Source organism: Thermogemmatispora carboxidivorans (assembly GCF_000702505.1).
Classification (GTDB): Bacteria; Chloroflexota; Ktedonobacteria; order Ktedonobacterales; family Ktedonobacteraceae; genus Thermogemmatispora; species Thermogemmatispora carboxidivorans.
In genome coordinates, this window is the sequence record NZ_JNIM01000001.1 from 4,552,100 (window position 1) to 4,609,770 (window position 57,671).

A 57,671-nucleotide genomic window follows, 5' to 3' on the forward strand; every position below is an offset into this window, starting at 1 on the left:
ACGGCGCTACCAAACGTGGCCCTGGTCTGGGCCCATTTGAAGACGCTCTTCGAGAGCCTGCATGCGGGTAATCGCCTGATGGGGGTCAGTGTCTTCGATGGCGGCCTTTTTGATCCGCAGAAGGCGCCGTTCCTGGAGCAGTATGCAGTCGGCGATGAGGCCCTCTGTCAGGCCCTGGAGCTGCTGGCCTATGCGCCCGATCCGCACGATCGCAGCCGCAGGGTGCCGATCGATTACCGCGATCTGTCGGAGCGCCATCTGGGGACGATCTACGAGGGGCTGCTGGAGTATACGCTCTATGTGGCCGAGGAGCCAATGGCCGAGCTGCAGGCGACGAGCGAGGTGGTGCCGCTCTCTCAGGTCAATGGCCGCGCTGTCGCCCGCCGCTATGAGCCGGGCGAGGTCTATCTGGTGACCGATAGCGGTCAGCGGAAGCTGACGGGCAGCTACTATACGCCGGATTTTGTGGTCAAGTATATGGTGGAGCGCACGCTGCAGCCGGTCCTCGCTGAGGCGCTGCGCGGGGCACGCTCGCAGGAGGAGCGCATTGCGGCGGTGCTGGGGATCAATGTGCTCGATCCGGCGATGGGCAGCGGCCATTTTCTGGTGGAGGCGCTGGAGTTTCTGGCGCGCTCGCTGGTGGAGCTGGGGGCCGTGCCAGAGGAGAAGACAGGCGAGACGGATGTGGTCTATTGGAAGCGGCGCGTGGTGCAGCAGTGCCTCTATGGGGTGGACGCCAATCCGCTGGCGGTGGAGCTGGCGAAGTTGTCGCTCTGGCTGGCGACGGCGGCCCGCGAGTATCCGCTGAGCTTTCTGGATCACCATCTGCGCCCGGGCAATGCCCTGGTGGGGTCGTGGCTGGCCGAGGCGGCGGCGGGACACCATCCGTTGGCTGGACGCTCGACGGCGGCGGCGGAGGCCGGGCCTGGCTCCAATGGGCGCCGGGGCCGCGCTCGTGCTGGTAATGCCCGGGGCGCGTCGGCTCCGACGGCGCAGGAGCGGGCACGCGCGGACGGCGGCAATGGGACGGGGTCGAATGGGGAGGGGCCGGAGGAGACGCCGGCGCCGCTGCAGTTGGTGCTGCTGGAAGATGCGACCTTCCGCGACGATCTGGGGGCGGCTCTGCAGTGGGTGAGCGAGATCGAGGGGACGGAAGGGCGCTCGCTGGCCGAGGTGCGCCGTCAGGAGGAGGCTTACGCGCGCTTGCATAGCCATTTTACGGCGAAGTATCAGGGGGTGCTGGATCTGGCGACGGCCCTCTTCTATGGGGTGGAGGTCGAAGAAGGCTGGTGGGGCTGGGTGACGGCCTACGCGGTGGGGAAGCCGGAGGCCTCCCTCTATGAGCGGCAGGCTCTGCGCTTGCTGGATGCAGCGGAGGCCCTGCGCCGGCGCCGCCTCTTCTTCCATTGGGAGCTGGAGTTTCCCGAGGTCTTTTTCTCTCCCGATGGTCGCCCGCTCGGCGAACGGGCCGGCTTTGATGTGGTGATCGGCAATCCGCCCTATGTGCGCCAGGAGAAGCTGGCGGAGGATAAGCCCTTCTTCCAGGAGCATTACGCCGTCTACCACGGGCAGGCCGATCTCTTCGTCTATTTCTTTGAGCAGGGCCTGCGCCTGCTGCGCCCGGGGGGCCGCCTGGCTTATATCAGTAGCAATAGCTGGCTGCGGGCCAATTATGCGACGGCCCTGCGCCATCTCCTGCGGACGCAGATGACGGTCGAGGAGCTGATCGATCTGGGCAATACGCGCATCTTTGCCGATGCCCCGGACCTCAGCCCAGCCATCCAGGTGGTGCGCAAGGCGCCGCCGACGCTGGGCAGCCAGGCCCAGGTGGCGGTCTTCACGCGCAGCGAGGGGGTCAAGGATTTCGCCCGCCGCCTGGAGGAGCGGCGCTTTGCGGTGACGATCAGCGATCAGCCCGATAGCGGCTGGCAGTTGCGCAGCGATGCCTCGCGCCGCCTCTTCGAACGCCTGCTGGCCAGCGGCAGGCCGCTGAAGGAGGTGGTGGCCGGACGTATGTACTATGGTATTAAGACGGGCTTGAACGAGGCTTTTATTGTGGATACGGCGACGCGCGAGCGCCTGCTGCAGGCCGACCCGAGCAGCGCAGCCCTCCTCAAGCCGCTGGTGCGCGGCGAGGATCTGCGCCCCTGGTATCAGGAGGATGAGGGCCGCTGGCTGATCTGCCTCCCAAGTGGCTGGACGCGCGCGACCTTTCCCAGGGCCGAGGAAGGCGAGGCTGTGGCCTGGCAGGAGTTTGCCGGGCGCTATCCGCACCTGGCCGCCCACCTGGAGCCATTCGCCAACGCCGCCCGGAAACGACACGATAAGGGCCAATTCTGGTGGGAGCTGCGCCCTTGCGATTATTATGATGCTTTCGAGACCACGAAAATCTTCTGGCCTGACATCTGCCGGCGGCCACGCTTTAGCTGGGGAGAAGCGGGACTCTACACCACTAACACAGGCTATTTTATTCCTTCAGACAGATATGATCTTTTGGGTATCCTTAATTCGCGCTTTACCTGGTTCATTATCATAAACACCTCGCAACCTCTCGCAGAGCGCCGTGGTGCCTTGCTGTACCGCCTCTTCACCCAATACATGGAGCATCTGCCCATTCCCGAGCTGAGCGAGGAGCAGCGCCAGAGGATCGGCGCCCTGGCCCGCCAGCTCACTGAGGTCGCGCGGAGGCGCTATAGCCTGCGGCGCCGCACCACCCAGCGCATCATCAGGGACCTGGGCGCCGGCCAGCACAAGCTGAGCGAGCGCCTCAGCGAGTGGTGGACGCTCTCCTTCGACGCCTTCCGCGAAGAGCTGCGCCGCAGCTTCAAACGCGACATCCCCCTCAAAGAGCGCGACGAGTGGGAGGCCCTGCTCTCCGAGCGCCGTCAGGAGATCGAACAGCTCACCGCCGAGATCGTCCGCCTGGAAACGGCCCTCAACCAGGCCGTCTACGACCTCTTCGCCCTCGACGAGAGAGAGCGCACCCTGATCGATGAGGAAACTGCCTACCGCTACGGCGAGTGGTGAGAAGGCACACAAGCCATCGCCGATAGTTAGTTAGAGAGACTTATGAGGATGTACGTATTTCTAGGCAACCGTATGGTGATACAAGAAGGCTACTCGTCCTGAGCAGCAAGTTCATCCTCTTGCTGAGGCGCTTTCCTGCGCACACGATGCTCTCTGATATACTGATTGAGATCCGCTTTGCGAATGCGGTAGCGTCTCTTCCCTATCCGAACAACCGAGAGCTTCCCTTTCATCACCCATTCCCGGATCGTGCGAACGCTCACCTTCATGTAATTGGCAGCCTCTTCGGCTGTCATCAGCTCGCTCTCCTTTTGCATAAGATCCACGGTCTCCCTTGCCTGTATGAAGTAGCTTCGAGTTTAGCCTGCCCGCCTCCCACTGGTGCAAATCATAGCGAGCCTTCATCTCTGCGCATCGCTACACATCCCTGAGTACATCTCTGCTTTCCTATGCACCGCTATGCACTTCTAAAGCAGTCTAATCCTAAGTATAGGTGACAACATTAGGGCAGGCAACCGTACAGCAATCACCTACCCTCGCTTACCTTCTCATTACTTCATCAACTTTCACTAATAAGCATCTATGTGCATTGCAAAAATTTCCAAAATGTTCTATACTAGGGCCAGGAAAAGTTGAAGCAGCCCGCAAGGGGCAGCGAGTGACGGGCGAGGCGAGGCAAGGCAAGGCGAAGCCAGCCAGGCCAGGTCGAGTCAAGTCGAGAGAAGAAGAGAAAGGAGAAGCTATAGAGATGGGAAGTGAAGTCGCAGAGCTGCGCAAGCGGCTGGAAGAGGAATACATCGCCGGGCGGCGAGCGCTCTACGCGCCGGCGAGCGGCTGGTCGAAGCATGCCTTTATCGAGGCGCGGATGCGCAACATGGAGCGCTATCACCAGCGGCTCTGCGAACTGGTGGGGCCGGAGCAGGCGCTGAAGCTGGTCTTTGAGGTCTTTGAGCGCGGCGAGAGCCTGCTCCCGGAGCGGGCAGCAAGTCAGGGTCAGGGAGCAGCGCCGGCGGAGGCGCTGGCGGTGACAGAGGGAGCGACGTCCAGAGCGGAGGCCAGTCTGTTGGAGCAGGAGCAGGCCGGGGTCGGGTTGGCGGTGAGCGACGGCTCCGGTGGAGATACAGAGCCGCTGCCGGCGCTGCAGGCGAGCGGCGCCTCCGGCGAGGACGAGCCGGAGGCGCCGAAGACGCTCTGGCTGCTGGCCAGCAGCGCCGGAGCCACCTCGGACCTGCTCTATCTCTTCTACGCCGCCGATGAAGAAGAGGCGCAGGCTCTGGCCCAGGAGTGGCTACGCCTGTTAGCTCCGTGGGTCAAATTGCGGGCCTTGCAGCCTCTGCCCACGGGCCTGACCCTGGCGCACGGCCACTATCGTGGCCTCATCCATGTCCGTCCCGACGGCAGCCTGGTCGAGGGCCAGTATTTCCTGGCGGCGGAGAGCATGGCCAGTCAGGAGAGCAAGCCAGTGGGTCAGGAGGCGGCCAGTTCCTAGCAGATTCTCCATCCCAGTTTTTCCCTTCCGATTCCGCGGGTTATCTCGTCCCTGGACCTCTCTATCCCTTGGACAGAGGGCGATGGGAAGCGGCTACGCACCAGCCGTCACAGCCCATCGCCCTTTTCCCCTCGCCCCCACTTCTCTCGTGCCCTTCAGCAGTTGCCTTGCTTGCTTCGCCCACCGTTCTCACCTGCACCCCTCCTGTGTCCTCTCCATCTTCTCTCAGCACATCACTCCCCCTCATCGTTCTCATACTATTGACATCTGTCTCTCTTCTTCTTTATCATTTTCATAGCAAGCTGCTTTCTCGGCTTGAACGAGAAATACCCATGAAAATCCCTTCTCCCGAGGAAGATCGGATCGCCTCCGTCCATCAGGTACCGCACAGGAGAAGCATCTATGGGGTACATCAAGCCAGTTGGATCAACTGATACCTCTTCCGATCTGGTGATCTATTCTCCCTCCCAGATGCGCCAGACCGCCGCTCGTATCCTGGCCGAGGTCAGCATCGCCTCCCAGCAGCATGACACCACCTGGCGCCAGCTACAAGACTGGCTCAACCATGAGGTTGATCCCGCATGGGCTGACGTCATGCGCACCTGCCTGGACCCCTATGTCCAGCGCCTGCGCGCCTCCTATGGCTGGCTCACCGACCTGGCCTATGCCCTGTCTGTCGCCGCCGACTTCGTTGACCAGCTCGATCGCCAGATGGGCGAGCATTTTCAGCCGGCCTCTTATCGCTAGTCACCGCACCGGCTCGTGACACGGTCAGTAAAGCAGTCAGAGGCCAGATCGCTGCTTGAGACGGGAGGCTCCCCAGTCAAGCCCTGGCCTCTCATGAGCTATCTGCAGGAGGTTTCCTGTGTTTACTGCTCCCTCCACTCTGGATCAACGTGACAGTGAAGACCCTGCTCAACTTGAAGAGCACATCCAGCAGAAGATCATCGGCCCGCTGCGCGCCTTTCGCCAGCAGGTGGCATCGCTGAATGACACGCACGTCACCTGCGCCCAGAACTGCGCCGATACCCTCATGGCACTCTTCACAGGCCAGGACAACAAGGGTCGGCCACTCATGCAGGGAGCCGGCGCAGATGCCCTGGCTGACACCTTCGGCCAGTTCTTCGAGGGTGGCCGGCAGCTTGCCGGAAGAATACCAGGCGATCTCGTCGGGCGCCTGCTGCTGGCCTCTCAAGTCAGCGAGAGAAGCGCCGACGACCTGGACTCCCAAGTACAGAGCACCATTCAACACTGGCAGAACAGACAGCAGCATCCTCCAGCCGCCTTTGATCCCCAGAGCGATAACCAGCGCACCAACGCCGCCTTAGAGCAGATCGTCGCGGCCACGCTCGGCAACTATCAGCTTCAGATGAGCAATGGACCTGATCAGGAGCCGCTCCCAAGTCTGCCGCCCTCGCCCCTTGATCCCAAGGGCAGCTTTGGCTACTTCCTGACCCAGCTAAGCCTGAGCCTCCAGACAGCTACCTCGCACTGCCCCCCCTGCAACGATCAAGATTGCACGCTTACCTTCCCTCCTCTACGTCCTGGCGAGAAATCCCATACCTATACGCTCGCTGCTCTCCGGGCCAACCCCAGCCTGAGAAAGCAATTTCTGGAGGATTTCTACAGCACCTTCGCCCCAGGTTACGGCCAGGCTGAAATAGACTTCTGGACATATTTGGATAGCTCTCGCCGCTTAAGCAAACATGGAGGCTACTGGGACTTTACAGACTTCGCTCTGATCCAGGACCAGTTTTTTGCCGCCTACAACACCCTTTACCACCAGCCGGCCCAGAATTCTCGCGTCCAGAACTGGATGAACTTTATTACCCACTGGAAAGCCAATGAAGAGAACGGCAAACGCGCCGAGAACGAGGCCGCCTGGTGGCAAGCCCATAACGCTAGCATCAACTACGGCGACCAGCAGGCGCGCGACAAGGGACTTGTTGGTCAGGAAAGCATGCTTGAACAGGCTTTCATCAAAGAAACTGTCACTGTCATCAACACTATCCCCACCCTACCCGATGGCGCCACAATCTTCAGCCCTCGCTCCAAGCTTACCGGCCTGCTCGCTCAAATCTACTATCCCAGTGATTATAATGATCTTTCAGATGCGGAAGCCTTTATCAAGCAAGAAGTGACTGTTGAGCTTGCCATCGCTAACCCAGTGGCAGCTTCTCCACTGATCGCGCTGCTTATCATTGTCAGGGGCAGCGAAGGTTAAGCATAAGGAGGCTACGCATGATCAGAAACAATCACAGAGTCCTGCCCTCCAGGCCCACCCTGCAGCGCAGGCAGCGTTTCCGCTCCTCGCAGTCCATTCCCCCTGCTCTTGAGGAGCGAGCTGCTGGCCCAGAAGTCAGGCATCAGAGGCTGGCCCTCCTGTCGCTTGACATCTTCATATACTATTTATCTGGTATCTTACTCTCTTTATTACTACTATCGTGCAGCAATACTTCTCAGGCACAGTGGCAACAATTCGGGTCCGACAGTCTCCTTTCTTCCTTCCTCTTCAGCGCCTGGTCCCCTAGCAGCCACTGGCTGGCCGTTTTAGATAGCCATCAAGTGCGAATCCTGCGTCCCGACGGCCAGTCTGCCAGCTTATGGAACGCTGACGCATTCTGCGACTTAGACCCGCCCGGTCCCACCTTCAGCTGGTTGTCGGGCGACCGCCTGGTCTGCCTCGACCGGGCTGAAAGCCACTACCTGTGGTTCTCCATCGATAGCGCCGGTCACCTGCACTATCAAAGTCAGGCGCCTCTGGGTCTCTCTCTCTCCTCTTCTGACATTCCGCTCTTCATCAATGCCAATCCGCGCTATCCACTGATTGCCCTTATTGTTTTCCACAATCAGGAGAGGCTTTTTTTGAGCGACCTGCAAGGTCATCAGCTCCCGCTGCCCGTTCCCATCTACGCCACAGCTGCGAGCTGGTCCTGGGATGGCACCCAGCTCGCCGTGATCGATCAGGCCAGCACCATCACTATCTACCAGCTTGTGCAGCGCGCCAGTGGCCTGCCAACGCTCCGCTGGCTACGCCGTCTCCCTCTCCCCAGCAGCGATAGTGAACCAGTCGCCTGGTCGCCCAGTGGCCGCTGGCTGGTCTGCCGCCACGGCACCTACGAGAGCGAAGATTATCTCTTCCTGCAAGCTACCGACGGCTCAGGCCGATCGTACAAGCTTTCCTCTTCGTACAGGCAAGGTCAGCTCTTTGCTCCTGCCTGGTCTCCCGACGGTCGCCTGCTCGTCGCCACCCAGGTGAGCACGCGGACCCTCTATCAGTTCCCCGTCTCCGCCTGGATGACCCAGCAACATTTGACCCCTTGACGCCGACAGAGCCAGCCACTCAGCCGGCTCTTCTTCGACAGCATGCCCGCGTTGCATCTTTGGGCCTCTTCATACTCCTTTTCAGCATTTTACCTGCTTGCTTCTCCTATCGTTCTCAACTATATTCATTTTGCACTATCTCCATCTTCTCTCATGCATCACGCTACACCATCATTCATCATACTATTAACATCTTTTTCTCTTCTTCTTTACCATTTTCATAGCAAGCTGCTTTCCTGGCTTAAACGAGAAAAACTCATGAAAATCCCTTCTCCAGAGGAAGAAATGAACGCAAAAGCCGGGTCAAGCGAGAGCACCAGCAGAGGCAGAGGGCTAACACGGGTCTGCCGCCCTGCTGGTCCCGATGCCTCCGATGCCTCTGGTGCCCCACCGACCCGGCGCACTCACTCAACACAGCCAGTCTAGCGCACTCAACCCACCTGAGCCTGAGCCTGAGCCGTCGCCGACGGTAGCTCATCGAGCACCGCCCTCAGCGTCTCCTCGACCACCGTCGCCAAGGCTGCGATAAAGCGCGGCTCCACATTCAGCGACTCGATGCGCGCGAACTGCAAGCCGGCCTGCTCGGCCTGCTCCCGTGCTCCCACATCGATATCGTAGAGAATCTCCAGATGGTCGGCCAGAAACTGCACCGGCGCCATCAAGACATGCGTATGGCCCGCCGCCTTCAGCTCCGGCATCACATCAGCAAAATCCGGCTTCAGCCACTCCTCCGGCGTATGCCCGGCGCTCTGATAACAGAAGAGCCAGCGCTCAGCGGGCAGCTCCACCCGCCTGGCAATGGCCGCCGCCGTCTCCTTGAGCGAGGCAATATAGCCCGGCTCCCCATCGACCACCCGTTTCGGCATACTGTGGGCCGTAAACAACACCGGCACCCGGGCCCGCACCTCCGGCGGGAAGCGATCCAGCGCCTGGCGTACCCGACCCGCCAGGGCCTCGATAAAATCGGGCTGCAGATGCCAATCCTCAGCCACCTTCACCAGCAGATCGGAGCGCCCCAGGCGCGCCGCCGCCTCCTTGAGCGCCCTCACGTAGCCGCCCATAATGATCGGCGAATACTGCGGCGACATGATCAGCCCGATCAGCGCCTGGGCCTCCGCCGCCGCCTCGGGCACCACTTCGGCCACAAACGGCGGCGAGAAGCGCATCCCCGCCACCACCTGAAAGCACGGCCCAGCCGGATGACGCCGATTCAGCTCCTCCTCCAGCGCCGCCGCCTGCTGCTGCGTAATCTGAACCAGCGGCGAACCGCCAATCAGCTCATAACGGCGCCGGAACTCCTCAACCAGATCCGGCTCAGGCTTGCGCCCGCCCCGCACATTCGTCATATAGGTCTCAACGTCATCGAGAGTGGCCGGCGAACCATAGGTCATCAAGACCACGCCGACACGCTTGACGCTCTCCATTGCAGTCTATTCCTCTCTCTTCTCTTGAGATAGGTCTCCAGATCTCAGCTCTCTCTTCATCTCGTCTCGGCCCCGCCAGAGCGGGAGCCACAAGCATTCCCCAGCCGCCATGCTCACCAGCCAGCCGACGGGCCAGCCAGGAACGCAACCAGCGGGGAACGGGCCGCTGAATGCCTGACCCCAGGCGCCAATACCCGGCCCGGCTCGTCCCATCAGCGGCGGCGCGTCTCATCATGGACAAAATCGACGAGCCGGCGCAGCACAGCCGGATCGGCCTCGGCAGGCACCCCATGCCCCAGATTAAAAATGTGACCGGGCCGGCCAGCCGCCCGACGCAGCACATCGCGCGCCCCCTCTTCAAGAATCTCCCAGGGCGCCAGGAGCAGCACCGGATCAAGATTGCCCTGAATACCGCGCTCGTAGCCAATACGCTTCCAGGCCGCATCAAGATTGACCCGCCAATCCACGCTGATCACATCGCCCCCCGCCTCGGCCAACAGCTCCAAGAGCGCAGCGTTGCCCGTCCCGAAATGAATGCTCGGCGTGCCCGTCTCCCTGACTGCCGCAAAGATGCGCTGGCAGTACGGGAGCACATAGCGGCGATAGGCCTCTGGCCCCAGCGCGCCCACCCAGCTATCAAAGAGCTGGACCGCCGTCACCCCGGCGCGAATCTGCCCAAGCAGATAGCGCGTCACCACCTCGGTTAGCTTCTCCATCAGGGCATGCCAGAGGGCCGGCTGCCCGTACATCACCGCCTTGGCCCGGGTATAATCGCGCGACGGGCGCCCCTCGATCAAATAGCAGGCCAGCGTAAAAGGCGCCCCCGAGAAGCCAATCACCGCCTTCTTCCCCTCCAGCTCGCGCCCTACCAGACGCACCGCCTCCAGCACAAAAGGCGTAGCCTCCTCCGGCTCGCGCACCTGCAGGGCCGCCACATCGCTCATAGTACGAATCGGATGATGAATGATGGGACCAATCTCCGGCTGGATCTCCAGCGAGACCCCCATGCCCTCCATCGGCAGCATAATGTCAGCATAGAGAACCGCCGCATCTACCCCGAGCTGCTCGACCGGCATCAGCGTCACCTGGGCACAAAGCTCGGGCGTCTTGGCCATCGTGAGGATATCGTAGCGCTTGCGTAGCTCGCGGTACTCGGCAAGGCAGCGCCCGGCCTGACGCATAAACCAGACCGGGGTGGCATCCGGCTGCTCCCTGCGACAGGCCGCCAGAAAACGCGCCAGACCCGTCGAGGCCGCCGGCCCCGCGCCTCCCACCTGCGATTGATGCTCTTGTTCGGTCTGCATAGGAAACTAACGCTATCCCGAAAAAAGGGAGTCCTTTCTTGCCAAGATGAAGCGGGGAGACCGGGACCCCCCCGCGCCTTTTTGCCATGTCATATGATAGCGTGGAAGACAGGACGGCGGCAAATTTTGCAAAAATCTCCACCGCATTCTACCAGATTGTGAGATTTTCGTAACTCCTCTGACAGCAGGGAGAGGCCATCTCAGTCCCCAGGGCAGGGTCGGCCCCAGGCAATCGTCGCCACCACCTCGAAGCACAGCACCCCATCCCGCGCAAAGGGCGCCAGCAGCTCCCGCATCTCCCGCTCAAAGGCAGCTCGCTGCTCGCCATCCAGCCCCGCCAGCGAACTGTAAGCATACTGAGCGGCAATATGATCCTCAATCGTCTGCTGCATCAGCAGCGGCGCCGTCTGGCGCTCACCAAGCAGACGAAATAGCCCGCGCTTCTCCATCTCTGCGACCAGAGGCAGCTCCGGCCAGGACGGCGGACTGGCAAAACGCCGGCGAATCTGGCGGTACTCCTGCCGCCAGGGCAAAAGCTGCTGCAGATCGAGAATCGCTAGCAGGCCCCGCGGCGTCAGCGCCCGCGCCAGACGAGGCAAGACCAGGCCCCAATCCATCAAATGGAGGCACATGCCCGCCGTTACCAGCGCATAGGGCGGCGCCAGGACCACATCTTCCGCCCGCCCATACAACCAGCGAATCGCCGGCGCATCGCCGCCCGGCAGCTCCCTGGCCCGCTCCAACATGGCCAGCGAGACATCGACCGCATCGACGCGCTCCACCGCGGCCAGGGCTGCCAGCGGGCGAGCGAGATTCCCAATGCCGCAGCCCAGATCAAGCACCGCGCGCGGCTCATCCACGATCAACTCGCTGAGGATCGCGAAGGTCTCCGGCGGATAAGGAGGACGCAAATGGTAGTACCTGACCAGACCCCAATCTTGAAAGCGCTTCAGACGCTCTTCATCCGGGACGAACGGATCACCCATCAAGGTCTCTCCTCTATTCAACAAGCAGAGCCATCACCATTATCCTTTATCAGTCGGCTGCAACTGAGCATCAGCAGCCCGAGGCAAGACGCGCTCCAGCAAGCGCAACCAATTGCCGCCCATAATGCGCACAATATCCTCCTGACTATAGCCAGCCGCCGCCAGCGCTTCCGCCAGGCGAGGAAAATCGGCCACCGTCTCCAGCTCCACCGGCGCCTCATCGCGCCCAGCACCGCCATCGAGATCGCTCCCGATCCCCACATAGCTGGCGCTTCCCGTCACCTGACAGACATGATCAATATGCTCCACCGCCCGCCGCAAAGAGACCGGAAAAGGCTGACTACGGCTCCAGTCAGCGTAGAGGAAAGAATTGACCGGCGCGATGCCAATGACCCCCCCACGCTCGGCAATAGCGCGAATCATGGCATCACTGAGATGGCGCGGGCTATCGACCAAAGCCCGGCAGTTGCTATGGCTGGCAATCACCGTCCCACCAAAATGCTCCAGAGCCTGCCAGAAACTCTCTTCGGCCAGATGACTGATATCAAGCACCAGCCCAACACGCTCCATGTGACGCAAGAGGCGAAGCCCTTCCGACGTCAAAGGACCAGGCCGCCCGTTGCCACCACAGTAGTGCGAGCCATGCACCCAGGCCAGACCCAACACACGCAAACCCGCCGCAAACCAGTCCTCCACCTCCTCGGGCCGGCGCACCGCATCGGCTCCCTCCATCAAAGGCACCAGGCCAAAGGGACGCTGCGGATCAGCCGCATTGCTCTGCGACCAGGCCCCCATAAAACGCTCCAGATCCTCCTGAGTGAGCAGCAACCAGACCCCGGCCTCCGACGTCAGCTGACGATAGTAGTCCAGCTGCTCCCGCGCCACACGCCAGGCCCCATCTGGATCACGATAGGCCTGGCTGAGCCGATAGCGCGGATTGACCGGCTTGCCCATCCCTACCAGGGGATAGGCAAAGAGAGTGCCGAAGACAATAGCCACATCCCCACGACGCAGCTCCGGCAAGCCCACCATGCAAAGGCCCCCCTGGGCATCCTCGCGACAGTAATCGGGGTGCTCGCGTGCCTCCAGCGCGCGTGTCTCGGCCACCGATCGCCGTAGATCACGCCCCCACTCCAGAGCATTGTAGGCAATGTCTTGATGCGCATCAACAATGAACATGACTCGTTTTCGCTCCTTTTCCAGTTCAGTATCGGCCAACCAGTCCAGTACCTGCGCCCCCAGCACACGGTTAGACCCACCAGCGAGAAACGCCGCCCAGAACCGTCTACGGCCACAATCCCATGATATGCCACACTTACCAATCCTGTCGAGCAGCAAAGCCGGCCCCGGACACACCTCGCCCTCCCGACCCTGACGCGGCTTCTCCCGCTCTTCCCTTCGCTTCTCCGGCTCCAGCATCCACTTGTTGAGACGCTATCTCATTGACAGCAATCTCTTCATTGTGGTATGCTCCTCAGTAAGAGAGATGCTGTATCAATAACGCCGCAAGCTCGCTGAGGGCTTGTGGTGAGGGAGGAGCAAGCGGCATGCATCAGACCAGGAGCCGCGCGGCGCGCTTTTTGCTCGCCGTCGGACTATTTCTACTCGTCAGCCTGGGGGGAAGCGCCTGCAGCGCAGGCAACTTGAGCGCTGGCGGCAAGGGAGACAGCGCGGGCCAGCTCGCCATTGTGGCGGTGGAGAACTTCTACGGAGACCTCGCGCGTCAGCTCGGAGGCAATCATGTCACCGTCACCAGCATCCTGAGCGACCCCAACATCGACCCCCACGAATACGAAAGTAACGTCCAGAACGCCGTCGCCGTAGCCCAGGCCAGGCTCGTCATTGCCAACGGCGGCGGCTACGACAGCTGGATCGATCATCTGCTGGCGGCAGCGCCCCAACAAGGGCGCATCGTCCTCAAGGGCTACGATCTGGCGCCCATCAAGTTAGAAGATAACGAGCATGTCTGGTACAGTCCTACTGACATCGCCGCCATCGCGCGCGCCATTGCCCAAGCCCTGCAGCAGCTTGATCCGCCCCACGCCAGCGACTACAAGCAGAACCTGCAACATTTCCTCAGCTCGCTCGAGCAGATCACCAACAAACTTGCCGAAATCAAAGCGCGCTACGCTGGCACCCCGATCGGCCTCACCGAAACCATCTTTCTCTATCAGACCACACTCATGGGCCTCAACGTCCTCACCCCCATTGACTTTCAGAAGGCCATCGCCGAAGGCAACGATCCCCCGGCCAGCAGCGTTGTCACCGTCGAGAGCCAGATCCAGCAGCATCGCATCAGAGTTTTGATTTATAATGAACAGACCGCCACGGCCATCACGACAAAGGTGCGCAGCGAAGCCCTGGCGCATCAGATTCCCGTAGTTCCGGTGAGCGAGACCATGCCGCCGGGCAAAACGTATCAGACGTGGATGCTTGACCAGCTCAATGCCCTGGAGACAGCTCTGCAGAAGGCCCAGGCGACCTAGACTGAAGCGAGAGGCCCGCTAGCAGCGGACGGGCGAGCCATCATGAGCCAGGCCCAGGCCGGGAAAGCTGGTTTGGCCCGGTTCGGCGCGGCTCATGGCCGGCGCGCCGGAGTCAGTAGTGGATCAGGCAAAGTGGAATAGAACAGGAAAGGAGCGCACAGTGAGCAGCACTCAGTACGACCAGCGTCCTGGCCTGGCGCCGCAAGCACCTTCCTCAAGAGGGAGGGAGAGTCAGGAGATGATCCCCGGACCCGTCATCGAACTGGAGAGGGTCAGCGTCTGCCTGGGAGGGAGAAGCATTCTGCAGGAGGTCAGCTTTAGCATCAGCCCGGGCGAATTCATTGCGGTGCTGGGGCCGAACGGGGCCGGCAAAAGCACCCTCCTCAAGGTGCTGCTCGGGCTGGTTCGGCCCAGCGCGGGCAGCGTCCGCCTCTTTGGGCAGGCGCCGCGCCGCGGAAACCAGCTCATTGGCTACGCCCCCCAGCATCGCACGCTGGAGGGGGCCCTCAGTCTGCGCGCACGCGACCTTGTCGGCTTCGGTCTCGACGGCCATCGCTGGGGGCCAGGCTGGTTCGTCTCCGGCGGGCGCCGGCGTCAGGCCACCATCGAGGAAGCCCTGGCCGAGGTCGACGCCCGCCAACTGGCCGATATGCCCGTGGCCCACCTGTCGGGCGGCGAGCAGCAACGCCTGCTCATCGCCCAGGCCCTACTCAGTCAGCCACGCCTGCTCCTGCTCGACGAACCGCTCTCCAACCTTGACATCAGCCACGAGCAGGAGATCATCGCCCTCATCGCCCGGCTCTGTCGCACGCGCGGTATGACCGTCTTACTCGTCTCCCACGACGTCAATCCCCTGCTACCGGTCATCGACCGCGTCCTCTACCTGGCGCGTGGGCATGCCGCCATCGGCAAACCGGAGCAGGTCATCACCAGCGCCACCCTGAGCGCTCTCTATGGCGCTCCCGTCGAAGTCGTCGAGGCCCTGGGGCGGCTCTTTGTCGTCGGCGTCGACATCTAAGGCCACCGGCCAGCAAGCAGCAAGAACAAGGAGAGGAGCCAAGGAAAGAAGGAGTGGAGGCGCCATGATCAATCTATTGAGCTATCCTTTTATCCAAAATGCCTTTCTCGCCGGGACCTGCATCGCCATTGTAGCTGCCGTCACCGGCTACTTCCTGCTGCTGCGCGGCCTGACCTTTGCCGGTCATGCCCTGCCCAACATCGGCTTTGCGGGAGCCGCCGGCGCCGTTCTGCTTGGCCTCGACCCGTTGCTGGGCCTGCTCGCCTTCACTATTGGGGCAGCCATCGGCATTGGCCTGCTTGGGCGCAACCTGCGCGAGCGCGACCTGGCCATCGGCATCCTGATGACCTTTGCCCTCGCCCTGGGCCTGCTCTTCCTCTCCCTCTACAGCGGTTACGCCGAGCGCGTCTACAGCATTCTCTTCGGCACCATCCTGGGTATCAGCCGTCTCGACGTCCTGCTCAGCTTTGGCATCAGCCTGCTGATTCTTGGCAGCATCCTGCTGCTCTTTCGCCCCCTCCTCTTTAGCTCTTTCGATCCCGAGATTGCGGAAGCGCGGGGCGTTCCCGTTCGCCTGCTGGCAGTCGTCTTCCTCATGCTCGTGGCGCTGGCCATCGCCATTGCCGTCCAGATCGTCGGCGCGCTGCTCGTTTTCACCCTGCTCGTTGGCCCGGCGGCCACTGCCGGGCGGCTGGCCCTGAGACCGGGGGCGGTCATCCTGCTGGCCATTGTCCTGGGGCTGCTCTATACCTGGCTGGGCATCCTCCTGGCCATTCTCAGCGGCACCATCCCCGTCAGTTTCTTCATCGCCTTCCTCTCCTTCATCGTCTATCTCCCCGCGCGTCTCATCGCCCCGCGTTGGCAGCGACGGCAACAGCAGCCAGGCTCGCGACCAGTCGCCAGCGAAGGCCTCTCGCAGCAGGCCAGCGCGCGGTAATGCAAGGCACCCGTGACCAAGAGAGGAGCTTCAGGAACATGAACATTGGCACACTCTGGCAGCACGAATTTATCCAGAACGCCTTCCTTGCCGGCGGCTGCGTTGCCATTGCCGCCGCGCTGATTGGTTATTTCCTCGTCCTGCGGGCCCAAACCTTCGCCGGAGAGGCCCTGACAGACATTGGCTTCACAGGAGCCACTGGGGCCGCCCTGCTTGGTCTCAGTCCCCTGCCCGGCATGATGATCCTCAGCCTGCTGGCGGCCTTCATCATTGGCCTGCTTGGCGAGCGCCTGCGCGGACGCGACATCGAGATTGGCATGGTTCTCTCCTTCGCCCTGGGTCTGGGGGTCCTCTTTCTCAGCCTCTACGCATCCAGCAGCGGAAGCCATGCCAGCGCTGGTATCGGCCTCCTCTTCGGCTCCATCCTCAGCGTCAGTCGTGAGGACGTCTGGCTCAGCCTGGCCGGTGCCCTCGGTTGTAGCCTGGCCCTGCTCATCCTCTACCGACCGCTGCTCTTTGCCTCCATCGATCCCGAGGTCGCCGCAGCGCGGGGCGTCCCCGTCCGCCTGCTCTCCGTCCTCTTCCTGCTGCTCCTCGCTCTGGCCACTGCCATCTCCGTGCTCGTCATCGGCGTCCTGCTCGTCTTCGCCCTCCTGGTGGCCCCAGCCGCCGCCGCCGGGCGCTTGAGTTCCTCACCCGCCAGCGCCCTCCTGCTGGCCGTTCTCCTGGGCGTGGGCTGCACCTGGGGTGGACTACTCATCGCCTTCCTGGGACCAGGCCAGCACCTACCGGCCAGCTTCTGTATCGCCACCCTGGCCACCTGCTGCTATGCTGGCGCCTCCCTCATCGCCCATGTCCGCCAGCGTCGCGCTCCCCGTCTCCCGGCTCAGCCCGCCCATCCCTGCAAGGGACGACGCGCCGCCGTCTGAGACGGTCCGCCAGGGGAGGCAGCAAGTAAGTAAGACCAGCCAAGAAAGGAAGAGAAAACAGCCATGCCAGATCGTCTCGTCTACAGCACCGACGGCGGACGAGTCACCCATTGTCCCGTCTGCCACCAGCCCTATCGCCACTGTCGCTGCGAGAGCGGGAGCGGAAGCCAGCCAGCCTCGACGAGCGCGCCCAGCGGCGGAAGCGTCCGCGTCAGCCGCGAACGGGCCCAGCGCGGCGGCAAAACGGTCACCGTGATCCGCGGCCTGCCCGTCAGCCAGGCCGGACTAGAGACGCTCGCCCGCGACCTCAAGCGCCTCTGCGGAGCCGGGGGAACCGTCAAGGACGGCGCCATCGAAATTCAGGGAGACCACCGCGACAAGGTCCTGGCGCATCTGCAGCAGCTTGGCTATCGCGCCAAACGGGCCGGCGGCTAAGCTCCCGCCAGGGGAGAGTGTCCCCACAGCCTGCCTGCTCCTCACCCCCTCCTTGCCAGGTCTCCAGCCAGCATACAAGCGAGAGCAGTAAAAAGAGCTTTTCCAGCACTGAGAGCCGTGTATCTAAACGAGTTCCGTTTTCGAGTCAGCCCCAAAGAAGAAGAGAGTAAGCGAGGCGGTCTCAGTTCAGAATCAGAGAGAGCGCGCAGCCAGCCGCCGCGCCCAAAGACGTCGGAGCGCGCCATTGCCAAACGAGTATGCTGCAAAGAGGAAGGGGAAGCGCATAGCCATGAACATTCACGAACAGCTGGAGAGTTTGCTGGCCAACCTAGGAGTAAGTATGGAACAGCAGCAACCGGAGCCTTATGAGGAGCACGAAGGGGCAGAGAACGAGGTGCCCGAAGTCTCCATTTTCCAGGCATCGCGCGATCACTACGGCGTCTTCTATCGCCTGGACATCATCGAGCACGAGCCGCAGCTGCGCATCATCGTTCCTGTCGAATACGGGGCCTTGAAGATGGAGGTCTATCTAGTGCGCCTGAGCGGGCGGACAGGCATCAATAGCTGGTTTCGCAGCCTCGCCAGCTACCGCGGCAGCGCGACCTTTGAGCGCACCCGCGAGATCAGTCAGCAGCACCTTCTCTACGCCGTAGCCGAGATCATGAAGCAACTCTTCTGGGCCGGGGACCTGGACCAGATGCGGTTTCCACCGGAGATCGAAGTGACCCGCCTGGTCTAGGCACTGACGGAGCGGCGGCAGCTCACCCGCGCGCCCCGGTCAGAGCGACGGTAGAGCAAGCAGACCGGGCATCGTCACCTGAGACAACAGCCCACTCGTCCAGCCTCTGCGGCCAGGCGAGTGGGATTTTTTGCTCTTTGCGACCATGAGAAGATGCCAGGCATATCGATCTATGGTACACTGGCACTATTCGAAAAGAGGTCAGCAAAGGGAAGCGCCATGATAGAGAACCTTGAGAGCCTTGGTCAAGAAGCGCTCGACTATCTCAGCCAGAAAAACACCGCGCGAGAGCAAGCGCTGCCACGTGCACGCACCTTGATCCGCTACTGCGCCAATAGCATCCGTGCGGCCCACCGGCGGGAATTTGCCGCCGCCGAGGAGCTACTTGCCAGGGCGGCGGAGCTGCTCACTCAGATCGGAACAGACCTGCGCGAGCAACCGGATGTCTTCTACGCCGGCTTCGTCCAGGATGCCCAGAAAGAATATGCCGAGGCGGCGGCCTTTCTGGCCCTGATCCAGGGGAGAGCCTTGCCCCATCCGCAGAGCCTCAAGATCGATTGGGCGCCCTATCTCAATGGCCTGGGGGAGGCCGTCGGGGAGCTGCGGCGCTACGTCCTGGATCGCCTGCGCCAGGGCTGGCTCGCTGAATGCGAGCAGCTCCTGCAGCACATGGACGACATCTACGCCCTGCTGATCACCATCGACTTCCCCGACGCCATCACTGGTGGCCTGCGCCGTACCACCGATACCGCACGCGCGATCTTAGAGAAGACACGCGGAGACCTCACCGTCGCGGTGCGACAGGCACAGCTTGAGGGAAAGATCAGCGAATTATTGACCGCGCTCCACGAGAAAGGTACGGCACCTTCGTGATGTGCCGATTGGCCGGCAGGTTGTATACTAACAGTGACGAAGGCGTCACCGGCTCAGCTTGCAGGCCGCTTATCCTGCCTGCAGCAACCGAGCAGCCAGACCAGGAGCAGTCATCTTCTATAGCATCTTTATCGTCTGATGTCTTTCTGTCTTCTTCTTCATATTAATAAGAGACCCGATGGTGCGCCGCCGGAGCTAGCGGTAAGTGCGCAGCGAAAGGGGGGCATATGTCGCAGCAAGAGCTTACGAACAAAGAGCAGTCTGCAAAAGAGCTAGAGACTGCAGAGCAGCATAGCGATCCTATCAGCAATGGCAAAGGGAAACAACGCGAGAACGAAGTCAGAGCCAGTTCTCAGATCGTGACAGCCGAGTCGGTGCAGGCAGAAGAGGTTCCGACCATTCCCCTGGGGTCGTTACAGACCCTCAGCACCCTGCAGCCCGAGGTCTCGGTGCACTCAGTTGAAGCAGGAGAAGCGGTCAGCACGCCGGCCCCATTGGTGGCGCAGCCGGCGGAGTATCGGCGCAGTGTGAGCGAGTGGTTGCGTCTCTGGTGGGAAGGCATGCGGCCCCATTATCTCGTCCTGAGCGTCATGCCGTTCCTGCTGGGAAGCGTTCTCGCGCTGGCGCAGGTCCTTAGCCTGCGCGGGCCATTGGGGTTGGGGCAATGGCACCCACAGCGCTTCCTGGTAGGGCTGCTGGCCGTAGTGCTCCTGCAGCTTGGGGCCAATCTCATCAACGACTACTACGACTACTTGCGCGGGATCGACACCAGCAACACTCTGGGGCCGGGCAAGCTCATCCAGCAAGGATTGATCAAGCCTACGCGCGTTCTGGCCCTCGGCCTGGTCCTTCTGGCCGGTGGCTCACTACTTGGCCTGCTGCTCGCCCTCGCCTCCGGTTGGGCGCTGTTCCTCTTCGGTCTGCTGGGGCTGCTGGCAGCCTACTTCTACAGCGCCACGAGGCGAGCGCTCTCCTCACTCATGCTCGGCCTGCCAGTCGTCTTCTGTGTCTACGGTCCACTCATCACGCTAGGGGCCTACTACCTGCAGCAGGTCCAGCTCAGCGAAGAGGTCCTTCTTTACAGCCTGATGCCGGGCCTGCTGGCAGCTGCTTTTGTGTACGTCAATGACATGCGCGATGTTGAGGACGATGCCCAGGCTGGCAAGCATACCCTGGCCAACACGCTGGGCCTTGGTCTCAACCGGACCCTCTTCCTGGCGCTCCTGGGAGGCGCCTACCTTGTCCTGCTCTTCATCGGTTTCCCTCACAACGCGCCTCACCTGGTACTCATCGCTCTCTGGACCTTGCCTACCCTGGTCATTGTGGTGAGCGGTATCCTGCGCACCGATCTCGCCTCCGGTCTCCATCTTGTCCTGCGCGACATGCTCAAGTTAGAGGCCTGGTTTGTCGCTTTGCTCGTCGTGGCTCTGCTGCTCTCCGCGCTCCTCCCCATTCTCCCCCAGGTGCCTTCCCTGGCCTTGCCCTGAGCCGGTCCGGGCGCCGGGTTTCCTCCTTCCGAGGCAAGGATAAACCCGGCGCCAGCCTGCTCATCTTCTGCAGAACAAGGGCTATCCAGCCAGCCGTCATCTTTCCCCTCTCTCCCCCACCATCTTCCACTGCAGAGACTCGCAAGCTCCGCCTCCCAGGCACAGCTCGCGAGTCTCTGCAGTGCCTCAGCGTCGCAGCCCATTCAACCCATTTACAGGGGTGGTACACTGTGCTACACTTTGGTTGTGTCAAGGACGTCCTGGCGGTTATTTCAGAAGGAGGTGTCCCATGGCTGGCTGGGAACAAGAACTAGCCGAGCTACTGCGTGAGCTGGGGGTAACGCTCGAAGGCGCAGCATCGGACTCCCATACTCACCTCCAGGCCAACCAACGTGCGAGCTACAGCGAGGTCAGACAGGACGATGAGGAGAGCAAGACCCTGCCGGTCCCCACATGGGACGACGATGCTCCCCCCCCCGCCGACGAGGATGCCTGGCTAACAGAACTGCGCCTGATGCGCCGTGAAGTTGACTCCATCGTGGCCCAGGTCATCCGTCTGATGCAGAGCGGGGATCTCGATGCCTCCTTGAAGGAAGACGTCATGGTTGTGCTCCGGGCCTTACGCCGACGCGCCTCACCTGGCCCACACGCAGCCCCGAGCGACGAGACCTATCTGGAGTTCGCCGCGGCCATGCTCCATTTCTGTCGCCTGGTCCTGCGCCTCAGCGAGACAGCCATCGAAGACTAAGCCGAACGAAGCACGCGACCGCTTTGCCACGCCGCCACTCCAGAGAACGAGGTCCGATCTTGATCGCAGACCTCCTCTCTTCGAGAGCTGACAAAGCGATCGCTCGCTTAGTCGTTCGTACACTGTCCTGCGGTCCTGCTGCCGACCGACCGACCTACCCACCCACCCAGGAGACCCAGCGCACCAGCCACGTGGTCGCCACGTCACGCCGCGCGGCAATAGCCTTCCGCCTCTCCACCAGCACCGGCAAGCACAGAGCGGTCGAGAGTTCAGCAGCCTGCCACCCCAGGGGAGGAAAAGAGCGGCCAATTGCCTTTTGCCTTGTTCCTCGCCTCGCTGGCCTGGAGCGACAAAGAGAAGCCAGCGACTCTGCGTAGGAGAAGAGAAGAGGCCGACCAGCGCCATCCTGACCATCTACTCCTTCGCTGGCCTCCGCGGGCAAGCAGCGCCCTAGCCGGGCCAGGAGCCAGGCCCAGATCGCCACATTCTGCCACCCTGCAACACCTGGCGCAGAGAGGTAGAGACAGTTATCCACGCTTCCCCTGGCAAGAGCAGGCAGACCCACCCGGCTCGCTCAGAGAAGACGACGATACTGCTCCGGGAGATTCTCCTGATCAAAGCCCTCATTCACAATGCCACGCTTCAGCAGATAGCGCAGGAACTCGAGGCGGCGCTGCTGGAGGAGGCCCGCAGGAGAAGAGTCACTCAACTCAGCGCTCTCTGCCCCCGCCTGCGCCTCCGCTTCTGCAGAGGCCTCACCAGACGAGAGGAGATCGTTCTCCCATATCCACCGAATACGCTCGCTCAGGGAGCGATTAGGATCAACCAAAGGACCGGGGAAACCGTGCAGGCTATAATCAAGGGACGGCAACCCACCGAGCGCACCGGGCGGAGCTGTCAGCTTCGGCGGCAAGAAGAGATCCTGGTCCTCAAGAAGGAACGAGTAGCGAGATGTAGGACCGGCTTGCGAGGCCAAACCACTGGCCGGCGTCGACGGCGAAGTGGAGGTGGGCGTGCCTGACAAAGGAGGCTGACGTGACGCCAGCGCGGGAGCGCCGGAGGCCCCACTCGCTTCCGCCGCCACCACCTGGGAGCGTCGCTTTCTCCCGGGCCACCATGCAAACAATCGAGCCAGCCATTTAGAGAGTGTTCGCGCGATCATGGGAGTGCCCTCTATTCATATCAGGGCGCTGGCCGCGCCCGGCTAGCTAACCACAACCAGGAAAGACGCGCCTGATAGCTGCTGAGTTGCCTGCTAACCTTTTGAAAACGCACGAAAAATAAATGAAGCCCAAGAGACATAGTAGCATATCGCCATGAAGACGTCAAACCACCTTGCAATTTTCGCGCCCGCATGCCATAATCAAAAAGGCCAGGCGGCCAGAAGGACAGCCCTGGCCTGCAGATGGGAAGGCACGCCTGCCCATACGCATGCACTCCGCTCCCGTGAGGGGGTCAGGCCAAGAGCGCAGAGCCGAGCCGACAGCTGTGCGCCACGCAGCCCTGGCCCACGCTGCTACCGGGTGATTGTGACCTTTGAAGCAGAAAGAAAGGCATGTGTCGGTCATGCAGGAAGACATCCTTGGGACCAGAAGGACTGCAATATCGGATACATATGTCAACTGCTCCAGGTGTAATAAGGCAACACGTCTGCGCTACGCGCGCATCATCCAGAGCGACGTCCTCTCAGAGAGCCATTCAGAATACGAATACCTCTGCCCGGAGTGTCAGAAGGCGCTGGCCAGCGGCGAAAAAGATCTTCCTCTGCTGTAGTCAGCATGTGTCCTGTCTACAGGGCTGAACAGGACGTCTTCGCTCTTCCCCTCTCCATCTTCCTCGCCTGAGAGACAGCAGAGCAGAGCAGAGCAGAGCAGATTGCAGCAACCAGGGGCTGGGCAGAATACCCAGCCGGTTAGTCAGTCAGTCAGTCAGTTAGCCAGTCAGCAGTATTGGTTACCAGGAGAGGGAGGGAGAAGGCGACGGGAACGAGCAAGCAAGGCTAAGCCGAAGCGGCAAGCCAGGTCCCCTGCTCTGGGACGAGAAGAGGCGAGGCGTAGCCGGACCTGCCAGCGTCAAGCCGCAGCTGCGCGGTTCTCTCTGCCAGTTCGCGGCTGACCGCCAGTCCTGCGTGGCTCGCTTGACCCTTCTAGCAGGCCAGCAACCAACCAGTCAGCGACTCGCACGCTCAGGGAGAGAGCACTTAGCGAAGCCGAGAGCAGCCAGGTACGGAGGGAGCCAGGCCAGGGCAGGCGGCTGGCTGGACCAGTGGATAGACGGCCAGGGAGCCGATCAAGATCCCAGTGGAGTCCAGTCGTCCAACAGTCGTCACTAACAGGCAAGGAAGTTGCATGTAGGTCACGCCTCACGATCCGTTTGAGGAGAGTGAAACGAGGTAAACCAGTATGCGGATGCGCTACCGCTCTGTGACCTATCGCTATATCGATGGGTCAGGGCAACAACTGCAACGCCACTATCGCCAGTTGTTGCAGGAAGTTCTCTGGCAGAGCCAGCAGGCGCTTCTCCAACACTCGGAGGTCTGGCGTCCTCCTGCCGATATACGCGAATCGGCGGAGCAGGTCGTCGTGAAGATAGAGCTTGCCGGAATGTCAGAGGATGAGATTAACGTCACACTCTACGAAGACGCGCTGGTGGTCAGCGGCGAGCGGCGAGATGACAATGAGGACCGCGAGAACCTCTCCTATCAGGAGGCGCAGATCCGCTATGGACCTTTTCGCGTCGAGGTCTTCATTCCCTCGCCTATCGATCGCGAGGCAGTGACAGCACGCTATGAAAATGGCTTTCTCTGGGTCACGTTGCCCAAGCTGCCCGCGACCCGCAGCGAGCCTCAGCGCGTCCAGGTTCGGCAGAGTGCCACGGAGAAGTAGCAATTAGCGAATGAACCGAACGAACTACTGACTGAGAAAGGTTTATGGAAAAGGATCAGAAGAAGCGCGGGCTTATGCCTGAGCAGGCGGTCGAAGAAGAAGCAGAGGAAGAGCAGATTCTGGAGAGACGAGACGAAGAGGAGACTCAGGCGAAAAGTGCTCCTGCGCGGCAGCGCCCGGCTCGTGGCAGGCGAGGAGAGGCCGCTGCCAGCTCGCCCTCCACACGCCAGAAGCCGCGGCGGCGCCAGCGACGCGCGGTCGATGAGGATCTCGAACCCTCCCGCGAAGAACGCTCCCACCATCATCATCACTACCACGATGAGCGGGAGGAGGACGACGACGAGGAGCGGTTTTCGATCCCTGAAATCCTGCCGATCCTCCCCCTGAAAGATGTCGTGGTCTATCCTTTCGCTATGCAGCCGCTGGCGGTTGGTCAGGAGCGCTCGATTCGCTTGATCAACGATATCATGCCGGGCAATCGCCTGGTCGTACTGGTGGCTCAGCGATCGGCGGAAATCGAGCAGGCCGGGCCGGATGACATCTTCAAGATCGGTACAGTCTCGCGCGTGGAGCGCATGATTCGCATGCCCGATGGTACGATCCATATCATTGTCAAAGGGCTGGAGCGTGTGACCATCGGCGCGTTCGTTCAGGAAAAGCCTTATCTGAAGGCGTACGTGACCCTCCGGCCTGACCTCCAGGAGAACGATACCGAGACCGAGGCCATCAAGCGCAATGTGGTCAGCTACTTCCAGCGCATGGTCGCTCTGGTCCAAAATGTGCCAGAGGCCGCCGCCGCCGCCAACCTTAATCTGGAAGAGCCTCGCCAGGTGGTCTACCTGATCGCGACCTTCGTCCAGATGGAGCTGCAGCTCCGTCAGAAACTGCTCGAACTCGATTCGGTGCGCGCCAAGCTTAAGGAGCTGAGCAGCTTCCTCGCCCACGAGCTGGAGATCTTCGAACTGGGCCGCAAGATCCAGAGTCGCGCCCAGGAAGAGATGAATAAGATGCAGCGCGAGTACCTCCTGCGCGAGCAGCTGAAGGCCATCCAGCGTGAACTGGGCGAGGAGAGCGAAGAACAGGCTACTATCAATGAGCTGCGCGCCAAAATCGAAGAGGCCAAAATGCCCGAGGAGGCCCTCAAGGAGGCCAACCGCGAGCTGTCCCGTCTGGAGAAGCTGCCCACGGTCTCGCCTGAGTATAGCATTATCCGCACCTACCTTGAGCTGCTGGTCAGCCTCCCCTGGAGCAAGAGCACCGGCCAAACGATCGATGTCCAGAAGGCGCGTCAGGTGCTCGATGAGGATCACTACGATCTGGAGAAGATCAAGGAGCGCATTCTGGAATACCTGGCCGTGCGCCGCCTGAAGGAGGAGCGCATGGCCGAGCGGGCCAGGCGCGAGGAGGAGGCCGCCGAGGCCGCGGCGGAGGGCGAGACCGATAAGCGCCGCCCCACGCAGCCGCTGCATTCGGGCGAGGCCAATCGTCAGCTCAACCGTGAGCCGATCCTCTGCTTCGTCGGTCCACCAGGCGTCGGCAAAACTTCCCTGGGCCAGTCGATCGCTCGCGCCTTGGGGCGCAAGTTCGCGCGTATGTCCCTGGGTGGCATTCGCGACGAGGCCGAGATCCGCGGCCACCGTCGCACCTATATCGGGGCCATGCCCGGGCGCATCATCCAGACTCTGCGGCGTGTCGAAACCAATGATCCTGTAATTATGCTCGACGAGGTCGATAAGGTCGGGGCCGATTGGCGCGGCGATCCTTCTTCTGCTCTGCTGGAGGTCCTTGATCCAGAGCAGAACTACAATTTCCGCGATAACTATCTGGACCTGCCTTTCGATCTGTCGAAGGTCTTCTTCATCGCCACGGCCAACTCGCTGGAGCCGATCCCCGCTCCGCTGCGGGACCGCATGGAGATCCTGGAGCTTTCGGGCTACACTGAGGAGCAGAAGATGCATATCGCTCGCAATTATCTGCTCCCCAAGCAGATCGCGGCCAATGGGCTGGGCCCGGACGAGCTGATCATCGATGATGAGGTGATCCGCTATGTGATCCGTGGCTATACGCGCGAGGCGGGCGTGCGCAATCTGGAGCGGGAGATCGGGACGCTCTGCCGCAAGGCAGCACGCCAGATCGCTGAGGGGCGCCAGGCTCCGATCCATATCACGACGGGGCAGCTGACCGAGTATCTGGGCCGCTGGCGCTTCTTCGAGGAGGCCGCCGAGCGCATCGACCGGCCCGGCATCGCTACTGGCCTGAGCTGGACCCCCGTCGGTGGCGAGATCATCTTTGTTGAGGCCGCGGTGATGCCCAGCAAGGAGAGTCAGCTGATCCTGACGGGACAGCTGGGCGATGTGATGAAGGAGTCGGCGATGGCGGCTCTCAGTTACGTGCGCTCAAACGCCGCCGCGCTGGGCCTGCCCAACAATGTTTTCGAGAACCAGGCTGTGCATATTCACGTTCCTGCGGGAGCTATCCCCAAGGATGGACCGTCGGCAGGCGTGACGATGGCCACGGTCCTGGTCTCTCTGGCCAGCGGGCGCAAGGTGCGCTCGGATGTGGCCATGACGGGCGAAATTACGCTGCGCGGGCGCGTGATGCCCATCGGCGGCGTCAAGGAGAAGGTGCTGGCCGCCTACCGCTCTGGCATCCATACGGTGATTCTGCCACGCAAGAATGAGCAGGATCTGCTGGAAGACCTGCCGCGCGAGCTGCGTGAGCAGATGGAGTTTGTCTTTGTCGATGACATCAGGCAGGTGCTGGATGTGGCCCTGGAGGGCGGCCTGCCCGCTCCTCGCCCGGAGAGCATCGCGGGCAAGGAAGAGGGCGACCAGGATCGCAGCCAGGACCAGACCGGCCCGCAGGCCGCGGAGGAGGCCATCGTCCGCGCCACGTGAGCACTTGCGCTCCCAGACGGCTGCGATGGATAGGAAGCCCCTCTCCGAAGAAAGGAGCCCCTGACATCGCAGCCGTTTTATCTGCCGCCCGCTGGTCTGGCTACTTCCCTCATCCAGCCTGACTTCGCAGCCGCCCGGCCTTTCCTGCCCCTCCGCACTTGCTTTCCTCTCTGCAGCTCAAGCCCCCGAACCAGCACTACCAACGGAGCTGTTCTTTGAGACTGACATAGCGCTGCTTGCCGATGACAAGGTGGTCGATCAGCTCGGTGTCAAGGAGGCGTCCCGCAGCGATCAGCTGCTCGGTGACAGCCACGTCCTCCGGCGAAGGCGTCGGGTCCCCGCTGGGATGATTATGGCAAATGAGAATGCTCGGGCAATTGCGCAGGACCGCGGGACGAAAGACTTCCGCCGCGCGCAGGACCGAGCTGTTGACCGTCCCTTTGTAGCGCTTTTCGATGGCTACCACCTGATTTTTGGTATCGAGTAGCAGAATCCACATTTCTTCGTGTTCCAGATAGGCCATCTCCATCATGACCAGCCGCGCCGCATCTGCCGGCGAGGTGATGCGATAACGAGCCTCCGGCTGCTCTAGCTGCAGGCGCCGCCCCAGCTCCAGAGCGGCTTTGAGCTGAGCCGTCTTCGCAGCACCTAGCCCATGCTCATGGCAGAGCTTGGCCAGATCGGCCCCCATGAGACCACCCAGGCCCCCATAGAGCACGAGCAGCTTGGCCGCCAGTTCTACCACATTACTGCGCTTCGTCCCGGTGCGCAGCACGATGGCCAGTAGCTCGACTGTCGAGAGGGCTTGCGGCCCGTAGTGCAGCAGCCTCTCCCGCGGACGCTCACTACTGGGCATATCATGAATAGTAATATGATACGCGACTCCCTCTCCACTTTTCTCGTCTTTGAGACGCTTTTTCTCCATCAGTTTTTACAACCAGGGTCCTTTCTCAATTTGCTGACAAAGCTATAAGGATAAAAGGCTTATCTATGATAGATGATTCTATTTACTGAGGCAATAGCCATATTTGGAAGCAGGCAGTTTTTGAGATGCTTCACTTTACTGCTTGCTTACTACGAATGGAAAGGGGGAGAACAAGAAGGGAGTCCCTTTACAGGTGGCTTGCCTGATATTCACACGGTCTTAACAGCAACTGATCATCCTCTCCCTGAAGCCCTTCTTCCTTGCTTCCGGGGGGGTGTTTAGTGTTCTGTTTTGCAGCTTCCTGGCTGCGGTAGTGACAGAGCGGCGGAAGAAGGGCCGTTCAGGCTAGTGCCGATCTGTTCCGCCGCTGGCGTGGAGGGAGCGGCAGCAGCTCAGGGGAGGCGCTCCAGGCGTGCATAATCCAGGCTGAGGCGCTTTTTGCCATGCTTCCCCTGAAACTGCACCTCGACAAACTCAGAGCCACCTTCCAGCTCACTCTTGAGGACGATGCCCTGCCCAAAGAGATGGTGCAGCACGCGATCGCCGGGCTGGAAGCGAGGCGCGGTCGGTGTCACGGAAACATCGGAGGAAGCTGGCGCGAAGGTCGTGTCGGCAGGCACGCTGCGGCGCGGGCGGGAAGCAGCGCCGCCAGAGACCCGGCGAGAGCCATAGTCTTCGTGGTCGTGATCATAGCTCTCGTAGCGGCCTCCCCGCTCCCAGGTTGAAGACTGGCGGAGCGATCCAGAGCCGGGGCTAGAGGCAAACAGATCGGGTGGAATATCCTCCAGAAAGCGCGACGGCTCCGTGTAGACCACATCGCCGAAATACGAGCGGCGGCGGGCGCGCACCAGATAGAGACGACGCATGGCGCGCGTGAAGCCGACGTAGGCCAGGCGACGCTCTTCCTCCAGCTGCTCGGGCGAATCGATGGAGCGCCCATGTGGGAGAATGCCCTCGTCGAGTCCTACGATGAAGACCACCGGAAACTCCAGGCCCTTGGCCGCATGCAAGGTAATCAGCGTCACGGCGTCCTGGTCCTCTTCATGGAGGAGGGTGCCCTCTTCGCCTGTCTGAGCCACATCGGCCCCGCCGACCAGAGCCACATTCTCTAGAAACAGCTCCAGGGCCAGCGAAGTTTCAATCTCAGCATAATCCTCAGCCACGCGACGCAGCTCCAGGATGTTACTCCAGCGCTCCTCACCCTCGGGAGAGGCGCGCAGCTCGGGACCATAGCCTGTGCGCTCCGCTACACGGTCCAGCAGCTCTGGCAAGCGCAGCTCGGCCACCGAGGCGCGTAGCTCTTCCAAGAGCTGAGCGAACTGCTGGAGGGCGTTCTTGGCCGCGCGCCCCAGCGTCGGATGGTCTTCGCTCCGCTGCAGAGCATCATAGAGCGAACGCTGCTCTTCGCGCGCCCAGCGCTGCAGCTCGCCCAGCGACTTCGGACCGATCTTTCGGTTAGGTACATTGATGATGCGCTGCAGGCTCAGGTCGTCGTGAGGATTGAGGAGCAGGCGCAGGTAGGCCAGCATGTCCTTGACTTCTTTGCGCTCGTAGAATTTGCGGCTGCCAATGACTTTATAAGGGATGTTGGCCCGCAGAAACTGCTCTTCGAGGGCGCGCGACTGGGCATTGGTGCGATACATGACAGCGATCTCGCTGCGCTGGGCTACCACCCCGCGCGCCAGCAGCTTGAGGATCTCATCGGCAACGTATAACCCCTCGGCCTCGTCGTTATATGCCTCGTGGTAGATCAGCTTCTCGCCCTGGCCGAGAGCGGTCCACAGCCGCTTCTCCTTGCGGGCCGTGTTGCGCCGGACGACGCACTGAGCGGCATCGAGAATGTGCTGCGTCGAGCGATAGTTTTGCTCTAGCAGAATGATACGCGCCTCGGGAAAGTCGCGCTCGAAGGCCTGAACGTTCTCGGCGCTGGCGCCACGCCAGCTATAGATCATCTGGTCATCGTCCCCAACGACGCAGACATTGCCGCTGCCGCCGGGCCGCTCGTAGCTGCCCCGCCCCAGCAGGCGAATCAGCTTATATTGCGGTACATTGCAGTCCTGGAACTCGTCAACATGGATATACCGCCAGCGCTGTTGGTAACGCTCCAAGACCTCGGGTTCCGTGCGCCAGAGCTGCTCGGTGAGCATCAGGAGATCGTCGAAGTCGACGCTGTTATTGGCCCGCAGCAACTGCTGATAGCGCCGGTAGACGCGAGCGGCCACCTCTTCGGTATAACGGCGAGCCTGCTCGGCCATCTGGTACGGGGAGAGCATGGCGTTCTTGGCGCGCGAGATCAAGGCATGGATCAGCGAGACGCGATACTGCTTCTCATCGAGATCGAGGTCGCGCAGAGCCTGCTTGATGAGGGCGGCCTGGTCATCAGTATCGAGGATGACAAAGGAGCGCGTCAGGCCAAGCGGCGTCAGTAGCTCCGCCTCAGCGCGCAGCACGCGGGCACAGATCGCATGGAAGGTGCCAATATACATCTCGCGGGCCTCGCTCAGGCCCACCAGCTTCTCGAGACGCTCCTGCATCTCGCGCGCGGCCTTATTGGTAAAGGTCACGGCCAGAATATGCCAGGGCCGCACGCCACGGCAGCGCACCAGATAGGCAATGCGATGGGTGATGACGCGCGTCTTGCCGCTGCCGGGACCAGCCAGGATCAGCAGCGGCCCCTCGGTAGTAGTGACGGCCTCCCGCTGCGGTCCGTTGAGGCCGGCCAGTAGCTCCTGTTCCAGGTCTGTATGCTCAGGCATCAGTCCAATCCAGCTCTGTCGCGCAGACGAGTTTGATGTGATCGGCGGGCGCTGAGATTGTGCGCGCTTTAGCGACACTTCACGAGCGCCACGACTGGCGCCCGGCCCTGTGAATATCAGCGCATTGGGCTTTTATTGTAGCGCATTCTGCCCAGCGGCACAAGCATGGCCAGGATACCACGTGACTTCTGGCTCTGGCCTCCGTCTCCACTGACTACCAACTTTATTGAATAGCGGCATCCAGGATCAAATAGAAGGTACCGTCAACCCCACAGGAAACCAGGCGCAAGGCTCCACGCAGACCTTCCACCCTCTCACAGAGAGCGGTCGTGGAGCTGGAGGCCTCCTGAAGAGTCTCTGAGACCTGGCAGCTGGCAGCCTTCAACGGTCAGGGTTCGCACGACGGTCCGCTGCTGATCCTGCCTGAGTAGTCCGTCCTGGTCGACATAGATCAGGGTCACCGCCTGGCATTGCTGATAGGGATGAGTTCCCCAATGCCCCTTCCTTCCAGCTGCGTCCGCAGGGGAGCACCCTCCTCGCACGTTGCCCCTTGACAGCTTCCAGAAACTGTATTATCAATATATTTGATGATAAAAATATTAGTCTGTAAAAGGAAGGGAGCGAGTCAAGTCATGGCCAGCGAACGCCTGGTAGAAGATCTGCTGGCCTTGTGGCGGCTGCTGAGGCGCAGCACTCACCCGGTCAGGAGGGCAGAAATGACGCCGGAGCAGTACTGGCTGCTCAAAAACCTGAGCCGGCGAGGGACATGCAGCGTTGGGGAGCTGGCGACCGCCCTGGGACTGAGCGGTAGCTCTGTGACCAGCGCCTGTAAGCGCCTGGAGAAGGCGGGCCTCGTGCGACGGGTGCGTCAGGGCGATGGCGGAGACGAGCGAGTGGTGCTGGTCGAGCTGACGGCGCGCGGCACCGATCAGGTGGCGGCCTGGCAGCGGGAGCGGCGCGCTGCGCTCTCGCGCATGTTGGAACCGCTGACCCCTGGCGAGCAGGACGAGCTGCAGCGACTCATAGAGCGGGTGCTGGCAGCTGCTGAGACCGCCGCCGAAGCGGGTGACAAGGCCGGTGGACGCGAGGAAGGGGCTGCCCCGGGGCCTGAGCCGGAGCGGTCGGCGCCAGAGTCAGGAGAGAAAGCAAGCACCACTCCGGCAATGACAATCACTCAGGCAGGAGAGGGAGGTCAGGCCGAATGAGGCCGATGATTGAAGTCGAGGATCTCGTCAAGCGCTTCGGCGATAAAGTCGCCGTTGATCACATCACGTTCTCGATTCAGGAGGGCGAAGCCTTTGGCTTGCTTGGCCCCAATGGGGCCGGCAAGACGACTACTATTCGCATGCTCATCACATTGATTCCGCCGACCAGCGGCCAGATGCGCATCGCGGGGCTGGATGTCCAACGCCATAAGATGGTCATTCGGCGGCTGCTGGGGTATGTATCGCAGTCGCTGTCGGCGGACAGCACGCTGACCGGCTATGAGAATCTGCTGGTGGTCGCCAAGCTGCTGGGTTTTCCGCGCCAGGAGCGCGAGCAGCGCATCTGGGAGGTGCTGGAGCTGCTCAATCTGCGCGAGGCGGCTCACAGCCTGGTACGCACTTATTCGGGCGGCATGGTCCGGCGCCTGGAGATTGGTCAGGCCATCCTGCACCGTCCGCGCATTCTCATCCTGGACGAGCCGACCATCGGCCTCGATCCGACGGCCCGACGCTCAGTCTGGGAAGCATTGGAGCTGCTGCGCAATCAGGAGCATATTACGCTCTTGGTGACGACGCACTATATGGAGGAGGCTGATGCCTACTGCCAGCGCGTGGCCATCATGGATCATGGGCGTATCGCGGCGATCGGTGAGCCAGCGGCTCTGAAGGCCAGCCTGGATCGGCCTGGCGCTACGCTTGAGGATGTTTTTACGTCGGTGACCGGCAATACTCTGGAATCGGGAGGCAGTTATCGTGAAGTCAGACAGCTACGTCGGCGCGCTCAGCGTTTCGGATAAATCCCAGCGGGAAGGGGCAGACTTGAAGGCTCTGCTGCGCCCGCCTTCGCCCTGGGAGACCATCGTGACGTATGTGCGTTGCGTGTTGGTGGTGGCGGAGATCGAGCTGCGTAAGCTGCGTCACGATCCAACGGAATTGCTGACGCGCGCGGTGCAGCCGGCCCTGTGGCTGGTGATCTTCGGAGAAGCCTTCTCGCGCTTGCACGCTATCCCTACTGGCTCGGTGAGCTACTTGACCTTTATGACACCGGGCATTCTGGCGCAGTCGCTGATGTTCGTCTCGATCTTCTACGGGCTGAGCATCATCTGGGAGCGCGATGCTGGTATCTTACAGAAGTTTCTGGTCTTGCCGGTGCCACGCGCCAGCTTTGTGACCGGCAAGGGCCTCGGGGCCGCAGTGCGCTCGCTCACTCAGGCGGTGATCATCTTTCTGCTGGCCCTGCTGCTGGGCGTGCACCTGCAGTGGAGCCTGATCGGGATTATCGGGAGTCTGCTGGCGGTCCTGGTCGCGGCCAGTTTCTTCTCGACGCTCTCCATGCTGATCGCAATTCTGGTGAAGACGCGCGAGCGCTTCATGGGCATCGGCCAGGTCTTGACGATGCCGCTCTTCTTCGCCAGCAACGCCATTTATCCGCTGGCCATCATGCCTGATTGGCTGCGCATTCTGGCCCAGATTAATCCGCTCAGCTATACCGTGGATCTGTTGCGCGGCTTCCTCGTGGTCGGTACGGCCCCCGATGCGCTGCTGGACTGGGGCGTGTTGCTGCTGGCGGTCATTGTAGCGCAGGCGCTGGCGGCTGCAACATATCAGTCGATTGTGCTGTAAGGGCGCCTTTTCCCTCTTGCGATGTAGCCCGCCCTGGTGTATGATAATAGCCGGTTCGCACTCTCCTCACGAGAGTGCTAATCGGCCAGGCGCCACGCCACGCTACGCCGCAAAGCTCACCAGAGGCGAGCGCGGTGGCGACCTGCGCTGACGATGCTATCTGTTTTGTGCAAGGGAGGTAGAGTCTATGTCGACTGCAGGTGAGAAGGTTCGCCCATTGGCTGATCGGATTGTGGTGAAGCCGGTGACGCGCGAGTCGGTGACGAAGACCGGCATCGTGCTTCCCGATACGGCCAAGGAGAAGCCACAGCAGGGGCTGGTACTGGCGGTTGGCCCTGGCAAGCTGCTCGATAATGGTCAGCGTGTGAAACCGGAGGTCGCTGTCGGCGATCATGTGCTCTTCTCCAAGTATTCTGGTACCGAGATTAAGATCGACGATGAGGAGCTGCTGATTCTGCGCGAAAGCGATGTGATGGGCGTGGTCGAGGAGTAGGCGACTGGCGGCCTCTCTCGCTCTACTCCTCTCTATTCTTTCCTCTTTCGTTGCTTTCTTTTATTATGCCTCGGTATCGCTATCAGATGCGGCGATTCCAGTGCCTGTGAGCGCGTACGGCACTGGAATTTTTTTATTTGTCTCTATCCCCGTTTCACCTGACCAGATCAGATTGCTTTATCGTCTCGTTGCTCCCGGCTCGTAGCGCTCTTTATCCTCCAGCACCGCCAGGCACACCCGACATTTCGGCCCCATATGTCAGGGCTGCTGTTGCTTCCGCTGCTTGAACCCTATAGGCTGATATGGTATAAAGAGAGACCGTGAGGTAGGAGCTTTCTTCTCCTTCTTGAGGAAAGTGAGGATGGCACATGACCCGAACTTTGCCTGATGCTGTCTCGCGCCACCTGCAGGACCACGAGCGCTGGCTCGCCTCCTCTCGCACCCAGGGCCAGCGCTGGCAGGCCACTGGCCTCGACCTCTCCCAGCTCGACCTCTCCGGTCGCCCCCTCCAGGAAGCCTTCCTGCGCTCCTGCTCCTTCGCCGGCTCCCTGCTCGCTCACACGAACCTCTCCGGGGCCGTCCTCTCCTCCTCCCACTTCCTGCAGGCTCAGGCCCCCGACGCCTCCCTCGCCCAGGCTCTCTGCTGGCAGACCCTCTGGCGCGGGGCCATGCTCCACCGCCTCCAGGCTGAGCGCGCCGACTTCTCCGAGGCCGACTTCTCCGAGGCCGACCTCTCTGAGGCCTCCTTGCGCCTGACCCGCTTCGACCACGCCCGCCTGCGCCAGACCTGCCTGCGCCAAGCCACCCTGCACCAGGCTTCCTTCTTCGGCGCCGACCTCTCCGGCGCTGATCTCACCGGCGCCCGCCTCTGGCGCGCCGTCTTCTCGCATGCCTCCGGCCTGGAGTCTGTCCGCGTCGACTGGCTCGACGTCGGCCCGCCCGACCAGCCTGAACCCCTCTTTGGGGAGGCCGCCCGCCGCTGGCTCTTGCAGGCCCCCGCGCATTCCTGTCCTCCCCAACTCTTCGACTGGCTCCGAGCATACGAGCACTGGCAGCAGACCGACAGACGCGAGCGCTCTCCCATCCTGGACCAGTTCGACTCCAAGGGCCTCGACCTGCATGGCCTTGACCTCTCTGGCCACCTGCTGGTTGAAGCCCGCCTCTCCTCCTCCAACTTCGACGGCGCCCTCCTGCGCGGCTGCAATCTCGCAGAGGCCTGGCTGGCCTCCTGCTCTTTCAACGGCGCCACCCTCGATGAAGCCCGCCTCGTGAAAGCAATTTGCTGGAAAGCCCTCTTCCGGCAGGCCAGCCTCCGCAGCCTGGTCGGCAATGGCGCCTCCTTCAAGCTGGCCGACCTCTCCCAGGCCGACCTCTCCCAGACCGACCTCTCCGGCGCTGACTTTCACTGGGCCTGCCTCCAGCACGCCTGCCTGCGCGGCGCCGAGCTGCGCCGCACCATCCTGGCCCGCGCCGACCTCACCGGCGCCGACCTCTCCGGCGCTCACCTCTGGCGGACCCTCCTCTTCGGCGCCATCGGCCTCGAGTCCGTCCGCGCCGACTGGCTCGACGTCGGCCCGCTCGACCAGCCCGAACCCCTCTTCGGGGAGGCCGCCCACCGCTGGCTCCGCTGGGCTGCCAGCTCGCCCCTCCCTCCTGGCCTCGAGGCCCTCCAGGAGTGACCATGAGCCAGACGTCGCTGATGCTTCTAATCTCCCTGACCCAGAAAGTGAGGATGGCACATGACCCGAACTTTGCCTGATGCTGTCTCGCGCCACCTGCAGGACCACGAGCGCTGGCTCGCCTCCTCTCGCACCCAGGGCCAGCGCTGGCAGGCCACTGGCCTCGACCTCTCCCAGCTCGACCTCTCCGGTCGCCCCCTCCAGGAAGCCTTCCTGCGCTCCTGCTCCTTCGCCGGCTCCCTGCTCGCTCACACGAACCTCTCCGGGGCCGTCCTCTCCTCCTCCCACTTCCTGCAGGCTCAGGCCCCCGACGCCTCCCTCGCCCAGGCTCTCTGCTGGCAGACCCTCTGGCGCGGGGCCATGCTCCACCGCCTCCAGGCTGAGCGCGCCGACTTCTCCGAGGCCGACTTCTCCGAGGCCGACCTCTCTGAGGCCTCCTTGCGCCTGGCCCGCTTCGACCACGCCCGCCTCCTGGGCACCTCCTTCCGGCAGGCCAATCTGCAGCAAGCCTCCTTTTTCCAGGCTGATCTCACCGGCGCTGATCTCACCGGCGCCCGCCTCTGGGGCGCCTCCTTCTTCGGTGCGATTGGCCTGGAGTCCGTCCGCGCCGACTGGATCGATCTGAGCCTACCCAGCGAGTCTACCTCCTCTGACAGCGCCGCCCCTAACTGGCTGGACTGGTTCATTCTTAGCGACAGCGAACCTGAGCTGAGCTTCCTGTTTGACAAAATCATGGACAGTCGCATGGAATTCGGTAGTGATCGCCTCACTGGCGAAAGCGTCCACCGCTGGCTCCAGTGGGTGGCCTCCCACCAGACCACCTTCTCTTGGCAGGAGCGCCTCCAGAAGCACGAGCAATGGATCGCTGAGTCCGAATGGTACCCCCAGCTGCGCCTCGTCGATGGCGGCCTGGACTTGCATGGCCTCGATCTCTCCCATCGCCGTCTGAGCAGGGTATTCCTGCCCGCCTCCAACTTCAACCACGCCCTTCTCCGCCAGACCCAGCTCGACGTCTCTTATCTCGCCTCCTGCTCCTTCTTGCACGCCTCCCTCGACCTAGCCAACCTCTCCTGGTCCCTCTGCTGGAAAAGCCGCTTCCGACAGGCCACCCTCCGCCGCCTCGACGCCTCCCACTCTTCTTTCTGGTTGGCTGATCTCTCCGGCGCCGATCTGACTGCCTCTCAGCTCTCCCAGGCCGATTTCTCCTACGCCACCCTGACTCAGGCTCGCCTGTGCGACTGCCAGCTAGAGCACGCCTGCTTCACTCACGCCGACCTCTCCGGCGCTGATCTCACCGGCGCCCGCCTCTGGCACACCTCCTTCGCTGGCTCCTCCGGCCTGGAGTCCGTCCGCGCCGACTGGCTCCTGATCGGCCCACCCGAGCAGCTCGAACGCCTTACCGGTGAGACCGCCCGCCGCTGGCTCTTGGAGGCCGCCACAGCACCTCCCTCCTGATGTCTCATGCACGCGGGGGAGCCTCTTGCCAAGAACAGGCTCTCCCGCCGAGCTGGTCACTCCTTCTGGAGAAGGCCACAGGTGCCCCAACAGGATCACCCATTTAGCCTGAATAAAGATCTTGTGACAGCAGCGCCCTGAAGGCAGACAGCGCGAGAGGCCCCCGACCGCACAACGTAATGCGGCAGACCTTCACTGCTGGTAATACTAACCTGGGACTGGCATGCCCAAAAAAGAAACAGGCAGGTGGATCAGGACTTCTACCGTGTGACCCACCAGCCTGCCTCCCCGCCATATCAGCGGCGCGGTGGCCTGGTACCCTTGCACTGGTTCCGACGCTAGAGCATCGCCGCCGCCTTCAGCGCCAGATCGACTAACCAGAACGGCAACACCGTACCCAGCGCCAGCGCCCCCAGTGCCGCCAGACCCAGACCGAGCCAGGTCGTCCAGGCGAACGAGTGACCAGGCAGCCCTTCCTCTTCGGCAAGTTGCTCGCCCGTGGCAGGAGCGGGCGCCCGTCTGGTCGCCGTCTGAGGAGCAGCCTTCACCGCGACCGCCGCGCCAGCCACACCGCTACCCGCACCTCCACTGCGCGTCGATGCAGCCCGCCCCAAAGGCCCAGAAACTCGCGGGGCCACACTCGCTCCAGCTCCCGCTGTGCCCGCACTCGCCACCGCCAGGGCCGGAGTCACCTCCAGCGACTCCGCCTGCGCCTCACGCGCCGGCTCCATGAACATCGCCGCAATCAGGCGCAGGTAATAATACATACCCAGCACGCTGGTCAGCACACCGATCAGCAGCAGCTCGGGATGGCCGCCCTGCAGCGCCGCAAAGAAGAGATAATACTTGGCTGCGAACCCGGCCATCGGCGGGAAGCCCGCCAGTCCCAGCAGGAAGAAGGCCAGAAAACCCGCCAGCCAGGGCCGCCGGAACCAGAGCCCGCGCAGATCCTCTCTATCGCAGCCACTGTTATCCAGCCGCTCCAGCGCGCTCAGCGCCCCAAAGGCCCCCGCATTCAGGAAAGCATAACAGAGCAGATAGAACAGAATAGCCGCCAGGCCAGTCGCGCCCCCCACCACCACACCAATCAAGAGGTAGCCGGCATGAGCAACACTCGAATAGGCCAGCAGGCGCTTCGCATTGCGCTGCACCAGCGCCAGCAGATTGCCACCGACCATCGTCAGCACCGCCAGCGCCCACACCACCGCCTGCCAGTCTGCCGCCACCGGCGCCAGTACCACCACGAAGACCCGGGCAAAGGCCACCAGGGCCGCCGCCTTCGTTCCCACAGACATAAAGGCCGTCACCGGTGCTGGCGCCCCCTCATAGACATCCGGCGTCCACATCTGGAACGGAATGGCCGACACCTTAAAGGCAAAGCCCACCGTCAGCAGCCCGATCCCGATGAGCAACAGCGCCGTACTCTGCGGATGAGCCTGCAAAAACTGCAACACGCCCGGGAAAGCGTTCGTCTCCCGCGCCCCGAAGCGCGTCGTCCCCGTAGCCCCATAGATCAGCGCCACCCCATAGAGCAAGAAGGCCGAGGCGAACGAACTGAGCAAAAAGTACTTCATGCCGGCCTCCTGCGAGCCTTGCCGGCGCGTCACAAAGCCACAGAGAATATAGAGCGCCAACGACAGCGTCTCCAGCCCTAAGAACAGGGTCATAAAGCTGGTGGCCGCCGCCAGCAGCATCATCCCGAGCGCCGCCGTCAGGAAGAGCGCATAGTACTCGCCCTGATGGACCAGCTTCAGACGCTTCAGATAGGCGGGAGAGAAGATAATACCTAAACCGGCAGCACTCAAGATCGCCAGATAGGCGTAGAGCGATCCCCAATCAGAACCGACCAGGCCAAAGAAAGCCCGCTGGCCATCGCCAACCACGAAGAGCACGATCGTAGCCGCCAGCGCGCCAAGCACTCCCAGTAAGGCCAGAAATGGCAGTACAAAGAAGTTGGCCGCTCCCCGCTCACGAGGCACAGACCCCGTCTGAGGCAGGAGCAGATCGACCAACAGGACCAGCAGCGCTACCCCGGCCAGCACCAGCTCAGGCGCAATGCGTGCCCAGTCGGCAGCCGATGCGATGTACGTAAACGACATAGCAGAACCTCGCGACAAAACCTGTTCCCGCGCCCCTCCGCCACCGCTCTTCCTGGCTCCCTCGTCCCCCAGCCATCCTAATGCTCCACGAAGAACGTCAGCGGCAGCGGATGCACACCGATATAGAAGATCAACACCAGCAACGGCAGCAGTACCAGGAATTCACCAATATCCAGATCAGGCAGACCTCCCTTGCGCTCAGCTGCTACCACGGGGCCGCCAGCCGGGCGCACCCCCATCATTGCATGCTGCACCAGGCGGATCATATACCAGGCCGCCGGCACCACCACCAGCGTTCCCAGCACCCCAAAGAGCGCATTATTGCGAAAGACACCCAAGAGGGCCAGAAACTCACCGGCGAAGCTATTGAGGCCAGGCAGACCCAGCGAGGACAGACAGGCGATCATCAAAACACTGGCCATAATCGGCAAGCGCCGCGCCACTCCGCCGTAGTCCTCCAGGCGCCGCGTTCCCGTGCGCGCCTCCAGGAAGCCCACAATCAGGAAGAGGGCCGTGATCGTAATGCCGTGGTTGACCATCTGCAACACGGCTCCGTCGATCCCCTGCTGGCTGGCCATCCCCTGCGCATTGAGCGCAAAGACGCCGAGCGTGATCACCCCCAGATGGCTGATGCTCGAGTAGGCCAGCAAGCGCTTCATATCGCTCTGCACCAGAGCCAGCAGCGCGCAGTAGAGAATCCCGATCACCGCCAGCGTGCTAATCAGCGGCGCCAGCCGATGAGCCGCATCTGGGAAGAGCGTCAGACAATAGCGCAGGAAGCCATAGGCCCCGGCCTTGGCCATCGCCCCCGCCAGCATGGCCGTCACCGGCGTCGGCGCCTCGCTATAGGCATCCGGTAGCCAGCTATGGAAGGGCACCAGCGGCACCTTGACTGCAAAGGCCGCGGCAAACGCCAGGAAGAGCCAGAGTTGAACCGTGCTGTTCAGATGCGTCGAGCTATTCAAAATGGTCGTCAGATCGAGCGTATAATGCCCGCCTGTGCGATAATAATAGCCCAGGGCAATGATCCCGGCCAGCATCAGAAAGCTGCCCACCGCCGTATAGAGCACGAACTTAATGGCCGCATAAACGCGCCGTGAGCCACCCCAACCACCAACCAGGAAGTAAGCCGGGATCAGCATTAACTCCCAGAAGACGTAGAAGAGGAAGAGATTGGTCGCCAGAAAAACCCCCAGCAGACCGCTCTCCAGCAAGAGCATAAAAGCCAGGTAGGTGCGCAGCTTCTGCTCCACACGGAACGAGGCCGCAATGCAGACCACCGTCAGCAGCGTGGTCAAGGTCATCAGCAGCACACTGACGCCGTCCACCCCCAGGCTATAATTGATCCCCAGGGCCGGCAGCCAGCTCAGATGCTCCTGCAAGAGGAAGGTGACGCTGGCCACCGTTGGCGAGGCCTCACCCACCACCACCGGGACCGTGCCAACCGTGACAGCCGTCGGATGCGGCTGAGCGTAGGCCAGCATCACGCCGAGCGCCAGGAGCAGATCCAGCCAGGCCACCCCCAGCGCCGTCCAGCGAATCACATTGACGCGCTCGCGGGGGAGCAGCAGCACGACAATGCCACCCAGCAGCGGGAGAAAGATGATCGTCGATAACATCGGGAACATGCCGGCTTACCCCCTCACGACATAGTAGAGAATAATCAGCACCACGCCGATCAAGATCGCCAGCGCATAGTTACGCACATAGCCAGTCTGCAAACGGCGTCCCCCTGCACTCACCAGGCTGAAGGCTCTCCCCACCAGCCGGCTGCCTCCATCCAGCAGCCCACCCTCCAACAGGGCGGAAGCCTGACGCCCCAGCCACAGCAAAGGATTGATCAGGAGCGCTATGCCGATCTCATCAACATAGTACTTGTTGTAGGCCAGGCGATAGAAGGGATTGCGGCTCTCCTTATAGACAAAGCCCTGGCCATAGCGTCGCCAGGCAATCAGCAACCCAAGGAGAGCAAAGACCAGGCTGGCCCCAGTCGAGAGCCAGAGCAGACCCAGCTTCCCCTCCGGCGCGCTGCCCAGCACAGGCTCTAAGAAAGCATTCAGCGGCTGCCAGCGACTGTAGTTGAAGAGTGCGAACGAACCAACCAGGCCGCCAATTGTCGACAGAATCGCCAGAATCACGAGAGGTACCGTCATCACAGCTGGCACCTCGTAGATCTCATAAAGTGCCGACTCTCCGCGACGGCGCCGTCCTGCCGTCGTGGTCACCTCTTCCTCCTCTTCCTCCTCATCGGAATCAGCATGCCCGTGCTTTAACGGGCCAGACCCGCGATAGCCACCCATGAAGATGCCATAGAAGAGGCGGAACATATAGAGGGCCGTCAGCCCGGCAGTCAGGACGCCCAAGCCCCACAGGCCGTAGTACAGATAGCGCACGCTCCCGCTCAGGCTGGTTGCCTGCGTCAAGAGGGCGCTTAGAATATCATCCTTGCTCCAGAAGCCGGCGAAGGGCGGAATACCGCTGATCGCCAGCACAGCAATCAGAAAGGTCCAGAAGGTAATGCGCATGCGGTAGCGCAGGCCCCCCATCTCGCGCATATCCTGCTCGCCGCCCAGGGCATGAATGACAGCCCCAGCCCCCAGGAAGAGCAGGGCCTTGAAATAGGCATGGGTCGTCAAGTGGAAAATGCCCGCGCTATAACTTCCCGCGCTCTCCCCCATGAACATATAGCCGAGCTGGCTGATAGTTGAATAGGCCAGCACCCGCTTGATATCGAGCTGCGTCAGGGCGATAGTTGCCGCAAAGAGGGCCGTCAAGCCGCCGATCGCGCCCACAATCGGCAGGGCATAAGGAGAGAGCGTAAAGAGCACATGCGTGCGTGCCACCAGATAGACACCGGCGGTCACCATCGTTGCCGCATGGATCAAGGCACTGACCGGCGTTGGGCCTTCCATCGCATCGGGGAGCCACATATAGAGCGGCAACTGGGCCGACTTCGCCGCGCAGGCCACAAAGAGCAGCAGGGGAATCGCCAACGAGATCAGCGAGCCAAGCTGCTGGCAGGAAGCAGCCGTCAGCACTCCGTAGCCGCTGGTGCCCGGAATGCAGTTCGGGCCGCCATAGCCATAGTCGACCGTATTCAGGTGCTTGAACAGCAAGAAGATGGCCAGCATCAGCCCGAAGTCGCCGATCACATTGATCACCAGCGCCTTGCGAGCGGCAGCCGTGGCCGCCGGACGCTGATACCAGAAGCCAATCAACAAGAAGGAAGCCAGGCCCACCAGGCCCCAACCCACCAGCAGGAAGAGCAGATTATCCGCGCTCACCAGCAACGTCATCGCAAAGATGAAGAAGTTCATATAAGAGAAGAAGCGCCAGAAGCCCGGATCATCCGCCATATAGCCCGCCGAATAAATATGGATCAAGAGGCCGACCCCGGTGATCACCAGCAGCATCGTCGCCGAGAGCGGATCAAGCAAGAGGCCAAAGTGGACCTGCAGGTCGCCGGCGATCGCCCAGGTGTAGACCGTCGCATCGCTCACGCGCTGGCTATCCGGGTGGACACCCAGCAGCGACAGAAAGGCGCTCAAAGCGAACAGGAAAGAGATAGCGACCGTGCCCCAGGCCACGGTCAGAATCGCCGAGCGCGGCAATGTCCTGCCAAGCAGCCCCAGGATGATGAAGCCCAGCAGCGGCGGGATCAGCACCCAGAGAAGAAGACTTGCCATTGCGTTACCCTCGCAACAGGTTCATCTCGTCCACGTCGATATTACGCCGTGTTCGGAAGATCGAGACGATGATCGCCAGCCCGACCACCACCTCGGCGGCGGCCACCGTGAGCACCAGGAAGACAAAGACCTGGCCATCCGCCGAATCCAGATAGCTTGAGAGCGTGACAAAGGCCAGATTGACCGCGTTAAGCATAAGTTCAATTGACATAAAGATAATGAGCGGATTGCGCCGCACCAGAACGCCAATGGTGCCAATGGTGAAGAGCAATGCGCTCACAATCAGATACCAGGATACCGGTATCGTTGTCATGGTTGTCAGCCTCCTCGCCGCGCCGCGCCTTCTTCTCTTCTCATCAGGCTTTGCGCCCAAGGACCAGAGCCCCCAGGATCGCCACCACGATGACCAGGCTGGTCACCTCGAAGGCGAACGAGAAGCCGTGGAAGAGCGCCTGGCCGAAGGCTTGAATGTTGCCCTGCTGAGCCACAACCTGCGAGAGCGCCTCAGAGCCATGCGCGCGCGCCGCTTCATTGAGCGGCGTGCCGCTGAGCAGTAGATAGCTCAGGGCGCCCACCAGGACCAGACCCAGCACCGCCGCTACCCCTCGCTGCCACGGCAAGCGGTCTTGAAGATCGGGATCACGCGGGTCGGCGGCCAGCATCGTCACCACGAAGAGGAAGAGCACCATAATGGCGCCGGCATAGATCAAGATTTGCACAATGGCGATAAACATGGCCCCGAGCTGCAGATAAAACATGGCCAGAAAGAGCAGTGTCAAAATCAGGCTCAGGGCACTGTGAACCGCGTTGCGGAAGAGAATCACGCCCAGGGCCGAGGCCACGCTCGCCACGGCCAGTACAAAAAAGGAGATGATCAGAGCTGCTCCGCTCATACCTGTCTCCCCCCCTCCTCCGCTTCCTCATCCAGGAACTTGCGCCGATCTTCGTCCTGTTCCGCGTTGCGCAGCAGAACCTCTGGTTGCTTTTGGGCATCGCCCAGGCCCACCGCTGCCGCACTGGCCTCCAGGCCGTCAAAGACATGGGTCTTCTGCGGTACCGGCTGTGGGGCCTCTTCTGCCGGCGGCGGATCAAACCAATAGGCCGCGGAACCCACTGTCGCTTGTCCAAGCGGCTCTAGCAGCTGCTCCTTGTGGTAAACCATGTTCTCGGGATAGTAGGCCGCCAGCTTGTACTCGCGCTCCAAGGTGATAGCCCCCGTTGGACAGGCCGCTTCGCAGTAGCCACAGAAGATGCAGCGCAGCAGGTTGACGTCAAACACTTTCGCATAGCGCTCGCCGGGCGAGACGCGATGCTCTTCGGTGTTCTCTTCCGCCTCGATATAGATGGCATCGGCGGGACAGGCGCCCGCACAGAGGAAGCACCCGACACAGCGCTCCAGCCCGTTGGGGTAGCGGTGCAAGACGTGGCGCCCGCGAAAGCGCGGCGGCAGCTCGCGCTCCTGCTCCGGGAAGGAGACCGTGGTCGGCTTACGCCCCATATTTTTGAGGGTAGTGGCTAACCCTTTGAGAATATCTAACGACATGATTTCTCTCGCTGCCTCCGTGAGACGTGTTTGCCTCGTCTCTTCACTCTCTCACTCTCGCTCGCAGGCTTCGAAGGAGCTGCCAGACTCCTCTATCTCCCCCCTTTTTACTTCCTCACCCCCCTCCCTCTTCTTTCAGGTCCGGCAGCTCTTGAACTCTCTGTTCTTCCCTTTTCTTGTCCTTTCAGCGACGTTGCCTGCTGCTCGCCGCCTCGCCTCAGACCTGGACGCGGCCATCTTGCAAGAGGGTCCGCTGTCTCTCAATACCCGCCACGGCAGCCTCACCGCCGTTGACCAGCCCCAGCTCAGGCTCGATCGTCTTCACCAGGCGCACCGAGGGCGGCAACAGCTCAGCTCCAGTTTTGCTGACAGCAAAGCGCGTCTGGCGACTGCGCAGCCAGGTAATAGCCAGGACAGCCCCAATGATCACCAGCCCGATCAGGCCGTTGACCCACCACGGCAGACCCAAGGCCACACAGGTCGCAGTCACTACCGCGTTCAGGACCGCCAGCGGCAGCAGGAATTGCCAACCCAGGCGCATCAAGCGGTCGTAGCGGATGCGCGGCAGCGTGGCACGCAACCAGATAAAGAGGAAGAGGAAAAAGGCTACCTTGACCGCGAAGATCACGAGCGACAGCCCCGGGATGCGCTCCAGCCCGAAGCAGCTCCAGCCACCAAAGAAGAGGGTCGTCGCCACCGAGCTGACCGTGATCATATTGATGTACTCGGCCATCTGATAGAGGCTCCAGCGCAGGCCGCTATATTCCGTCAGGTAGCCGGCGGTCAACTCCTGCTCGGCCTCCGGCAGATCGAACGGGGCACGGTTCACCTCAGCCACAGCGGCAATGATGTAGATCAGGAAGCCGAGAGGCTGAGCCACAATGAACCAGATTCCCTGCCCCTGCAGCGTCTGCTGGTGGACCAGGCTAACCATGCTCAAGGTGCCAGCCCACATCAGTGTACCACTGAGGGCAAGCCCCAGGCTGGTCTCGTAGGAAATCATCTGAGCCGCGCTGCGCAGCGAGCCGAGCAGCGAATAGCGGTTGCCCGAGGACCAGCCACCGAGCACGATGCCATAGACGGCCAGCGACGAGATCGAGAGAATCCAGAGGAGACCGACATTGATATCGCCAACCCACGGGTCCCAGGCGCTCGGGTGGCCAGGCGTCCAGCTATTGCCAACCGGCACCACGGCGAAGGCGCTGAGGGCCACCACGACCGAAAGCACCGGCGCGATCAGATAGATGACCTTGTGCGCCTGGGCCGGGATAATCTGTTCTTTGAAGGCCATCTTGATGGCATCAGCCAGCGGCTGCAAGGCCCCAAAGGGGCCGGCGCGATTCGGTCCCAGGCGCCCCTGAATGCGCGCCACCACACGCCGCTCGATCCAGGTCATGTAGGCAAAGATCGTCAACAGGATGACGATCAGAATAGCGCTCTTGATGAGCGAGGCGATCACCAGCAGCCAGGTATCATTAGGCATGGGCCACCTCCACTTCGCCCGTGCGTACCCCCTGCAGACCCAGGCCCTCCCAGGTCAGGCCCCGATAAAGCGGATGCTGGGCGGCGATCTCCAGGAGCACATCCTCCGGCCCCTCATAGGTCCAGGGATGGCCCAGCAGAGCCGCCAGATCCATCAGGATCTCCCAGTCAGCCCGCGCTCCCGGCAGAGGACGCAAAGCCCGGCGAATAGCCTGCACATGGTGGTCGACATTGGTCATGCTGCCGTCCTTCTCAGCATAGGTCAGGGCCGGCAGGACCACATCGGCCTGCTGAGCCGTCTCGGTCAGCAGGATCTCCTGGACGACGATGAATTCTTTACCCCGGCGCAGATTGCCATCGGCCAGATGGCGGGCCGGATTGGCTCCCATGATGTAGAGGGCCTTGACCGCGTCGCTGCTGAGCATCTCCTGATAGCTCAGGCCCTCCGGCGAGGCCGGACGATAGCCAGGCAAACTATCGGGGAGCAGACCCATGTCGCGCGCCCCCAGCGAATTGGCATCTTCGAAGAGCGGTCCCACCCCCGCGCCAGGGCGGTCAATATTGCCAGTCACCACCGCCAGCGCCTGCAGGTCGGGGGCCAGATTGGCACAGCCGGGGGCCAGGGTCGCCATTTCATCGTAGAGAATGAGGGCCGCGGGCGCCGTAACAATCTCGCGCGCCAGCTCGCGCAGGGCCGCCGCCACCTCCTCGCCACAGAGGGTCTCGGCCTGCTGCGTTGCCTGAGCCGTCTCCTGGAGACGCCGCCGCACCTCTTCACGCGGGTTCCGCAGATTCTCCTGGCGCAGTGCAGCCTCCAGCAGCAGGCGCGCCGCCGCCCCCGCTCCATGCTGCGGTAGACGAATGACCCGCGTCGCCAGACGGTCCAGCTCGGTCGGGCTTTCGTTGACAACGTAAATCCTGGCTCCGGCCTTGAGGGCTTTCTTGATACGCAGGTTCAGAATGGGCTGGCGCTCGTAGGGATCGGAGGCCACCAGGACAATATGCGAGGCTCGCTCAAAGTCGGCGATGGCCGTCGTCAGCATCCAGGGCCGCCCGGTGAGCGGATCGCGCAGACCCGGGAAGATCCCGTGATGATGATCGACGTTAGGCGTGCCCAGAGCCTCACGCAGCAGCTTCTGGAAGAGATAGGCTTCCTCATTGGTGGTGCGCGTCGAGCCGATACCGCCGATCGCCTTCGCCCCGTAGCGCTCCTTGATAGCGCGCAGGCGCTCAGCAATCATTCCCAGAGCCTCACCCCAGCCCACCGGCTCCAACGCCCCACCCGGCTGCCGACGCACCAGCGGCGTGCGCAGACGCTGCGTATCGTTGACATAATCGAAGTCCCAGCGCCCACGGTCGCAGAGCCAGCCATCGTCAACCCCATCGTTGCAGCGCGACATCTGGCGCATGATCTTGTCGACACGCACATCGATGCGCACGTTGCAACCCACGCTGCAGTTATTGCAGACACTTGGGATGCGCTTCAACTCCCAGGGGCGCGCCTTAAAGCGGTACTTCGCTGAGGTCAAGGCGCCAACCGGGCAAATCTCCACAGTGTTGCCCGAGAAGATCGAATCGAAAGCCTGGCCCGGGGCGGTACCAACCTCCATGCGATAGCCGCGGTTGATCATGACCAGCCCGTTATCCATCGAGATCTCGGAGCAGAAGCGCGTACAACGCTGGCAGAGAATGCAGCGCTCGCGATCGAGCAGCACGCGGTCGCTGACCGGAATCGGCTTCGGATAATGGCGCTTGTGGAGATCGAAGCGCGTCGCCCCCGGACCGTGACGCAGGGTGAAATCTTGCAGGTCGCACTCGCCACCCTTATCACAGATCGGACAGTCCAGCGGGTGGTTAATCAGCAAAAACTCTAGCGTACCACGACGCGCCTTGAGCACCTTCTCAGTCTTCGTATGGACGACCATGCCCTCGCTGACCGGCGTTGTGCAGGCCGTCTGCGGGGGCTTGGGCATCTTCTCGATCTCGACAAAGCACATGCGGCAGGCGCCAAGGGGGGGCATCTTGGGATGATAACAATAGATAGGGATCTCGATGCCCGCCTGCTTCGCCGCCGCCCAGACCAGCGTCCCGGGGGGTACGGCCACCGGGATACCATCGATGGTCAGATGGACAAGTCCGTCGTTTTTTGCCTCTTCAGCCATAGCTTCTTCTATCCTTCACGCGGGAACGCCGCCAATCAGCCATCACTGGCCACGCCAGGCTAGAGCGCGGCGGCCACCGGCTTGCGCGCCTTTGGCCCCACCTTGCAGCATCCCTCGCGCACGTGATATTCGTACTCCTCGCGGAACAGCTTGATACTGCTCGTGATCGAAGAGGTCGCTGCATCGCCCAGCGGGCAGAACGACTTGCCGCTGATATTATCACAAATATCCAGCAAGAGATCGATATCGCTCATTTTACCGTGGCCGTGCTCGATACGCTCCAGCAGCTGCACCAGCCAATAGGTGCCCTCACGGCAGGGCGTGCACTTTCCACAGGACTCATCGCGATAGAACTCGGTCATACGCAGGACAGCATCGACGATGCAGGTATCCTCATGCATCACAATGACGCCGCCGGAGCCGAGCATTGAGCCAGCCGCCGCCACCGACTCGAAGTCCAGGGGAGTATCGATCTTATCGGCCCCCAGGATGAAAGTCGAAGAGCCGCCGGGGATGACCGCCTTGAGCTGCCTGTCGCCGAGGATGCCCCCGCCGTACTGCTCGTCGTAGATCAGGGTGCGCAGTGGCGTCCCCAGGGGCAGCTCATAGTTGCCCGGCTTCTTGACATGGCCGCTCAGACAGAAGATGCGCGTCCCCTTACTCTTCTCGGTGCCGAAGGAGGCGTACCAGTCGGCCCCGTTGCGCACAACGGCGGGCACAGTCGAGAGGGTCTCACAGTTATTGATCACGGTTGGCCCACCGTAGAGGCCGACCGCCGCCGGGAAAGGCGGCTTGAGACGGGGATAGCCACGACGCCCCTCCAGAGACTCCATCAGGGCGCTCTCCTCGCCGCAGATATAGGCACCAGCTCCGCGATGGACAATGACATCGAGACTATAGCCGCTGCCCAGAATATTCTTGCCGATGTAGCCTGCAGCATAGGCTTCATCGACCGCCCGTTGCACCTGGCGGGCGGCGTAGGCCAGCTCGCCGCGCACATAGATAAAGGCTGTCGAGACGCGGCAGGCGTAGCTGGTAATGATCACCCCCTCGACCAGCTGATGAGGATTCTTCTCCATCAGCATGCGATCCTTGAAGGTGCCCGGCTCGCTTTCATCGCAGTTGCAGCACAGATAGCGCGGTTCATTCTTGGCCAGAAAGCCCCACTTCATGCCGGTCGGGAAACCGGCCCCGCCACGTCCGCGCAGACCAGACTTCTTGACCAGCTCGACGATCTCCTCCGGCTGGTACTCGTGCAGCGCCTTCTCCAGGGCTTCATAGCCGCCGTACTGGCGGTAGACATCCAGGCGATCGATCCCAGGTACATCGATATTTTTCGTGATAATTAGCTCTGGCATAGCACGCTTCCTTCACAGCACAACATAGGCCAGCACGTCCGTCAGCAGCCGCCGGCGCCTGCCGGGCTCCGACCCTGGCTCTGGCCCTCAGCCTGAAACTCAGCTTCCCACTGATCCGCCAGGCGATCGACCAGCTCAGGCGTCAGATTCTCGACGAACTCATCATTGACCTGGAGCACCGGAGCCGTGCCACAGGAGGCCAGGCACTCCACCGTCAGCAGGGTATAGCGGCCATCGGGGCTGGTCTCGCCCCGCTTGATACCGAGGCGGCGCTCAAGCTGCTCGATCAGCGCGTCGCAGCCGCGCAGGTAGCAGGAAATGCTATTGCAGACTTTGATCACCTTCTTGCCGGGCGGGCGCTGATAGTACATTGTATAGAAGGTGGCGACGCTCTCGACATCGTCGACCGTCATATTCAAGGCTTCCGCCACTGCCTCCAGCGCCGCGCGGGAGACGTAGCCTTCCTCCGCCTGCGCAATATAGAGGGCCGGCATCACGGCGGAGCGGGCCACCGGATAGCGAGCTGCCAGCTCGCGCATGCGCTGCTTCGCCTGTTCTGAAATCATCGATCAACCTCACCGAGCACAATATCGATGCTCCCGATGGCGGCCACCACGTCCGAGAGCAGGTTTCCCTGGATCATCTTCGGCAGCGCCTGCAGATTCGCAAAGGACGGCGCGCGCACGTGCATGCGGTAGGGTCGGGCCGAGCCATCGCTGACGATAAAGAAGCCCAGCTCGCCCTTGGGCGACTCCGTGCGCACGTAGACCTCGCCGGCGGGCGGACGATAGCCTTCGGTGTAGAGCTTAAAGTGGTGGATCAAGGCCTCCATGCTGCCAGTGATCTGCCACTTGGGCGGCGGCGCTACCTTGGGATTGGCCACACGATAGCGACCGGGCGGCATGCCCTCCAGTGCCTGATTGACGATGCGCAGGCTCTGCTCCATCTCCAGCATGCGCACCATGTAGCGGTCGTAAACGTCGCCGTTGCTGCCGACCGGGATCTCAAAGTCGAACTGCTCGTAGCCACTGTAGGGGAAGGCTTTGCGGATGTCCCAGGCGATGCCGCTGCCGCGCAGGGTTGGACCACTGGTAGCATAGGCAATGGCATCCTCCTTGCTGAGTATGGCCACCCCCTTGGTGCGCTCCAGCCAGAGCGGGTTGTTGGTCAGCAGGTCGTGGTACTCAGCCAGGCGATCGGGGAAGACGCGCGTGAAGGCGCGCACCTTCTCGTCGAAGCCGCGGGGCAGATCAGCTTGCAGGCCACCGGGGCAGATATAGCTGGTCATCATGCGCACGCCTGAGACGTACTCGAAGACATCCAGGATCATCTCACGCTCGCGGAAGCAGTAGAGGAAGACACTCATCGCCCCCAGGTCGAGCGCGCTTGTGCCCAGCCAGACCAGGTGGCTGGCGATGCGCTGCAGCTCGGCCAGCAGTACGCGCGCATATTTAATTTTATCGGTGATCTCGTCCTCGATCCCCAGCAACTTCTCCACCGCCAGCGCATAGCCCAGGTTATTGCATAGTGGGGCCAGATAGTCCATGCGGTCCGTTACCACCAGCGCCTGATGATAGGACTTCGACTCGGCGGTCTTCTCGATGCCGGTATGCAGGTAGCCAATATCCGGCTCGGCCTTGACCACCGTCTCGCCTTCGATGGTCAGCAGCAGGCGGAGCACCCCGTGAGTACTCGGATGCTGCGGCCCCATATTGATGGTCATGGTATCCTGGCGCTGACCGCTCTCGGTTACCTGGCCTTCTTCGATGGTATAGCGCGTTTCTAGCTCCTGTTGCATAAGCAAGCCCTCATCGCTGCATGTCAGCCGTTGGTTGCACTTCCCAAACGAGCGGATCAACCAGCCAGAGCAGAACCAGGCCCTGCACCGGTTGCCCTATGCCCACCCGCCCGTCCACCCACCAGCTCAGACGCTACCTGTGCCACCTTCTTTCCCTTCTTCAGCTGTCGCCTTCGCGTTCACTGTCCACTCAGGTGGTGGGCCGGGCGCTGCGCAGAGACTCACGCCTTGATCTTCTCTGTGCTTAGTAGTAAGTAGCGCACTCAGACCGGACTGGCAGAGGGAGCACGAGCCTGAGCAGGTCAGGCAAAGGCAGCCGGTCAAGTGCTCAGCTCACGCTCGTGGGGTACCCGGCTCTGGGTTCGTAGTAAAGGCGCTGCGACTCTCGTTCAGCTCGCGGCCCTGGGGGGTACGGAGGGTCTGGCGGCCAACGCCGGGGTCCACGTCGTAGGGAACCTGACCGCCCCAGTGTGGTTCAGGCAGATCGAAGCCGGTCAGCGGATAATCCTTGCGCAACGGGTGAGTGGTCCAGTTGCTCGGCATCAGGATGCGGCGCAGGTCGGGATGATGAGTAAAAATGATGCCAAACAGATCATAGACCTCGCGCTCATACCAGTTAGCCGCCGGCCAGACGCCGGTCACCGATGGCACCTGCGGGTGTTCCTCGCGCTTGCCACCCACGCGCACCTTGAGCGCGAGCGTGCTGCGCCGCGGCAGCGAGAGCAACTGATACACCACATCGTAGCGGGGCACGCGCTCCAGCCAGTCGACAGCGGTGATCGTTGAGAGAAAGGTATAGTGATGGTGCCGCTTAAGATAGTCACAGACAGCAACCAGGTGCTCGGTAGTCAGGACGACCGTCAGCTCACCACGGTGCTCGACGGTCTCCACCACCGCCTGGGGGAAACGCTCGCGTAGGGCTGCTACGGCAGCCTCGGCAAATGTATCCATGATTGTTCTTTCTTTCGCCTCGCTTTCCCCGCGCTGCTCCCATGCTCCCACCCTTCCCGCTCTGCGCGCCTCGCTCTCTCTCCTCTTGCTCGCCTGCCCGCCCGCCCGCCCTCTCTCCCAGCGGCCACCCGATTCTAACCCGACGGGCAAGCAGTACGTGAAGAACGAACCAGCGAGGAGCGGCTCCCTGCTCTCAGCCTGGCCGCTCCTCGCTGGGGCCAAGCAGTTTCAGACCGCTCTCCTTGAGCGGGTCGGGCGGATTCGGGATGCCTTCGCGAATCTTACGCTGCAGCTCGTTAAAACCATAGAGGAGCATATCGGGCGTGGGCGGACAGCCCGGGATGTAGACATCGACCGGGACGATCTTATCCACACCCTGGACAATAGCATAGTTGTTGAAGACGCCGCCACAGGAAGCACAGGCCCCCATCGCAATAACCCACTTCGGCTCGGGCATCTGATCATAGATCTGGCGCAGCACAGGGGCCATCTTGATCGAGCAGCGGCCTGCTACAATCATCAGGTCGGCCTGGCGCGGCGAGGCCCGATAGACCTCTGCCCCAAAACGCGCAATGTCAAAACGGTCGGCACTGGTGGCCATCATCTCAATAGCACAACAGGCCAGACCAAAGAGCGCCGGCCAGAGCGATGAGCTTCGCCCCCACTCGATAAGCTTGCTGACTTGCGTCGTCAAGATGCCAAATTCACCAGTGCGCATCGGCACCTGGCGCGGACGACGCGGCGTCTGCGTGTTGGAAAAGGTCTGTACCGGTTCCCAGGGATTGGTTACTCCCATGTGAATGCCCCTTTTCGCCAGACATAAACGTAGCCGATCATCAGGATCACGAAGAAGATAAGCAGCTCGATCAGCCCCAAGGTCTTCAGCTGATCCTTCAGGAGGACGGCCAGGGGATACAATGAGACAATTTCAATATCAAAGGCAATAAAAAGCATCCCTGTCAGGAGATATTTGACAGGAAAGCGCCGCTTCGGCGCCTGAATCTCCTGTATGCCGCATTCATAGGGCGCCAGCTTCTCCGGTGTCGGCTTCTTCGGCCCCAAAATCGCCGTAGCCACCATGACCAGCAGGCCGAAGAGGAGCGCCAGCGCCACCATGAGAAAAATGGGGAGAGGATCGCCCATCGTGGATATCCTTTATTTCCGGTAAATACTCTGTGCGTTGTTACGGGTACCGGCGCTGGTACCTGGTGTCATTTATACACTACTTCAGTTTGTATGGTAGCACAGCATGTCCAGGCTGTCAAACACTTGCACCAGTCCTCACCGACCGGCTGCGCCGGGCCCGTTCCCGCCGCCCCTCCTCTTCATTGCTATGATGACAGATGCAACAATAAGTGAATGGAAAGACTTTTTCTCGCAATCGGGGAAAAGGGGAAGCGACGGAGCTGAGGGCGCGGGGATAGGAGAAAAAAATAGGACCGTGGGGCCGCCGCCTCGCTGCGACGGCCCCACGGTCCCGGCTCTGGATACAGGAGGGACGTGTGTTAGCAGTTTGTCTGGCTTTACTTTTCGATGGGCACGCCGATCAGGCTGCCCCACTCGGTCCAGGAGCCATCGTAGTTGCGCACGTTGGGATAGCCCAGCAGGTAGCGGAGGGCAAACCAGGTGTGACTGCTACGCTCGCCAATGCGGCAGTAAGCAATCACCTCTTTGTCACCGGTGATCCCCTGACCTTCGTAGATGGTGCGCAGCTCATCCGCCGACTTGAAGGTTCCATCCTCGCGCACGGCGCTGGCCCAGGGAACGTTTTTGGCGCCCGGAATGTGGCCACCTCGCTGGGCCCCTTCTTGCGGCAGGTTGGGCGGCGCCAGCAGCTCACCTTTGTATTCACCTGGCGAACGCACGTCAACCAGGGCAACCTGGCTGTTCCCCAGCTTGCTCAGGACTTCGTCGCGAAACGCTCGAACTTCGCGATGCGGCTCCTCAGCTCGATACTCAGTACGCGGGTAGCTCGGCACCTCGGTGGTCAGGGGCCGCTTGTCAGCTACCCACTTGGCTCGCCCTCCGTCAAGCAGACGCACATCTTGATGGCCGTAGTATTTGAGCAGCCAGAAAGCCCAGGCGGCAAACCAGTTGTTGTTGTCTCCATAAAGAACAACGGTGGTGTCATTGCTGACCCCCGACCGGCTGAGCAGCTCTTCTAGCTGCTCCTTGCTGATAGGAGCACGAACCACCTGGTCCTGTAGCTCCTTCTGCCAGTTGAAGCCAATGGCCCCAGGAATATGACCCTGCTCATAAGCAGTGGTGTCAACATCTACTTCAATGAGACGCACTTTGGGATCGTTGAGATGTGCCTCAACCCAGTCAGCATCTACCAGGACTTCAGGATGGGCATAGCCTTTGTTTTCTGCCATCAATCTCCTCCGTGTTGCTGCCTGAAATATTTTTGATTTTGTTGAGCGACATACTCAACAAAGTCTCTTCTCTTATTAGTAACGGTCAAGGTGGCCAGTTTTATTCCCCCCAAGAGCAGAATCTGTTGCTACCAGGGAACAAAGAGCTGGAAGGAGGGGAAGGCTCTCTCTCAGAAAGTGAGCAGGAAGCAGCGGAAGGCGCTCAAGGGCCGGAGCGGGGTCGAACCGGACCAGGAGAGGAGCAGGGCCTCCGGAGGCCGCTGGTTGCAGGCTCCAGGCGTCGTCGCTCCTCTCTGCTGGTCAGTGATGAGTGTCCTTTTTTCAGGTGAGCAGCACTTTGAGCAAAGTACCGGTGGCAATCGAGCCGTCGGCCTGGCTCGGTGTGAAGAGCATCAGCAGGCCCTCTTGCGCCCCAGCGCTGAAATCGGTCGTGTAGGTGAGGCTGGTCGAGAAGGTCGTAGAGCCATTGCCGCTGGCGCCGCGCACCTGGGCCTGACCAACCTGGTTGTAGAGGTGGTCTAGCAGACGCAGGCTGCCAATGATGCCCTCAAAGGCGTTCCCCTTCCCCGTGACGGTCGTGGGACTGTGCAGCCGGGCCAGGGCCGCAGGAGTGCTGATAGAGAGTGTAGGGCTGCTGACCTCGGTCACTTCCCAGATGCCCCCGTTGGTATTGGATTCCAGCCGGCTCATGCTGACGCGGATGGTGCCACCGCCAGGATGGGGACTCTTGACCTCGACGACGGCGTTGAGATCGTGCTGGCCCCCGCCACTGATGAGGTGAGCCGGGGCGTCCGCTCCCCAGTTGAAGAGGGTTGATGAGGCAGCCAGCGCCTGAGCCACTTTGAGGGCGTCGAGCTTCCAGGGATCATGCCCCTGGTTGACCGCCGCCTGATCCGCTTCGGCCTGATAGCGCGTCAGATCGGGAAAGAGGCCCGGAAAGACAATCTGGACCAGGGTTTGTTGAGCATCCGACCACTTGAATTCTCGGAAGAGGTCACGCTGGTAGTTGGCAGGGCTGCGCCCCCGGTTGAGGACCGAGTTCTGATCAACTTCAGCTGTAAGAACAGTGTTGTAGCCGCTGATGACAGCATCGCCGTCATAGAGGTTGAGCAGTTGAAAGATCTGCTGGGGGTTGGGATTGGTGATGTTGGTGTAGACGTGGACGTCTACCGCATGCCCTCCCTGATGAGCCACGGTAACCAGGGCCTGCAAGGCCGGCGTGCCCATGAGGTTGCCACATTGAACACGCGCCACACTGGTGACACCAGCAACGGCATGCACAATACCACTCCAGTAGGCAGACGACTGGACCGCCGTGGGACAGGGTCGGGGACCAAGAAGGACAACTGGCGAGGCGGTGGGAGTGACATTCCCCGCTCCAGGAGTCCCAGCTCCAGCGGTCGGCGTGGCCTGATTCCCTCCTCCCAAAGGAGAGGCACAGGCCGCCAGGCTGAGACAGAGGAAGAACACAACGGTACGCAAGATGGTGCTTCGCTGACGATGAAACCAGAATGATTGCTTCGAGTCTCTGGGCCGCTTGGACAGACGAAAGCGGTTCAGCATGGGCTTTCTCCTCGTGTAAGGGACTGCGCTCGTCCCCGCTGCAGGATTAGCATAACATGGCTCGGCAAGAACCTCTGTGAGGTAGCTCATATGAGCCATGTGAAGCTCAGCAAAATCGAAACTGTCACCTGCCTCTGCCGGTCAACCACCCCAGCGGCTGCTCCTCCTCGCTCCCTCCCCCCTCTGACTCTCTTCGCCGGTACCTTTCTCCTAACGCCTGCTTCCTCCATCTAATTACAGCCAAAATATCGCTCCATAATAAGTTGAGAAGCTCGCTCCCAGAAGGCCATTGAAGCCAGAAGCGCAGAGCCGTGACCACACTAATAAAAAGATTGCTTCTCGCTCTTTTGTTCACCATCGAACCGCCGCTTGAAAACGCACTGTAAAAAACCCTCCGTCTGCTATAGGATTCTCCCATCCAGGCTTTTACTTGTCGTTTTCATGTGACAACAATGCAACTCACAATGTGAATAGCATTGTTGTCGGAGAGGAGCACATGACATCGAGTCCGAACATACGTTCAGATCAATTTCAGCCCAGGGCGGTACTTTTCTTTCAATACAGCTATTCAGCATATTTATGTATTTACACAATTATCACCTCCATACAGGAGGAAAAGATAGAAGACACCGCAGCGATCAAGCTCTTTGGACAAAGGTTGAAGCAGAAACGCAAGGAGCGCGGCCTCACACGCGAAAAGCTTGTCGACCAAATGGACAAGCTCGCCAGCGAAGGCAGCCAGGGCTGGAAGGCGCCAGATGTCAGCACGGTGGCCCGCTGGGAGCGGGGGGAGCAATGTCCCCGGGTAGTACCTCACCTCTGGCTGGTCTGCCAGGTGCTTCAGGTCTCACCGGAAGAGCTGGGCTATCCCAAACCCATCAAATATTGGCCTGGCGATCATCCCTGATCAGAAAAAAGCGGGAAGGGGTCGTATGGCCCCTTCCCGTTGAGAGCGAGGGGAGCGTCCCGGGGATCGGATCGGTTCGGGCTGGTCGAGAGAGACGGGAGGCACAGGCTGAGGAGAGGAGAGAAGTGGCAGCGGCTCACCGGACACTTCGGACGCTCCCCCTCTCTACTTTTTAGTATCGGCTCATCTTCTTATTACAATAGGGCCATTCTATCGATTTTCTTCGCTGAACCAGGAGAAAGTTAGTATTGTTCATCATATCACCTTCATCTTCTGATGATGCTCCTGGCTAGAGGCATGGCAGGCAACCAGCTGGCCCCTCTTTCTCCGCCACAGCGAGCCGAGAACCAGGCTTCTGAACGCTTGCAGAAGAGCAGACCTTCGCCTATACTAGCAACAGCTATGTTGACTGCTACGTTTGAGGCTGATCTCGCGGGCCAGCCTGGCCGGCGTTCGCCATCAGAGCAAGGGAGCCACTTTCACCTCCAGCTCACACTGCACGCGGAGGCTGGTCGCACCACTGTCTTACTCGGCGAGAGCGGGGCCGGCAAATCGACGGTGCTGCGCCTGCTGGCCGGCCTGTTGCGCCCCACACGCGGGCAGATGCTTCTTGACGGCGTCTG

At 61.5% G+C, this 57,671-nt stretch carries 47 protein-coding genes and 1 pseudogene (2 of these 48 running past the window's edge); 24 read left to right on the top strand and 24 right to left on the bottom strand.

What is annotated here, in order from left to right:
- Positions 1–3,027 carry the 3' portion of an Eco57I restriction-modification methylase domain-containing protein gene (locus N688_RS17905; protein WP_052890565.1) on the top strand. The gene continues 996 nt to the left of window position 1, outside the view, so the window shows 3,027 of its 4,023 coding nt (coding positions 997–4,023); its start codon lies off the left edge, out of view; the stop codon is at positions 3,025–3,027.
- Positions 3,028–3,116: 89 nt separating this feature from the next.
- On the opposite strand, the gene N688_RS17910 is transcribed toward N688_RS17905, so the two are convergent.
- Positions 3,117–3,323 (bottom strand): helix-turn-helix domain-containing protein, encoded by a 207-nt coding sequence (locus N688_RS17910; protein ID WP_162179586.1) that lies wholly within the window; start codon positions 3,321–3,323, stop codon positions 3,117–3,119.
- A 452-nt stretch (positions 3,324–3,775) separates the two neighbouring features.
- On the opposite strand from N688_RS17910, the gene N688_RS17915 reads away from it, so the two are divergent.
- The 4 genes from N688_RS17915 (at position 3,776) to N688_RS17930 (ending at position 7,840) form a co-directional block, all read left to right on the top strand.
- On the top strand, positions 3,776–4,516 hold the full coding sequence (locus tag N688_RS17915) for a hypothetical protein (protein ID WP_052890567.1): 741 nt from the start codon (positions 3,776–3,778) through the stop codon (positions 4,514–4,516).
- Between the two features lie 402 nt (positions 4,517–4,918).
- Positions 4,919–5,263, top strand: a complete 345-nt coding sequence (locus tag N688_RS17920; protein ID WP_052890568.1) for a hypothetical protein — start codon at positions 4,919–4,921, stop codon at positions 5,261–5,263.
- A 118-nt stretch (positions 5,264–5,381) separates the two neighbouring features.
- The gene (locus N688_RS17925) at positions 5,382–6,740 is read left to right on the top strand and encodes a hypothetical protein (RefSeq protein WP_052890569.1); all 1,359 of its coding nucleotides are present in this window, start codon (positions 5,382–5,384) and stop codon (positions 6,738–6,740) included.
- Between the two features lie 341 nt (positions 6,741–7,081).
- A complete protein-coding gene (locus tag N688_RS17930; RefSeq protein WP_162179587.1) occupies positions 7,082–7,840 on the top strand; it encodes a TolB family protein in 759 nt (252 codons plus the stop codon).
- 431 nt (positions 7,841–8,271) lie between these two features.
- Here N688_RS17930 and hemH read toward each other — a convergent pair whose 3' ends face one another.
- The 4 genes from hemH to N688_RS17950 all read right to left on the bottom strand — a co-directional run bounded on the left by hemH (position 8,272) and on the right by N688_RS17950 (position 12,733).
- Complete coding sequence (hemH, locus tag N688_RS17935; protein WP_052890571.1) at positions 8,272–9,264, bottom strand: ferrochelatase; 993 nt, start codon at positions 9,262–9,264, stop codon at positions 8,272–8,274.
- 212 nt (positions 9,265–9,476) lie between these two features.
- Positions 9,477–10,568, bottom strand: coding sequence for a uroporphyrinogen decarboxylase (gene hemE / locus N688_RS17940; protein WP_081838974.1), 1,092 nt, complete (start codon positions 10,566–10,568; stop codon positions 9,477–9,479).
- Positions 10,569–10,768: 200 nt separating this feature from the next.
- Entirely contained in the window at positions 10,769–11,554 is a 786-nt protein-coding gene (locus tag N688_RS17945; protein ID WP_052890572.1) for a class I SAM-dependent methyltransferase, read from the bottom strand.
- 39 nt (positions 11,555–11,593) lie between these two features.
- The gene (locus N688_RS17950; protein WP_052890573.1) at positions 11,594–12,733 is read right to left on the bottom strand and encodes a dipeptidase; all 1,140 of its coding nucleotides are present in this window, start codon (positions 12,731–12,733) and stop codon (positions 11,594–11,596) included.
- A gap of 368 nt (positions 12,734–13,101) precedes the next feature.
- Here N688_RS17950 and N688_RS17955 point away from each other — a divergent pair, with 368 nt between their 5' ends.
- From N688_RS17955 to N688_RS17995, 9 genes are all read left to right on the top strand, one after another.
- Positions 13,102–14,040 (top strand): metal ABC transporter solute-binding protein, Zn/Mn family, encoded by a 939-nt coding sequence (locus N688_RS17955; protein ID WP_052890574.1) that lies wholly within the window; start codon positions 13,102–13,104, stop codon positions 14,038–14,040.
- 160 nt (positions 14,041–14,200) lie between these two features.
- Positions 14,201–15,058, top strand: coding sequence for a metal ABC transporter ATP-binding protein (locus N688_RS17960; protein ID WP_202901963.1), 858 nt, complete (start codon positions 14,201–14,203; stop codon positions 15,056–15,058).
- 64 nt (positions 15,059–15,122) lie between these two features.
- Positions 15,123–15,995, top strand: coding sequence for a metal ABC transporter permease (locus N688_RS17965; protein WP_081838976.1), 873 nt, complete (start codon positions 15,123–15,125; stop codon positions 15,993–15,995).
- A gap of 38 nt (positions 15,996–16,033) precedes the next feature.
- Positions 16,034–16,924 carry a metal ABC transporter permease gene (locus N688_RS17970; RefSeq protein WP_052890576.1) on the top strand — a complete coding sequence of 297 codons (891 nt, stop codon included), beginning with the start codon at positions 16,034–16,036 and terminating at the stop codon, positions 16,922–16,924.
- 63 nt (positions 16,925–16,987) lie between these two features.
- Entirely contained in the window at positions 16,988–17,359 is a 372-nt protein-coding gene (locus N688_RS17975; protein ID WP_052890577.1) for a translation initiation factor, read from the top strand.
- A gap of 340 nt (positions 17,360–17,699) precedes the next feature.
- Complete coding sequence (locus N688_RS17980; RefSeq protein ID WP_156025502.1) at positions 17,700–18,098, top strand: hypothetical protein; 399 nt, start codon at positions 17,700–17,702, stop codon at positions 18,096–18,098.
- A 219-nt stretch (positions 18,099–18,317) separates the two neighbouring features.
- Positions 18,318–18,971 (top strand): translin family protein, encoded by a 654-nt coding sequence (locus N688_RS17985; RefSeq protein ID WP_052890579.1) that lies wholly within the window; start codon positions 18,318–18,320, stop codon positions 18,969–18,971.
- A gap of 227 nt (positions 18,972–19,198) precedes the next feature.
- The gene (gene menA / locus N688_RS17990) at positions 19,199–20,458 is read left to right on the top strand and encodes a 1,4-dihydroxy-2-naphthoate octaprenyltransferase (RefSeq protein WP_052890580.1); all 1,260 of its coding nucleotides are present in this window, start codon (positions 19,199–19,201) and stop codon (positions 20,456–20,458) included.
- Between the two features lie 289 nt (positions 20,459–20,747).
- Positions 20,748–21,206, top strand: coding sequence for a hypothetical protein (locus N688_RS17995; RefSeq protein WP_052890581.1), 459 nt, complete (start codon positions 20,748–20,750; stop codon positions 21,204–21,206).
- A gap of 574 nt (positions 21,207–21,780) precedes the next feature.
- On the opposite strand, the gene N688_RS18005 is transcribed toward N688_RS17995, so the two are convergent.
- Positions 21,781–22,368 carry a hypothetical protein gene (locus N688_RS18005; RefSeq protein WP_156025503.1) on the bottom strand — a complete coding sequence of 196 codons (588 nt, stop codon included), beginning with the start codon at positions 22,366–22,368 and terminating at the stop codon, positions 21,781–21,783.
- Positions 22,369–23,608: 1,240 nt separating this feature from the next.
- Here N688_RS18005 and N688_RS18015 point away from each other — a divergent pair.
- Both N688_RS18015 and lon read left to right on the top strand, forming a co-directional pair.
- Positions 23,609–24,091 (top strand): Hsp20/alpha crystallin family protein, encoded by a 483-nt coding sequence (locus N688_RS18015; protein WP_081838977.1) that lies wholly within the window; start codon positions 23,609–23,611, stop codon positions 24,089–24,091.
- A 74-nt stretch (positions 24,092–24,165) separates the two neighbouring features.
- Positions 24,166–26,988 carry an endopeptidase La gene (gene lon, locus N688_RS18020; protein WP_202901964.1) on the top strand — a complete coding sequence of 941 codons (2,823 nt, stop codon included), beginning with the start codon at positions 24,166–24,168 and terminating at the stop codon, positions 26,986–26,988.
- Between the two features lie 196 nt (positions 26,989–27,184).
- Here lon and radC read toward each other — a convergent pair whose 3' ends face one another.
- Positions 27,185–27,913 carry a RadC family protein gene (radC, locus tag N688_RS18025; protein WP_052890586.1) on the bottom strand — a complete coding sequence of 243 codons (729 nt, stop codon included), beginning with the start codon at positions 27,911–27,913 and terminating at the stop codon, positions 27,185–27,187.
- A gap of 392 nt (positions 27,914–28,305) precedes the next feature.
- Complete coding sequence (locus N688_RS18030; protein ID WP_052890587.1) at positions 28,306–30,669, bottom strand: ATP-dependent helicase; 2,364 nt, start codon at positions 30,667–30,669, stop codon at positions 28,306–28,308.
- A 632-nt stretch (positions 30,670–31,301) separates the two neighbouring features.
- On the opposite strand from N688_RS18030, the gene N688_RS18035 reads away from it, so the two are divergent.
- The 6 genes from N688_RS18035 to N688_RS18060 all read left to right on the top strand — a co-directional run bounded on the left by N688_RS18035 (position 31,302) and on the right by N688_RS18060 (position 37,124).
- Complete coding sequence (locus N688_RS18035; RefSeq protein WP_052890588.1) at positions 31,302–31,874, top strand: MarR family winged helix-turn-helix transcriptional regulator; 573 nt, start codon at positions 31,302–31,304, stop codon at positions 31,872–31,874.
- Positions 31,871–32,671, top strand: a complete 801-nt coding sequence (locus tag N688_RS18040; protein WP_052890589.1) for an ABC transporter ATP-binding protein — start codon at positions 31,871–31,873, stop codon at positions 32,669–32,671. The genes N688_RS18035 and N688_RS18040 overlap by 4 nt, the downstream gene beginning before the upstream one ends.
- A gap of 22 nt (positions 32,672–32,693) precedes the next feature.
- Complete coding sequence (locus N688_RS18045) at positions 32,694–33,497, top strand: ABC transporter permease (protein WP_052890590.1); 804 nt, start codon at positions 32,694–32,696, stop codon at positions 33,495–33,497.
- Between the two features lie 187 nt (positions 33,498–33,684).
- A complete protein-coding gene (gene groES, locus N688_RS18050; RefSeq protein ID WP_052890591.1) occupies positions 33,685–33,990 on the top strand; it encodes a co-chaperone GroES in 306 nt (101 codons plus the stop codon).
- A 368-nt stretch (positions 33,991–34,358) separates the two neighbouring features.
- Positions 34,359–35,669, top strand: coding sequence for a pentapeptide repeat-containing protein (locus tag N688_RS18055; protein ID WP_052890592.1), 1,311 nt, complete (start codon positions 34,359–34,361; stop codon positions 35,667–35,669).
- Positions 35,670–35,729: 60 nt separating this feature from the next.
- Positions 35,730–37,124: a pentapeptide repeat-containing protein gene (locus N688_RS18060; protein WP_052890593.1), complete on the top strand. Its 1,395-nt coding sequence runs from the start codon at positions 35,730–35,732 to the stop codon at positions 37,122–37,124.
- 338 nt (positions 37,125–37,462) lie between these two features.
- Here N688_RS18060 and N688_RS18065 read toward each other — a convergent pair whose 3' ends face one another.
- From N688_RS18065 to N688_RS18140, 16 genes and pseudogenes are all read right to left on the bottom strand, one after another.
- Positions 37,463–39,223: an NADH-quinone oxidoreductase subunit N gene (locus tag N688_RS18065; protein WP_052890594.1), complete on the bottom strand. Its 1,761-nt coding sequence runs from the start codon at positions 39,221–39,223 to the stop codon at positions 37,463–37,465.
- Between the two features lie 77 nt (positions 39,224–39,300).
- Positions 39,301–40,851 (bottom strand): complex I subunit 4 family protein, encoded by a 1,551-nt coding sequence (locus N688_RS18070; protein ID WP_052890595.1) that lies wholly within the window; start codon positions 40,849–40,851, stop codon positions 39,301–39,303.
- A gap of 6 nt (positions 40,852–40,857) precedes the next feature.
- On the bottom strand, positions 40,858–42,909 hold the full coding sequence (gene nuoL / locus N688_RS18075; RefSeq protein ID WP_052890596.1) for an NADH-quinone oxidoreductase subunit L: 2,052 nt from the start codon (positions 42,907–42,909) through the stop codon (positions 40,858–40,860).
- Between the two features lie 4 nt (positions 42,910–42,913).
- Positions 42,914–43,222: an NADH-quinone oxidoreductase subunit NuoK gene (nuoK, locus tag N688_RS18080; RefSeq protein WP_052890597.1), complete on the bottom strand. Its 309-nt coding sequence runs from the start codon at positions 43,220–43,222 to the stop codon at positions 42,914–42,916.
- Positions 43,223–43,265: 43 nt separating this feature from the next.
- A complete protein-coding gene (locus N688_RS18085) occupies positions 43,266–43,802 on the bottom strand; it encodes an NADH-quinone oxidoreductase subunit J family protein (protein WP_052890598.1) in 537 nt (178 codons plus the stop codon).
- A pseudogene (gene nuoI / locus N688_RS18090) lies at positions 43,799–44,458 on the bottom strand (NADH-quinone oxidoreductase subunit NuoI); the annotation flags it as partial. The pseudogene nuoI and the gene N688_RS18085, both read right to left, overlap by 4 nt.
- Positions 44,459–44,669: 211 nt before the next feature.
- The gene (nuoH, locus tag N688_RS18095; RefSeq protein WP_081838980.1) at positions 44,670–45,935 is read right to left on the bottom strand and encodes an NADH-quinone oxidoreductase subunit NuoH; all 1,266 of its coding nucleotides are present in this window, start codon (positions 45,933–45,935) and stop codon (positions 44,670–44,672) included.
- On the bottom strand, positions 45,928–48,096 hold the full coding sequence (gene nuoG, locus N688_RS18100) for an NADH-quinone oxidoreductase subunit NuoG (protein ID WP_052890600.1): 2,169 nt from the start codon (positions 48,094–48,096) through the stop codon (positions 45,928–45,930). The genes nuoH and nuoG overlap by 8 nt, the downstream gene beginning before the upstream one ends.
- A gap of 59 nt (positions 48,097–48,155) precedes the next feature.
- Positions 48,156–49,454: an NADH-quinone oxidoreductase subunit NuoF gene (nuoF, locus tag N688_RS18105; RefSeq protein ID WP_052890601.1), complete on the bottom strand. Its 1,299-nt coding sequence runs from the start codon at positions 49,452–49,454 to the stop codon at positions 48,156–48,158.
- Positions 49,455–49,495: 41 nt separating this feature from the next.
- On the bottom strand, positions 49,496–50,020 hold the full coding sequence (gene nuoE, locus N688_RS18110) for an NADH-quinone oxidoreductase subunit NuoE (RefSeq protein ID WP_081838981.1): 525 nt from the start codon (positions 50,018–50,020) through the stop codon (positions 49,496–49,498).
- On the bottom strand, positions 50,017–51,177 hold the full coding sequence (gene nuoD / locus N688_RS18115) for an NADH dehydrogenase (quinone) subunit D (protein ID WP_420341022.1): 1,161 nt from the start codon (positions 51,175–51,177) through the stop codon (positions 50,017–50,019). The genes nuoE and nuoD overlap by 4 nt, the downstream gene beginning before the upstream one ends.
- Positions 51,178–51,585: 408 nt before the next feature.
- Positions 51,586–52,203, bottom strand: a complete 618-nt coding sequence (locus N688_RS18120; RefSeq protein WP_069803272.1) for an NADH-quinone oxidoreductase subunit C — start codon at positions 52,201–52,203, stop codon at positions 51,586–51,588.
- Between the two features lie 193 nt (positions 52,204–52,396).
- The gene (locus N688_RS18125) at positions 52,397–52,921 is read right to left on the bottom strand and encodes an NADH-quinone oxidoreductase subunit B (RefSeq protein ID WP_052891548.1); all 525 of its coding nucleotides are present in this window, start codon (positions 52,919–52,921) and stop codon (positions 52,397–52,399) included.
- Positions 52,922–52,989: 68 nt separating this feature from the next.
- Positions 52,990–53,346, bottom strand: a complete 357-nt coding sequence (locus N688_RS18130) for an NADH-quinone oxidoreductase subunit A (protein ID WP_052890603.1) — start codon at positions 53,344–53,346, stop codon at positions 52,990–52,992.
- A gap of 380 nt (positions 53,347–53,726) precedes the next feature.
- On the bottom strand, positions 53,727–54,578 hold the full coding sequence (locus N688_RS18135; protein ID WP_052890604.1) for a sulfurtransferase: 852 nt from the start codon (positions 54,576–54,578) through the stop codon (positions 53,727–53,729).
- 321 nt (positions 54,579–54,899) lie between these two features.
- Positions 54,900–56,060: a Gmad2 immunoglobulin-like domain-containing protein gene (locus tag N688_RS18140; RefSeq protein ID WP_162179588.1), complete on the bottom strand. Its 1,161-nt coding sequence runs from the start codon at positions 56,058–56,060 to the stop codon at positions 54,900–54,902.
- A 577-nt stretch (positions 56,061–56,637) separates the two neighbouring features.
- Here N688_RS18140 and N688_RS23010 point away from each other — a divergent pair.
- Together N688_RS23010 and N688_RS18150 are read left to right on the top strand one after the other, a co-directional pair.
- Positions 56,638–57,048 (top strand): helix-turn-helix domain-containing protein, encoded by a 411-nt coding sequence (locus N688_RS23010; protein ID WP_156025505.1) that lies wholly within the window; start codon positions 56,638–56,640, stop codon positions 57,046–57,048.
- 402 nt (positions 57,049–57,450) lie between these two features.
- Positions 57,451–57,671: the beginning of an ABC transporter ATP-binding protein gene (locus N688_RS18150; protein WP_052890607.1), read on the top strand. Its footprint extends 949 nt past the window's final position; only the first 221 of its 1,170 coding nucleotides appear in the window; the start codon lies at positions 57,451–57,453; the stop codon falls past the right edge of the window.

Coding starts and splice junctions, on each gene's coding strand:
- N688_RS17910 (WP_162179586.1), bottom strand. CDS start 3,323: ATGACAGCCGAAGAGGCTGCCAATTACATGAAGGTGAGCGTTCGCACG.
- N688_RS17915 (WP_052890567.1), top strand. CDS start 3,776: ATGGGAAGTGAAGTCGCAGAGCTGCGCAAGCGGCTGGAAGAGGAATAC.
- N688_RS17920 (WP_052890568.1), top strand. CDS start 4,919: ATGGGGTACATCAAGCCAGTTGGATCAACTGATACCTCTTCCGATCTG.
- hemH (WP_052890571.1), bottom strand. CDS start 9,264: ATGGAGAGCGTCAAGCGTGTCGGCGTGGTCTTGATGACCTATGGTTCG.
- hemE (WP_081838974.1), bottom strand. CDS start 10,568: ATGCAGACCGAACAAGAGCATCAATCGCAGGTGGGAGGCGCGGGGCCG.
- N688_RS17945 (WP_052890572.1), bottom strand. CDS start 11,554: ATGGGTGATCCGTTCGTCCCGGATGAAGAGCGTCTGAAGCGCTTTCAA.
- N688_RS17950 (WP_052890573.1), bottom strand. CDS start 12,733: ATGTTCATTGTTGATGCGCATCAAGACATTGCCTACAATGCTCTGGAG.
- N688_RS17955 (WP_052890574.1), top strand. CDS start 13,102: ATGCATCAGACCAGGAGCCGCGCGGCGCGCTTTTTGCTCGCCGTCGGA.
- N688_RS17965 (WP_081838976.1), top strand. CDS start 15,123: ATGATCAATCTATTGAGCTATCCTTTTATCCAAAATGCCTTTCTCGCC.
- N688_RS17970 (WP_052890576.1), top strand. CDS start 16,034: ATGAACATTGGCACACTCTGGCAGCACGAATTTATCCAGAACGCCTTC.
- N688_RS17975 (WP_052890577.1), top strand. CDS start 16,988: ATGCCAGATCGTCTCGTCTACAGCACCGACGGCGGACGAGTCACCCAT.
- N688_RS17980 (WP_156025502.1), top strand. CDS start 17,700: ATGGAACAGCAGCAACCGGAGCCTTATGAGGAGCACGAAGGGGCAGAG.
- N688_RS17985 (WP_052890579.1), top strand. CDS start 18,318: ATGATAGAGAACCTTGAGAGCCTTGGTCAAGAAGCGCTCGACTATCTC.
- menA (WP_052890580.1), top strand. CDS start 19,199: ATGTCGCAGCAAGAGCTTACGAACAAAGAGCAGTCTGCAAAAGAGCTA.
- N688_RS17995 (WP_052890581.1), top strand. CDS start 20,748: ATGGCTGGCTGGGAACAAGAACTAGCCGAGCTACTGCGTGAGCTGGGG.
- N688_RS18005 (WP_156025503.1), bottom strand. CDS start 22,368: ATGATCGCGCGAACACTCTCTAAATGGCTGGCTCGATTGTTTGCATGG.
- N688_RS18015 (WP_081838977.1), top strand. CDS start 23,609: ATGCGGATGCGCTACCGCTCTGTGACCTATCGCTATATCGATGGGTCA.
- lon (WP_202901964.1), top strand. CDS start 24,166: ATGCCTGAGCAGGCGGTCGAAGAAGAAGCAGAGGAAGAGCAGATTCTG.
- radC (WP_052890586.1), bottom strand. CDS start 27,913: ATGGAGAAAAAGCGTCTCAAAGACGAGAAAAGTGGAGAGGGAGTCGCG.
- N688_RS18030 (WP_052890587.1), bottom strand. CDS start 30,669: ATGCCTGAGCATACAGACCTGGAACAGGAGCTACTGGCCGGCCTCAAC.
- N688_RS18035 (WP_052890588.1), top strand. CDS start 31,302: ATGGCCAGCGAACGCCTGGTAGAAGATCTGCTGGCCTTGTGGCGGCTG.
- N688_RS18040 (WP_052890589.1), top strand. CDS start 31,871: ATGAGGCCGATGATTGAAGTCGAGGATCTCGTCAAGCGCTTCGGCGAT.
- groES (WP_052890591.1), top strand. CDS start 33,685: ATGTCGACTGCAGGTGAGAAGGTTCGCCCATTGGCTGATCGGATTGTG.
- N688_RS18055 (WP_052890592.1), top strand. CDS start 34,359: ATGACCCGAACTTTGCCTGATGCTGTCTCGCGCCACCTGCAGGACCAC.
- N688_RS18060 (WP_052890593.1), top strand. CDS start 35,730: ATGACCCGAACTTTGCCTGATGCTGTCTCGCGCCACCTGCAGGACCAC.
- N688_RS18065 (WP_052890594.1), bottom strand. CDS start 39,223: ATGTCGTTTACGTACATCGCATCGGCTGCCGACTGGGCACGCATTGCG.
- N688_RS18070 (WP_052890595.1), bottom strand. CDS start 40,851: ATGTTCCCGATGTTATCGACGATCATCTTTCTCCCGCTGCTGGGTGGC.
- nuoL (WP_052890596.1), bottom strand. CDS start 42,909: ATGGCAAGTCTTCTTCTCTGGGTGCTGATCCCGCCGCTGCTGGGCTTC.
- nuoK (WP_052890597.1), bottom strand. CDS start 43,222: ATGACAACGATACCGGTATCCTGGTATCTGATTGTGAGCGCATTGCTC.
- N688_RS18085 (WP_052890598.1), bottom strand. CDS start 43,802: ATGAGCGGAGCAGCTCTGATCATCTCCTTTTTTGTACTGGCCGTGGCG.
- nuoH (WP_081838980.1), bottom strand. CDS start 45,935: ATGCCTAATGATACCTGGCTGCTGGTGATCGCCTCGCTCATCAAGAGC.
- nuoG (WP_052890600.1), bottom strand. CDS start 48,096: ATGGCTGAAGAGGCAAAAAACGACGGACTTGTCCATCTGACCATCGAT.
- nuoF (WP_052890601.1), bottom strand. CDS start 49,454: ATGCCAGAGCTAATTATCACGAAAAATATCGATGTACCTGGGATCGAT.
- nuoE (WP_081838981.1), bottom strand. CDS start 50,020: ATGATTTCAGAACAGGCGAAGCAGCGCATGCGCGAGCTGGCAGCTCGC.
- nuoD (WP_420341022.1), bottom strand. CDS start 51,177: ATGACCATCAATATGGGGCCGCAGCATCCGAGTACTCACGGGGTGCTC.
- N688_RS18120 (WP_069803272.1), bottom strand. CDS start 52,203: ATGGATACATTTGCCGAGGCTGCCGTAGCAGCCCTACGCGAGCGTTTC.
- N688_RS18125 (WP_052891548.1), bottom strand. CDS start 52,921: ATGCGCACTGGTGAATTTGGCATCTTGACGACGCAAGTCAGCAAGCTT.
- N688_RS18130 (WP_052890603.1), bottom strand. CDS start 53,346: ATGGGCGATCCTCTCCCCATTTTTCTCATGGTGGCGCTGGCGCTCCTC.
- N688_RS18135 (WP_052890604.1), bottom strand. CDS start 54,578: ATGGCAGAAAACAAAGGCTATGCCCATCCTGAAGTCCTGGTAGATGCT.
- N688_RS23010 (WP_156025505.1), top strand. CDS start 56,638: ATGACATCGAGTCCGAACATACGTTCAGATCAATTTCAGCCCAGGGCG.